The following is a 55,846-nucleotide window of genomic DNA, read 5'->3' as shown; positions in this document are numbered from 1 at the left end:
TCAACACGAAAAAAAGAAACTGCAAACGTTATACGATATTTCCGAACAATTTCAAGCGCGTGTATCAGATCTTGTTGCTAAACATAAAAAAGCATCATCATTTAATGAGCTCATTTCCGCCTTGGCGAAACAGTTAAGCGATTGTAGTTTTCGCATTTACGTATGCGATGAAGACGGTTTTCAACAGTCTGCGAACATGTTTAAAAAAGGAGATACGTGGGAATTACAGCCGCAATATGAAATGAAAAACTGGAGCTGGAGACCGTATTTTCTCGAAAATATCATTCGCATGCGCTCACGCAAACGCGGCATTTTATCTGATTTATATAGCGATATTGAAACAGGAGAAATGATTCGCACATACTCGTATCCGATTGACGAGCATCATTATTTATTTATTGATTTAACGTATGAGTATTTATTTGAACATAATGCTCATTTGTAATAAAACGTCGCTTGCGGTGGAAAAGTAAACATGAGGTGAGTGATGATGGATACATTTTCTTGGATGCTTTTGTTAATCGCAAGCGGGGTATTAGTCGGAGGGCTTATATATACTTATCAAGTTGGTAAGCGGCAAAAAACGCAAGGCGAATACGATACGAGCGTTGGCGAAAAGGTGGCTGCTCATCCGTATGTGCGCAATCCAGTTTTTATTGCATACATCGTGTTTGTTGCCCTTTTACTCGGTTATATTGCATACGTCGCGCTTCAAATGTAAGCCCGCTTTTGTGGGCTTTCGTTTTTGTTTACTTTTTCCGCGATTCTTGGTACAGTAGTGAATAGTCGTTGAAATACGTATCGGAAAGGAATGAACGTCATGTCGCAATTATTAGGCATTATTCAACGCTTAATTAGCTTACAAGAACAAAAAACAGGAACGAACGAAGCGCCGCAACGCAATTTTGAAGTGAACGGTGAAAAAAAATGTAGCGTCACATATTACGAAAAAACAAACACGTTCGTATTAGAAGTGTACGAAAAAGGAGAAAAGCCGAAATCGTATCAATTTGACAACATTGATATGATCGCCATCGAAATTTTTGATTTGTTGAATTAAGTCTTCACATGTGTGAAGGCTTTTTTGTTTTACTTCTCGCTTTTCCTGATTGAAATGAACGTGGTACAATGACAAATGGGGATTATATTGGGAAAGGCGGAATGACGATGCAACAACCACCGCTTATTGACTTGATGATTCCGTCCGATAAAGTGGCGCACGTGCAAGTGGGGAATCATTTAGAACACGCATTGTTAGTACTAACGCGCACAGGATATTCGGCTGTCCCTGTGTTAGATATGACGTATAAACTACAAGGGCTCATTAGTATGACGATGATTATGGATGCGATTTTAGGTATTGAGCGCATCGAATTTGAGCGACTAGAGACGATGAAAGTTGAACAAGTGATGCAGCGCAACATTCCGCGCTTACATGTGAACGATTCATTTTTAAAAGCGTTGAAGTTGCTCATTGATCATCCGTTCGTTTGCGTCGAAAACGATGCCGGCTACTTTGTGGGAATTATTACCCGTCGCGAAATATTAAAACGGTTTAACCGCTTGATGTACGAAAAGCGACAATAAGCTTGTCACTGCTTGTTTCATTTGTTAAAGTAAAAAAATAAAGCGATAAGGAGGAAATGACGATGATGATGGATGCGAATGAAATTATTTCATTTATTCAAAACAGTAAAAAGAAAACCCCTGTGAAAGTATACATAAAAGGAGATATCGCCGACATCGACTTTGGCCCGAGTGCGAAAACGTTTATTACCGGTCAAACAGGTGTCGTATTTGGCGAATGGGCGGACATTGAAGCTGCGATTGAAGCAAACAAACATAAAATTGAAGATTACGTTGTCGAAAACGACCGTCGCAATTCAGCCATCCCGCTTCTTGATTTAAAACATATAAAAGCGCGCATCGAGCCGGGAGCGATTATTCGCGATCAAGTGCAAATTGGCGACAACGCGGTCATTATGATGGGTGCTGTCATTAACATCGGTGCGGTTGTTGGTGAAGGTACGATGATTGATATGAACGCTGTGCTCGGTGGACGTGCGACAGTAGGGAAAAACTGCCACGTCGGTGCAGGAGCAGTTCTTGCCGGTGTCATTGAGCCACCGTCAGCGAAACCGGTCATCGTCGAAGACGACGTCATGATCGGAGCAAACGCAGTCATTTTAGAAGGCGTAACGGTTGGAAAAGGCGCGGTCGTTGCCGCTGGGGCAATTGTCACAGAAGATGTGCCGCCATATACGGTTGTCGCAGGTGTGCCAGCGCGCGTGATTAAACAAATCGATGAAAAAACGAAAGCAAAAGTAGAAATTAAGCAAGAACTTCGTCAACTATAAAGCGTGGATCGATTCCACGCTTTTTTCAAAAGGAGGATCGAAATGTTTGTAAACATTCGTCGCGATTTGCATCAAATTCCCGAACTCGGCTTTCAAGAGTTTAAAACACAACAATACATATTGAACTATATTGCAACGCTTCCGCAAGAACGAATGCAAATCAAAACGTGGAAAACAGGGATTTTCGTTCGTGTCCTCGGCACAGCGCCAACGAAAACGATCGGTTATCGCGCCGATATGGACGGATTGCCGATTGACGAACAAACGGACGTCCCGTTTCGTTCAACGCATGAAGGACGCATGCACGCTTGTGGGCACGATATGCATATGGCCATTGCACTCGGCGTCCTTACCTATGTTGTTCATCATCCAATTTGTGATGATATGCTGTTTATTTTTCAGCCAGCGGAGGAAGGGCCGGGTGGAGCGCTTCCGATGCTTGAAAGCGATGAAATGAAACAATGGATGCCCGACATGATCCTCGCTTTGCATATCGCTCCGCAATATCCGGTCGGAACGATTGCGACAAAAGAAGGGTTGTTGTTTGCGAATACGTCCGAGCTGTTTATTGATTTAATCGGCAAAGGTGGGCATGCCGCATTTCCGCACGAAACGAAAGATATGGTTGTTGCGGCAAGCGCCTTAATTATGCAACTGCAAACGATCGTCTCGCGCAACGTCAATCCGCTTGATAGCGCTGTTATTACAGTTGGCAAACTGACAAGCGGCACGGTACAAAATGTTATTGCACAACGCGCGCGGCTAGAAGGAACGATTCGTACGCTTTCACCTGAAGCGATGGAAAAAGTGAAAGGGCGCATCGAAGCAATCGTGCGCGGCATAGAATTGGCTTACGAATGCGAGGCGCATATCGATTATGGTTCGATGTATTATCAAGTGTACAACGACGAGACATTAACGAACGAATTTATGCAATTTGTTGAAAAAGAGACAAACGTCCGCCTCGTTCGTTGTCAAGAGGCAATGACAGGTGAAGATTTCGGTTACATGCTTGCGCGCATTCCGGGCTTTATGTTTTGGCTCGGCGTGCAATCGCCGTTCGGTTTGCATCATGCGCAATTAAATCCGAACGAACAAGCCATCGATGTCGCCATCCAACTACTCACCCGTTACGTCACTTGGAAAGGAAATCATCATGTAAAGGAAGAAGAACAATGAAATTACGAGAACAAATGCCATCATTAGACGGAGCAACAGTTATACTAAACGGAAACGTCACTCGCGAACAGCTCATCGGTAAACCGACGCTCGTTCATTTTTGGGCGGTGAGTTGCCATCTTTGTAAAGACGGAATGAAACAAGTCAACGCTTTTCGCGATCGCTATAAAGATGAATTACACGTCATTTCGATTCATATGCCACGGCGCGATGGCGATGAAAACGTAGAAGTCGTCAAACAGCTAGCTGAGCAATACGGCATGACCCATCCGATTTTCATTGACAACGACCATCGTTTAAAAGAGGCGTTTGATAATCGCTGCGTGCCAACGTATTATATATTTGATGCAGATGGTAAGCTTCGTCATTACCAAGCAGGTAGTGGCGGTGTCAATATGCTAGAAAAACGGCTTTTGCGTGTGCTTGAAGAAAACCGAACAAGAGGGGATATTGAATGAAAAAGAAGGAGTTTGCTGTCATCGGCCTCGGACGATTTGGCGGGAGCGTATGTCGTACGTTAAGCGAACAAGGCATGGAAGTGCTTGCGATTGATATGAACGAAGATAAAGTGAACGAATACGCGTCCATTGCCTCGCAAGCGGTCGTTGCTGATTCAACCGATGAGAACGTTCTAAAAAGCTTAGGCATTCGCAACTTTGACCACGTCATCGTCGCCATCGGTGACAACATTCAAGCGAGCATTTTAACAACGCTAATTTTAAAAGAGCTTGGCGTTGAAAAAATTACAGTGAAAGCAACGAACGATTATCACGAAAAAGTATTGAAAAAAATTGGAGCAGATCATATTGTTCACCCAGAACGAGATATGGGTGAACGAATTGCTAACAATATGATTTCAAACAACGTACTCGACTATTTAGAACTATCTGATCGCCATAGCATCGTTGAAATTGTCGCGAACGAACAGCTTCATGGCCATTCGCTTCTCGAGTTAGACATTCGCGCGAAATACGGGATTAACATTGTCGCGATTAAACGAAACAACGACATTATCGTCTCACCGCTTGCATCAGAAATGATTTACGAAGGTGACATTTTAATTGTCATCGGTGCCGATCAAGACATCGATCGCTTTGAAAGCGAAGTCGTCGGAGGATAAAAAAGAAGGTGTCCGAACGGGCACCTTCTTTTCAACAGTCTGAAAGACAGAGTATATCTCCGTCTTTTTCACGAGGTATAGTTATTTATGAAATTTACATTTGTCATTTCAAGGATTCTTTACTTTTTTCTCTTCTAAATATTTTAATTGGATTTCAAACACTTTTTCTCTTGGTACGTAATGAATGATTCCTTGTTTCAAAAGTGCATCCACTTTTTTCATTATTTCTCTCTGAATCTTTGTATTTTTAATTTCAAAAGGAACATCATTTAAAGTATATGGTTGTCCAATGAATTGTTTATGAATAATATACATATTTTGTATCAATAAATAACTATCGTAACGATTTATTTTAATGGGGTGTATAAAATCTGGTCTTTTCATCGATAATGATTTGATCTTTTCGTTTTTATCATCATCTTTTGTGATAGGAATACAAAAAAGCCCATCAGGGAATTCTTCTTTTTCAATGACTAAAATTAACATAGGCCTTTTCTTTTTTATAGGTACTTTATATTGTGACCAGTCGGTAATCGAAAAAAATTCTTCCTTGATAAAATAAATTTTAAAATGTTCAGACATCTCTTCATACTCCAATCCAAAAAAAGAAGCGGATACCCCGCTTCTTTGTTGAAAAGTTTTCGAGTCCGCCATTTGTTAGTCGCCTGCGGATGGGCGACAAGTTTTTAAATCATTTGTCTGGCCTTTTGTCACCGCCATTTTTAACGGTGGCGAAAAGCCAATCGTAGGTAACTAAAACACCCTACACCTGTATTTTCATTATATTCAACGGAATTTATTCTGTCAATGAACATATTTGACAAGATCCTTATTGTACCAAGGCACGAACCCGTCTTTTTTCTCCCACAAATATTTGACTTATAAGAATGAAATATTTGAAGGTAAAGGAGAAAATGTATTTCAACGTTTTAAAAAGAAGGTGTCCAAACGGGCACCTTCTTGTTTATACTTCCATAATAATCGGTAAAATCATCGGTTTTCGCTTCGTTTTTTCGTATAAAAACGGTGCGAGTGTATCAGTAATTTCCGTTTTAATGTCCGACCATTGATTTGTTCCTTGTTCAAGCAGCTGTTGTAAATGTTTGGCGATTAGTTGTTGCGCATCGCTAATTAAATTGCCTGATTCACGCATGTAGACGAATCCGCGTGAAATAATGTCTGGACCCGCAGCAATTTTCATTTCTTTCATATTGATGCTCACAACGACAATGACTAGTCCTTCTTCTGACAAAATGCGGCGGTCGCGCAAAACGATGTTGCCGATATCGCCAATGCCGCTTCCGTCAATATACACCGAGCCAGACGGAATTTTGCCGACAATGCTTGCTCCTTCTTCACTAATGCCAAGCACCTCTCCGTTGTCCATAATAAAGCAATTTTCTTCTGGCACACCGCAATCAACCGCAAGTTTCACATGCATTTTTTGCATGCGATATTCCCCGTGAATCGGCATAAAATATTTCGGTTTCATTAAGCGAATCATCAACTTTTGTTCTTCTTGTCCGCCGTGACCAGACGTATGAATGTCGCTAAGCGGTCCGTGAATGACTTCCGCTCCTGCGCGCGCCAACATGTTAATGATGCGGTTGACGCTTACTGTATTGCCCGGAATTGGTGAAGATGAAAAGACGACTGTATCGCCCGGCATAATTTGAATTTGGCGATGAGACCCGTTAGCGATGCGCGATAACGCTGCCATCGGCTCCCCTTGGCTTCCGGTGCAAAGAATCGTGACGCGATGAGCAGGAAGGCGATTAATTTGCGCGGCATCAACGAACGTATCTTTTGGACATTTAATGTAGCCAAGCTGTTGACCAATTTCAATGGCTGCTTCCATGCTTCGTCCGAATACCGCAATTTTTCGATTGTTTAATACGGCCGCTTCTGTGACTTGTTGTAAGCGGTGAATGTTGGAAGCGAACGTTGCGAAAATAATGCGCCCTTGCACTTTTCGGAAAATGTCATGAATGCTTTCGCCGACGCGCCGTTCTGACATTGTAAAATGTGGAATTTCGCTATTTGTACTATCGGACAATAAACAAAGAACGCCTTCTTTTCCGATTTCGGCCATTTTCGTTAAATTCGCTGGTTCGCCAACAGGCGTAAAGTCGAATTTAAAATCGCCCGTATGCACAATTTGACCGACTGGCGTTTTGACAACGATCCCGTAGCTATCCGGAATGCTATGGGTTGTGCGGAAAAAGGTGACCGATGTTTTTCCGAACGAAATGACATCATCTTCTTTAATTTCAATAAGTTTCGTTTGACGAAGCAATCCGTGCTCTTCTAGCTTGTTGCGAATGAGTCCGAGCGCCAGCTTCCCGCCATAAATCGGCACGTTCACTTGGCGAAGCAAATACGGGATACCGCCAATATGGTCTTCATGTCCGTGTGTAATAAATAGTCCTTTAATGTTTTCTGCATGTTTTACTAAATAGCTATAATCAGGAATGACGTAATCAATTCCGAGCAATTCATCTTCCGGAAACTTAATGCCGGCATCAATGACGATGATTTCATCTTCATACTGTACGCCATATGTATTTTTTCCGATTTCGCCTAGACCGCCGAGAGCGAAAACACCAACTTGTTTATTTTTTAAAATGTTCATTGTTCAATCTCCAATACGTGAAAATCAGGGTTTTGTTGCTCGTACACTAAATGCGCACCTTCAAGTGGCTGAATGTATTCGATATTGATATGACGGTCTTGTAATTTTCGGCGCACATCTCGCTCGCTTTCCGCTTCAATATAAAGCGTCTTCGTTTTTTCCCTTACCGGCACTTCATTCATTGTATCTTGGTAAAACACTTTAAAAATCAACGTTCATCTCTCCTTGTGTGTCATATTGCTTTTTTATTATGTTCCCTTTTAAAAAGTAAAGCGATGTGTAGCTCCGGACGCTTTCCGCTTTTCTTATTATATATAAAAAGTGGGGAATAGGAAACAAAATTGAAAAGAAGCCCTTCGATCGAAGGGCTCGTACAACTATGCAATGGATTTTCTGCGCAAAAGTTCTTTCCATTGTTTGAGCAGCTTGCGTTTCAACTTTTTCAACATGACGCATCACTCCTCACTTTTATTGTATCCGATTTTGTCGGAAAGTAAATGTGTTCTCTTATTATTTATTATAAGAAGATGATCGACAAATTTTGCATGGGAAAATATACATGGTTCTAACCATTTCATTGACAATATTGCGTAATTTCGTTACGGTAGGTTTGTGAACTTTTACACGAGGAGCGAGAAACATGGAGAGAAAAATCGTCTTTTTTGATATTGACGGAACGTTACTAGACCATGATAAACAGTTGCCACCATCGACATATGAGGCGGTGCAAGCGTTAAAAAAACAAGGAGTATATGTAGCGATTGCAACCGGGAGAGCGCCATTTATGTTTGAATGGTTGCGAAAAGAACTCGACATTCAATCGTTTGTTAGCTTTAACGGACAATATGTCATTTTTGAAGGGGAAGTGATTTACAATCAACCGCTTGATCGCGAACAGCTTCGTTCATTAAAGCAAATGGCGCACAATCACGACCATCCGCTTATTTTTATGGACGCGGATACGATGCGCGCAAGTGTTGCGGATCATCCGTACATTCACGAGAGCATGGGAAGTTTAAAATTTACCCATCCACCGCACGATGAAACGTATGACGAACGAAACGACATTTATCAAGCGCTTTTGTTTTGTAAGCCGGAAGAAGAACAGCCGTATATTACATCGTTTCCGACGTTTCATTTCGTTCGTTGGCATGCGGTTTCAACCGATGTATTGCCGTATGGCGGATCGAAAGCAGAAGGAATTAAAAAAATGATTGCCGAACTAGGCATTCCGCGAGAAAACGTCTATGCGTTCGGCGATGGATTAAACGATACGGAAATGTTACGTTTTGTCGGCACAGGCGTAGCGATGGGAAATGGGCATGAAGAAGCAAAAAAAGTGGCTGATTTCATCACAAAGCCGGTCGATGAAGATGGTATTTTATTCGGACTACGTCACCTTGGCTTAGTAAAATAAAAGGGCTCCCATGGCTGAGCCCTTTTATTTTACCGTTCAATCGGAATAGCACCAGCTGGCACGTCGTACGGATGTTGTTTATTAATATGGTCATAAAACATAATGCCGTTTAAATGGTCAATTTCATGTTGAAATACGATGGCAGGCAATCCTTTTAAGCGCAGCTTCACCGTTTCGCCTCCGAGCGTCGTTCCTGTAACGGTAATACGCATATAGCGCGGTACGTAACCAGGAATCGCTTCATCTACAGACAAACAACCTTCTCCGCTCGTTAAATAGCACATCTCGACTGAATGACTGACGATTTTTGGATTAAATAGCGCATAGCTATGTAACGTTCCTTTCTCATCCGTCACGTGCACAGCAATCATCCGTTTGGAAACGTTAATTTGTGGTGCGGCTAAGCCGATGCCCGGACGAAGCCCATATTTTTTCGCTACATCGGGATGTTGGCTCATTTTCACATACTCCAATAAACTCGCTAAAATGCGACGATCTTCTTCAGAAGGGGGAAGTGGCACTTCTTCAGCTACTTTTCGCAACGTCGGATGGCCATCTTTAATAATATCTTTCATCGTAATCACGTACCTTCACTCCTTATTCGCAAAGTAGACTACGTTTTATTATGGGGCATCATATGCAAAAGTGCAATCTGCTTACGAACATACATATTCACATTGTAAAACAGAAATAATACAGTTAGATAAAAAATAGTATAACAGATTAATAACACAGTTAAAATTTTCTAAATTTCATTTTTATATAGAAGGTGATAAGCAAACTAATTGACGAGCGTTGTCGAACGGTGTAAACTTAAAGTTGTAAAAAAACAGTTGTATTAATCAAAATGGCTTTGTTCATTAATACAGCTTTTCATACACAAAACGTTGTAAAAACGAATCGTTTTTGGGCAAATTAAAAGGAGCATCATTTTATGCGTTGAAAAAGAAAGGATGAGGTGAACAACATGGGTAAAAAGCCCCTATTTGATGTGAAAAAGCAACTTGAAAAAGTCGCTGAGCAGTTCCCGACGTTTCAAATTTTAAACGAAGAAGGCGAAGTCGTAAACGAAGCGGCGATGCCAGATTTAACAGATGAGCAATTAAAAGAGCTCATGCGCCGCATGGTATATACGCGCGTGCTTGACCAACGTTGCATTTCGTTAAACCGTCAAGGACGTCTCGGCTTTTATGCGCCAACAGCAGGACAAGAAGCGAGCCAATTAGCGAGCCATTTTGCGTTAGAAAAAGAGGATTTCATTTTACCGGGCTATCGTGATGTTCCACAAATGATTTGGCATGGTTTACCACTTTACCAAGCATTTTTATTTTCACGTGGTCATTTCCATGGAAACCAAATTCCTGAAGATGTAAACGTGTTGCCACCACAAATTATTATCGGTGCCCAAATTATTCAAACAGCCGGCGTTGCGCTTGGTATGAAAAAACGTGGCAAAAAAGCAGTTGCAGTTACATATACAGGTGACGGCGGTGCATCGCAAGGGGACTTCTACGAAGGAATAAACTTCGCAGGCGCATTTAAAGCACCAGCGATCTTTATCGTTCAAAACAACCGCTTTGCGATTTCAACGCCAGTCGAAAAGCAATCGGCAGCAAAAACAATCGCACAAAAAGCAGTTGCAGCCGGTATTCCGGGCATTCAAGTAGACGGAATGGACCCGCTTGCTGTGTACGTTGCGGTGCGTGACGCTCGTGAGCGTGCGATTAACGGCGAAGGCCCAACGCTCATTGAAACGCTTTGCTTCCGTTACGGTCCACATACGATGGCAGGAGACGACCCAACACGTTATCGTTCGAAAGAGCTTGAAAACGAATGGGAGAAAAAAGATCCGCTCGTTCGCTTCCGTAAGTTTTTAGAAAACAAAGGATTATGGAGCGAAGAAGAAGAAAATCGCGTCATCGAACAAGCAAAAGAAGATATTAAAGAAGCGATTAAGAAAGCGGACGAAACACCAAAACAAAAAGTAACCGACTTAATGTCGATCATGTACGAAGAAATGCCAGCGTTCTTAAAAGAACAATACGAAATCTACAAAGAAAAGGAGTCGAAATAAGCCATGGCGCAAATGACAATGATTCAAGCAATCACGGATGCGTTGCGCGTAGAAATGCGCAAAGACCCGAACGTTCTTGTGTTTGGTGAAGACGTCGGTGTAAACGGCGGGGTATTCCGTGCGACAGAAGGATTGCAAGCAGAGTTTGGCGAAGACCGCGTATTTGACACTCCGCTTGCAGAATCAGGAATTGGCGGCTTAGCGATCGGTTTAGCGTTAGAAGGATTCCGTCCTGTCCCTGAAATTCAATTTTTTGGATTCGTCTATGAAGTGATGGATTCCATTTCTGGTCAAATGGCGCGCATGCGCTATCGTTCTGGCGGTCGTTTCCATGCGCCAATTACTGTTCGTTCACCATTCGGTGGTGGCGTACATACGCCAGAATTGCATGCCGATAGCTTAGAAGGGCTTGTTGCACAACAACCTGGATTAAAAGTTGTCATTCCATCGACACCATACGATGCAAAAGGCTTGCTCATTTCAGCCATTCGTGACAACGATCCGGTCATTTTCTTAGAGCATATGAAATTGTACCGTTCGTTCCGTCAAGAAGTGCCAGAAGGTGAATATACAATTCCAATCGGCAAAGCGGACATTAAACGCGAAGGAACAGACGTATCGGTCATCACATACGGCGCAATGGTACATGAATCATTAAAAGCGGCAGCGGAACTTGAAAAAGAAGGCATTTCTGTCGAAGTCGTTGACTTGCGTACCGTTCAACCGTTAGACATTGAAACGATTATCGCATCCGTTGAAAAAACAGGTCGTGCGGTTGTTGTACAAGAAGCGCAAAAACAAGCAGGTATTGCCGCAAACGTCGTTGCAGAAATTAACGAACGTGCGATTCTTAGCCTTGAAGCGCCAGTATTGCGCGTCGCCGCGCCAGATACCGTATATCCGTTCTCACAAGCAGAGCCAGTATGGTTACCGAACTTTAAAGATGTGATCGAAACAGTGAAAAAAGTGATGACGTTTTAATGGAGGGGGCATGCCCCTCCACATTTAAGAAATAGGAGGTTGAGGTACAATGTCATTTGAATTTAAATTACCGGACATCGGTGAAGGGATTCACGAAGGTGAAATTGTCAAATGGTTCGTCAAGCCGGGCGATGAAGTCAACGAAGATGATGTACTTTGCGAAGTGCAAAACGATAAAGCAGTCGTAGAAATTCCATCTCCAGTGAAAGGAAAAGTATTAGAAATTTTAGTGAGCGAAGGCACAGTCGCAACGGTTGGTCAAACGTTAATTAAGTTCGATGCGCCAGGATACGAAAACTTAAAATTTAAAGGCGATCATGGCGACGAGCCAAAAGTAGAAGAAAAGGCAGAAGAAAAGAAAGAAGAAGGAAAACAAGAGCCAGCACAAGCACAGCCGAAAAAACGTGTGATCGCGATGCCATCTGTGCGCAAATATGCGCGTGAAAAAGGTGTCGATATTCGCCTCGTGCAAGGAACAGGCAAAAACGGTCGCGTGTTAAAACAAGACATTGATGCATACTTAGCAGGCGGTGCAGCGCCACAAACAGAAGCGCCAAAACAAGCGGTCGAAGTCGTTGCGTCAGCACAAGAACAAAAAGCAGCACCAGCTCCACAACCAGTTGTTGTTGAAGGTGAGTTCCCAGAAACACGCGAAAAAATGAGCGGCATTCGCCGAGCGATCGCCAAAGCAATGGTGAACTCGAAACATACCGCACCACACGTCACATTAATGGACGAAGTCGATGTGACAAAACTTGTTGCACATCGTAAGAAATTTAAAGACGTGGCAGCGCAAAAAGGTATTAAGTTAACGTTCTTGCCATACGTCGTTAAAGCGTTAACGTCTGCACTTCGCGAATATCCAGCGCTCAATACATCAATTGACGATGCGACAGAAGAAATTATTCATAAACATTACTACAACATCGGAATCGCAGCCGATACGGATAAAGGATTGCTCGTTCCAGTTGTTAAACATGCAGACCGCAAATCGATTTTTGCGATCGCAAAAGAAATTAACGAACTTGCGACGAAAGCACGTGACGGCAAATTAATGCCAAATGAAATGAAAGGTGCGACATGCACAATCACAAACATCGGTTCAGCAGGCGGTCAATGGTTTACACCAGTTATTAACCATCCAGAAGTAGCGATTTTAGGTATCGGTCGCATTTCAGAAAAACCGATCGTGCGCGATGGTGAAATTGTCATCGCTCCGGTATTAGCGTTGTCATTAAGCTTCGACCACCGCATGATCGACGGTGCAACAGCACAAAACGCGTTAAATCATATTAAACGTTTATTAAACGATCCTGAATTATTATTAATGGAGGCGTAATGCGATGGTAGTAGGCGATTTCGCAATTGAAACAGAAACTCTCGTCGTCGGTGCAGGTCCTGGCGGTTACGTCGCAGCAATTCGCGCGGCGCAACTCGGTCAAAAAGTAACGATCGTTGAAAAAGGAAACCTTGGCGGTGTGTGCTTAAACGTCGGATGTATTCCATCAAAAGCGCTCATCTCTGCGGGTCATCGTTACGAAATTGCAACACATTCGCAAGATATGGGGATTTTTGCAGAAAACGTAAAAGTTGACTTTTCCAAAGTGCAAGAATGGAAAGCTGGCGTCGTCAAAAAATTAACGAGCGGCGTGGAAGGCTTATTAAAAGGAAATAAAGTAGAAATTGTGCGCGGAGAAGCGTATTTCGTTGATGAAAATACGGTTCGCGTCATGACAGAAAATAGCGCGCAAACGTACAAATTTAAAAACGCGATTATCGCAACAGGTTCTCGTCCAATCGAGTTGCCAACGTTTAAATTTTCAAAGCGCGTCCTTGACTCAACAGGCGCATTAAACTTGCCTGAAATTCCAAAATCGATGGTCGTCATCGGCGGCGGTTACATCGGTACAGAGTTAGGGACAGCATACGCAAACTTCGGAACGAAAATTACGATTTTAGAAGGCGCAGATGAAATTTTATCTGGCTTCGAAAAACAAATGAGCGCCGTCGTTCGTCGTCGCTTAAAGAAAAAAGGAGTAGACGTCTTTACAAACGCGCTTGCGAAAGGTGTTGAAGAGCGCGAAGACGGCGTCACAGTAACATTCGAAGTGAATGGCGAAACGAAAACAATTGATGCTGAATACGTGCTTGTCACAGTCGGTCGTCGTCCGAACACAGAAGAAATGGGACTTGAACAAATCGGCGTGAAAATGACAGAACGCGGCTTAATTGAAATCGACAAACAATGCCGCACAAGCGTGCCGAACATTTACGCAATCGGTGATGTTGTTGCGGGTCCACCGCTTGCACATAAAGCGTCATACGAAGGAAAAATTGCGGCAGAAGCGATCGCTGGTCATCCGTCTGAAATTGATTACTTAGCGATTCCAGCTGTCGTCTTCTCTGACCCTGAATGCGCATCGGTCGGTTACTTTGAAAAACAAGCGATCGAAGAAGGCATCGACGTCATTACAGCGAAGTTCCCGTTTGGCGCAAACGGCCGTGCCCTTGCATTAAACGAAGCAGACGGCTTCTTAAAACTCGTCTTAACGAAAGACGATGGCGTCATTATCGGCGCGCAAATCGTCGGTCCAAACGCATCAGATATGATTGCAGAACTTGGCTTAGCGATCGAAGCCGGCATGACAGCAGAAGATATTGCTATGACGATTCACGCGCATCCAACGCTCGGTGAAATTACAATGGAAGCGGCAGAAGTGGCACTTGGTAGCCCAATTCATATTATTAACAAATAAAAAGAGGATGGCTTAGCCGTCCTCTTTCTCATTATTTTTCCCTTGCGATCATATGATGTTTGTAAGGGGTGTGTGAACATGTATATCGTCTTTTTACTTCAATTACTTATTTGGAGCTTATTTTCTCTCGTTGAATGGAGATCTGCCCACGATCATTTTATTTTTAAAGCGTTGCTGTTTATGATGTTTATGTACGTTGCTTTTTTACTTGCGTTTTGGTTTCGTTTAACGAAAAGACAAGCATGTTGGACAACCTTATTGACGATCGCTATTTATTTTCTTTGCCGTCAACTTTTTTGGGCTTATCGTTTGTAATAATACATCACTCGTCCGTTAAATAAATGCAGTTTCCCCGCCATTTGTTTAGCAAAAAATTTACATAGTTCGTTCGCTTTTCCTTTATCGCCATGCGTCGCTCGTTTCGGCAATACAAACTCGACCGCGCGCTCATGAATGCGACATTCAATCATATGATAACGTGCATCTTTTCCAACTAAAACGATGCGATCTTCTTTTGTCACGATGTCATACGGGAAAGCAGATTGTGCATAGTCCCAAGCGAGCTGTTCACCCGTTTTTCGCGCGATGTCCCGAAACTGTTCAAGCAATTGTTTACATTGTTCTAACGTCACCGTCTCCCATGTGGATGCAGAAACAAGCTCAATAGTCGCTGTGTAAGCCATTATTTCGTTCACCTCATATATGTTGAAATCACTTTCATTGTATCACGTACATACGTAAAAAAACAAATAATTGCGAAAATATGAATGGTGCGATATAATAAAGTTTAATATACAAGAAGGAGGGAATAGGATGTTCGAAAAATTGTATGATGAGCATGAAAAAGTAAAAGTGAGGTTTGTCGGCTTTACGACAAAAGACGTCCGTTACGATTTTGGCATCGTTTATACGAATATGTTTTTTGGTAAACCGCTCGTCATCTGTATGCAAACAGGCCGCTCCGCTCTCCTCGATCCGAAAGACATCGAAGACCACGACTATTTACAACGAACGTTCCGCATTGACACGAAAGAACAAGCTGAAGATTTAGCGGAATTTTTCTCAGACATTTTACCAACGACACCTTATGCTGAACAATATGAGTAAGAGGCGTGAAATACGTCTCTTTTTTTGTTTAAATATGTCATACTAATTCCTATTGACAAAATAAATGTGACATATTATTATGAAATCAGTAAAACGTTTTCAAACATTCCAAAGGAAAAGGGGTTATCGGGGATGGGTACAATTGTATGCCAAACATGCAATGCCACAATCGATCATTTTGAAGATGAAAAAGTAACGGTATTGTACGGTCAATGTAGCGGATGCGATTGTGAAGACGAAGAATAATATATAGCGCGGAACAAACTTTGGGGGATGAGGAGACAATATAGAGGGAAGGGATCGGCATAGCCGGTCTCTTTTTATTGATGAAAAAAGCGGAACTCCATGCGAGCTCCGCTTTTTTCATTTTTGATGTTCTTTAATGACGCGCAACGTTTGTAACGTGTCGTCTTCTGGACCTTGGACAGGTAAACCGACTTCTATATTTTTGCGAATGTAGTTTAAATTTTCTTCCGTAATAATTTCCCCTGGAATGAAAATTGGAATGCCAGGTGGATATACCATGACAAACTCAGCGATAATGCGCCCTGCCGATTCGTCAAACGGCACGACTTCTGTTTCCGAATAAAACGCATCGCGCGGCGTAAGCGCAAGGACAGGAATGTCTGGTAAAAGCACTTTCGGTTTTTTTCCGACTTCCGCTTGATGGCGAAATTCGTTTGATAGACGACGAAGCGCCTCGACTAATACGCTCGTCTCCCGTTCTGTATCGCCCGGTGTAATAATACATAAAATGTTATATAAGTCAGACAACTCAACTTCAATGTTGTAATGTTCACGAAGCCATTTTTCGACTTCATAGCCTGTTAGTCCGAGCTCTTTGACGGAAATGATCAGCTTCGTTGGATCGTAATCGAATGTTGCTTCTGTACCGAGAATTTCTTTTCCGACGCAATATAAATAGTCGATGTCGTTAATTTGTTTGCGCGTTTCATTCGCCAGGCGAATCGCTTGTTCCGCAAGCTCATGCCCTTGCGTTGCAAGCCGTTTGCGCGCCACATCAAGCGAAGCAAGCAATAAGTAAGACGTCGATGTTGTCGTTAACATACTTAAAATCGCCTGCACTCGTTTCGGTGACACAAGCCCTTTTTTCACGTTTAAAATCGAGCTTTGCGTCATCGAACCGCCGAGTTTATGCACGCTCGTTGCAGCCATATCCGCACCTGCTTGCATCGCCGACAGCGGCAAATCTCCATGAAAGTGAATGTGCACGCCATGCGCCTCGTCAACAAGAACAGGAACGCCGTACGCGTGGGCAATGTCAACGATGCGCTTTAAGTCACCAGCAATGCCAAAGTACGTCGGGTTAATGACGAGCACTCCTTTGGCGTCTGGATGTTGTTTTAATGCCGCTTCTACTGCTTCTGGTGTAATGCCGTGTGAAATACCAAGCTCTTTATCAATTTCAGGATGAACGAAAATCGGTGTCGCTCCCGAAAAGACAATCGCCGCCATGACCGATTTATGCACGTTGCGTGGGACGATAATTTTATCGCCAGGGCCTGCGACAGACATAACCATTGTCATAATGGCGCCACTCGTTCCTTGCACGGAAAAAAACGTATAGTCCGCCCCGAACGCTTCCGCTGCTAACTGTTGGGCGCGTTTAATCATTCCTTTTGGCTGATGTAAATCATCAAGCGGACCGATATTAATTAAATCCATCGCTAACGCATTTTCCCCAATAAAAGAGCGAAACTGCTCGTCCATGCCTGCTCCTTTTTTATGACCAGGAATATGAAATTGAATCGGATTTTTCTTTATATGCTCTAACAGTCCGGTGAATAACGGTGTTTCATACTGTGACAATTTCGCTGTACACCTCTTTAACTTGGATTTACATAAAACAAAGTGAATTATAGCACTTCTTTATGCGTTTGCAAAGATGATTTTTTGGCGTTTCATAAAACTTCATGTAATGATTATTGCACATATGTGTTGATTGTATGACTGTAAATAATCAAATTTTCTGTATATATATACATCGTAATATTCGTACTCTTCATATACATCTAAAACGATAAACAGTTGTATAGGTGTTTTTAATTTGAATTTTTGGTTGAATAAACTAAAATATTCTATTAAATTCTTGCTAAAAAAAAAAAAAGTAATAATATAATAAGAATATACCAAAAATTCAAATAGGAGGTATTTTGACTTGAAACGAAAGTTGGTTTTATTTGGTCTGTCTGTAAGTTTGCTAGCTTTTGGTGGGGCAGTACAAGCAGGCGCTAGTTGGTCAGAATATAATACAACTGTTCCAAAATTTAATGGAAGTGGCTATACAGGTTATCAAACAAAAGCTTCGTCCGGAACGTATGGTGAATTAAATTCAGATGTGGTTGGTGGATCATATACCGTTGATGCTAGGATGCAGGCAACTTCTGGAACAGGTTCGTGGGTTAGAAGCATTACCGATAATGATTACCGTAATCTTCCTAATTCTGTTCCTAAAGGATTGAGTGCACGAGTTGAATTTAGCAATGATCTGACGACACCAGTAGATGTTCAAGTATCTGGAAGATGGAGAAGTAATTAAATTAAAAGTAAAGATCGTGATAGTTGGGCTTTAGCCTTTAACTATCACGTCTATTTTTCATAACAATGAGGTGAATAAGATGTTGCGTAACCAACCAGCCGTGGAGTTAAAAAGAGCTTTGACGAAAAAAAATATATTGCTCTGGTTCAGTATGGTTATTTTTTTGCCAGCTAGTCGGTTTTATATGATAAGTAAAGGATATCAGTTTTTCGAGCCGGTCGAAGTATTTCAAGAAACGATATCAGGGATTGTCCCGTTGCTTTTTCCTGCCATTGTAATTATAGTATATTTGCCCTCTTTTTTACAAGAGCAAAGAAACAAGTTTATTACATATACTCGTCCAAGAATTCCACTACGTACTTATATAGCTAGCAAGGGGCTAGTAAATGCTTTTTTTACTGGGGTTGTTACGTTTTTGCTTATCTTTATTCCATTTATTTTTATCGTTTATGTTGAGAAGCATCTAGGAATCATTAATTATAGTTCTCCAACTGAAAATGTGCGCATTCCTGCGGTCACTTTTTCGCAGTTTTTGCGGTATGGAGATCTCGCTTACGGTTTTATTTATTCGTTGTGGGTGGCTATAAACGGTGTAGTTTATAGCACGATTGCTTTTATTTTACTTTTAAATGTAAGCAATCCATTTATTGCTTTATCGATTCCGTTTCTTTTTTATCATATTTTGAATTTTGTTACGGGGATATTTCATGTGGCTATGTTCTCGCCACTTAGTACAATTTTCCCTTTTAATATTGAAGAACAACCTTTATGGACTATATTCGTTCCGTTTTTATTTTTAATCGCTTTTTTAGTCCTTGCGTTTGTGTTCACACTGAGAAACGATGAGAAAGAATGGATGATATAATCATGAAACGTTGGTCGTCTTTTATACGTGAAAGTATCGAACATATGATTAGCATCAAGTGGATCGTTGTAGGAATTGTTTTTTATTTTTATGGTGTGAGGCTAAAAAAAGAGATTGTTCAAGCTGCTTATGAACAAAAAGTCAGCTTTAACAATTGGGATATTACTTTGCGCTTACTAAGCGATGCATATCTTATTGTTTATTTTATTACTCCAGTTACCTTATTTTTTTTAATCAGATCGCTTTTTTTAGATTTTGATTATCAAGTGTTCATTCGTTTAGGATCATTTAAAAAATGGGTATACCGTTCTTTAAAGAATTTTTGGATAAACGTTTTTTCTTTACTATTTTTATGGTTTTTTATGGCTTTATTTATGGCAATTGGATTTTCTCATTCGTGGAATTGGAGCAATTTAAGTAAAGCAACGCATTTTACGAATACGCTTGAAGGACTTGTGAACTTCTTTAGCTACCCTGCATTCGCTTTTTTCGCACAGTTTGTTTTGTTATTGTTCACTTTTTCATTGCTGCATATCGTTTTTTCGATTATGTATGTGTTGACGAAAAATAAAGGCGTTATCATTTTTATGAGTGTATTGTTTTTCCTTTTCAACATTGTAGGATTTAAGTTATTCCCGACCGAACTTGCTTTTTTATTGCCTGTGACTTTTTTTTCGATTGCCAATGCATTAAATGCTTTTCATTCTTTAGAATCGGTTTATATTATCGTGATAGCTGTTCTTGTTTTCTGTATATGCTTGTTGCCGTTTTTAGATTTGAATAAAAGACCATACATACGGGCGATGAAATCGTATATACCTATTGTCTTTTATTTTTCTCTTTGCATAATGGGGATCAGCGTAACGGCTCAATCGCTAGTTCGCTCTTCGGATATAACCATTTTGGATGTTTTCGTTATGTCGTTTGCTGGAGTGAGTGCTGAACGTTTTGCATATATTCCTTTTTTCTTTTATGCAGTCGTATTTTTGGGTTTTACTTATTTATTACAACTGTTTTTTTTAAGTAATGAATTGGAACAACTGAGTTATTACAAAATTATTCGTTTTAGAAGTTTAAATAAATGGTTTTGGAGTTGGATGAAGAAGTTCATTGTTATAACGTTTTTCTTTTTAATGATATTGTTTGTTCTTTCACTTGCAGTCGCTGTTTGTTTTCAAACAAATATTGATGGATATGTGACGTTACTTTCAAAGCCGTTACATGAGATGATTTACCATTTTTTTATGAACGGTTTTTTACAAATCATGTTTTATATAAGTCTGATCTTTATTGTTTCTTGGATAAGTAAGGAATCCATATATGGGGTTGTGCTCATTAGCATATGTATGATTGTTATGTTGCCCCATATAAATGTAAACGGGATCATACCGATAGGCTTAAATAGTATGGTTTACTTGGTAGATTATTCTCCGTATTACTTAACGATGATTTTAATGATAGCGAATGTTATGTCGTTCTTTGTTATTCATCGCTTGCTCAAACAAAGCTTAAAAATATAAGCACATGAACAATAGGTGGTGTAAAAAATGGATATTATTTCTTTGAAAAATGTAAGTAAATCGTATAGAGGATTAACACTTTTTCAACATGTGAATTTAAATGTAGAAAAAGGAAAAATATATGGCATTGTAGGACCAAACGGTTCTGGTAAATCTGTTTTATTTAAAATGATATGTGGGTTTGTATTTCCAGATGAAGGCACAATTATTGTGAATGGAGTTGAGATAGGAAAAAGCAAACGATTCCCTGAAAATATTGGGATTATTATAGATCGTCCCGGTTATATCCCTAATAAAACAGGGTTTCAAAATTTAAAAGAGTTAGCAATGATTAGAGGGAAAATTAGCGATAATAAAATTTTTGAAACGATGGAAATGGTCGGACTTCAACCGACGGCGAAACAAAAAGTAAAGCATTATTCTTTAGGGATGAAGCAGAAATTAGCCATTGCTCAAGCAATTATGGAAGATCAGCAAATACTTATATTGGATGAGCCATTTAATGCGCTAGATGCAGAAAGTGTAAATAAAATCCGTAGGTTATTGTTAGCCTTTAAAAATGAAGGACGCACAATTTTATTAACAAGTCACAACCAAGAAGACATTGATATTTTGTGTGACTACGTTTTTCGTATCAATAACTATAAACTAGAACCTATTGTTTCTGTTAAAAGTTGAAAATCGTCCCCTCGCGATGAAGTGAGGGGAATTTTGTTGTTCGTTCAATCAAAAAGAGGAAAATAGATATGCGGAATAGAAACATGTTATCATTGCTATTAGGGGAGGAATAAAGGATGAACTGGAACACGAGAGTAACCGAGCTGTTAGGCATCCGTTATCCAATTATCCAAGGTGGATTGGCGTATTTGGCGTATGCTGATTTAGCGGCGGCGGTATCGAATGCTGGGGGGCTAGGGCAAATTACGGCAATGTCGCTTGAGACGCCAGATGAGTTGCGAGAAGAAATTAAAAAAGTGCGTGAAAAAACGAATAAACCGTTTGGGGTCAATTTTGCGATCGGACAACATGGACGTCCGTTTGCACATATGCTTGAAGTAGCAATTGAAGAAAACGTGCCGGTCATTTCGATGACGGGCGGAAATCCTGCCCCTATTTTTGAACAGTTAAAAGGCGTGCCGGTAAAAAAGCTTGTGCTCGTTGCGGCGGTACGCCAAGCCGTGAAAGCGGAGGAACTCGGCGCAGATGCGGTCATGGTCGTTGGGCAAGAAGGGGGCGGGCATCTTGGCAAACATGACATCGGGACGTTCGTATTAGTGCCGCGCGTCGTCGATTCCGTGTCGATTCCTGTCATCGCGTCAGGCGGCATTGGAGACGGGCGTGGGTTGATGGCTGCGCTTGCGCTTGGAGCGGAAGGCATTGAAATGGGCACGCGCTTTATTGCAACAAAAGAATGCATTCATGCGCACCCCGTATATAAGCAAATGCTTGTGGAACGCACAGAAAGCGACACGGTCGTCATTAAACGGTCGCTCGGTGCCCCTGCGCGCGCTTTGTTAAACGAATGGACGGAAAAAATTTTACAATTTGAACGAGAAGGAAAAGGGTATGAACAACTAAAAGAGTACATTAGCGGAAAAGCGAATAGGCGGTTTATTTACGACGGCTATACGGAAGAAGGATTTGCATGGGCGGGGCAAGTGATTGGACTGATTCATGACGTGCCGACAGTTGCTGAACTTTTTGCGCGCATGATCAACGAGGCGGAACAAATTCGCGCACGTTGGGCAAACTAAAACGAGACAGATGACAAAGAAAGGTGAACATCATGAAATATGCTTATCCGATTGATTACAGTTGGTCAACAGAAGAAATCATCGACGTTATTAAATTTTATGAAGGGATTGAAGAAGCGTACGAACAAGGCATTGAACGAGAGCGACTGATGAACTTATATCGCCGCTTTAAACAAATCGTCCCAAGTAAAGCGGAAGAGCGAAAACTATGTGATGAGTTCGAAAAAGTAAGCGGCTATTCATCATACGAAACGATCAAAAAAGGAAAAGAGTTGTCCAACGGAGATATTGTGAAAATGTAAAGTTGCATATCCCCTTTCCGTTACATAGTATGTAAAAAAGGAATTTTCAGAAAACATACTTTTTACAATGGAAGGGGTGCACCGCATGAAAAAAACTGCCGATGGATTCAAAAAAATGGATGGAGAAAGACGAATAAAAGTATTAAAACTTGAAGTCGATTACGAACTAGCCACCCTTTATGAAGCGATGTTAGAAAATAATGAAGCGAAAAAAAACGAATGTAAACGAAAATTAGAAAAACTACGCCAAGAACTTATTCGTCTGTCGAACTGAAAGGCGGCAAGCGCCGCCTTTTCTACATAAGTATATGCAGGAGGTATGATATGTGGAACGAAATTGATCAACATATGCAGCATTGGATTCGTGAAGCAGGGGAGCGCATCCGCGATGCGTTTCAAACGAAACTAAAAATCGAAACGAAATCAAGCCCGTCTGACTTAGTGACAAACGTCGATCGGGAAATCGAACAATTTTTTATTGAACGCATTCGTCGGACGTATCCGACACACCGCATTTTAGGAGAAGAAGGGCTCGGGGATACGCTTGAAGCGCTAGACGGCGTCGTTTGGATTATCGACCCGATTGACGGAACGATGAATTTCGTTCATCAACAGCGCCACTTTGCGATTTCTGTCGGGGTGTTTCAAGATGGCGTCGGCATGCTTGGCTACATTTACGATGTGGCGTTTGACGAACTATATTATGCACAAAAAGGAAAAGGGGCATTTTTAAACGGCACACCGCTTCCACCGCTTGAGAAAACAACGCTTGATCGCTCGATCATTTCATTAAATGCGACGTGGGTGACGGAAAACCGTCGCATCGACCCGAACGTCCTTGCCCCGCTTGTGAAAAAAGCGCGCGGCACGCGTTCGTACGGCTCTGCGGCACTTGAGATGGCGTATATCGCAGCGGGTAAACTAGATGCTTACATGACGCTTCGTTTGTCGCCGTGGGATATTGCCGGTGGGATGGTCATCGTGCAAGAAGTAGGCGGTGTGGTGACAAACTTGTACGGTGAGCCGCTCAATATGATTGAAAAAAGCTCCGTGTTCGTTTCAAAGCCGGGATTGCATGAAGAAATACTTGCGATCATTCAGCGCTAACTACCGATTGTTAGCGCTTTTTCTTTTTTTCAGTGAAAAACCAAGACCCATCACGCCAAAAAAAGCAATCATCGACCCGACGATCGCTGGCACATGTCGATAAGCGATCGCAATGCCGGTGCCTATTAACGTCATCGTCGCAAGTAGCGCTATCATAAAAAAAAGCGGTTGAAGTTTATTCATATGTTCTCCTCCTCTTTCCTTTAGATTACAACAAAACATTCCGCTTTTCTACTATGTTTATGCTATAATAGACGCGCAATGTTGAAAAATAGGAGTTGAATGAATTGAGAAACGATATTCGTAACATCGCGATTATTGCGCACGTCGACCACGGAAAAACGACGTTAGTCGACCAATTGCTTCGCCAATCAGGCACGTTTCGGGCGAACGAACAAGTGGAAGAACGGGCGCTTGACCGCAACGATTTAGAACGTGAACGAGGCATTACGATTTTAGCGAAAAATACAGCCATTCAATACAAAGGTACGCGCATTAACATTTTAGATACGCCGGGACATGCGGACTTCGGTGGCGAAGTCGAACGCATTATGCGGCTTGTCGATGGGGTGTTGCTCGTTGTCGATGCGTACGAAGGATGTATGCCGCAAACGCGCTTCGTCTTAAAAAAAGCGCTTGAACAAAACTTAACGCCTATTGTCGTCGTCAATAAAATTGACCGCGAATTTGCTCGACCGCACGAAGTTGTCGATGAAGTGATCGATTTATTTATTGAGCTCGGCGCATCAGAAGACCAACTTGAATTTCCGGTCGTATACGCCTCAGCGATTAACGGCACCGCAAGTTTAGATGCAGACAAACAAGATGCCGATATGACGGCGCTATTTGAAACGATTATTGAACATATTCCAGCACCAATCGACAATAGCGACGAGCCGCTTCAATTTCAAGTGGCGCTTCTCGATTATAACGATTACGTCGGTCGCATCGGGATTGGACGCATTTTCCGCGGACGTATGCAAGTCGGGCAACAAGTGGCGCTGATGAAGCTCGATGGCTCTGTGAAAACGTTTCGCGTGACAAAACTGTTTGGCTTTCTCGGGTTAAAACGTATTGAAATTGAAGAAGCGAAAGCGGGCGATTTAGTTGCCGTTTCCGGAATGGAAGATATTAACGTAGGCGAAACGGTATGTCCGCTTGACGTGCAAGAAGCGTTGCCACCGCTTCGTATTGACGAGCCGACGTTGCAAATGACGTTTCTTGTGAACAATAGCCCGTTTGCTGGTCGGGAAGGAAAACATGTGACCGCAAGAAAAATTGAAGAACGTCTTCGTTTACAGTTAGAAACAGACGTCTCGCTTCGCGTTGAACCAACGGATTCGCCAGATGCATGGATCGTGTCTGGACGTGGAGAGTTGCATTTATCCATTTTAATTGAAAATATGCGCCGCGAAGGTTTTGAACTGCAAGTATCCAAACCAGAAGTCATTATGAAAGAAATCGACGGCGTCATGTGCGAACCGGTCGAGCGCGTGCAAATTGATATTCCTGAAGAATATACGGGGGCGATTATGGAGTCGCTTGGGGCGCGCAAAGGGGAAATGATCGATATGATCAATAATGGAAACGGACAAGTGCGCCTTATTTTCCTCGTTCCAGCGCGCGGACTAATCGGCTATCGGACAGAATTTATGTCGCTTACGCGCGGATACGGCATTTTAAACCATTCGTTCGACTGCTATCAACCTGTCATCCCAGGTCAAATCGGCGGCAGACATCAAGGGGTACTCATTTCGATGGAGACAGGAAAAGCGACAGCTTATGGCATTATGCAAGTCGAAGACCGCGGCGTCATTTTCATCGAACCGGGAACAGAAGTATATGAAGGAATGATCGTTGGTGAACATAGCCGCGACAACGATTTAGTCGTGAACGTATGTAAAATGAAACATGTGACAAACGTTCGCTCGTCAACGAAAGAACAAACGGTGACGATGAAAAAACCGCGCCTTATGACGTTAGAAGAAGCGCTCGAATATTTAAACGACGACGAATATTGCGAAGTGACGCCACAATCGATTCGCTTGCGGAAAAAAATATTAGACAAAAACGAACGCGAAAAAATCGCGAAAAAGAAAAAACTCGCTGAGCAAAAAAAATAGGGGGAAGTCGTCATGGATGTGATCGGTCGCCTGTCATTTTTCGCTTCGCTATACAACGTGCACGAACAGCCAACGAAAGGGATGTGGCTATTGTACGTGACGATCATCGTTTTATCGATTATCGTCTATCGGCTCGGCTTTGCGCGTGAACTACCGCTATTAAAAAACGTCGTCATTTACGCGCTGCTTGTGCTCGGTTGCACGATTTTAACGTTTTTTGCCGTCTTTTTACCTGTGGCGGAAGGATTGCTTGTCGCAGCCATCGTATTAATCATTTATAAATGGCGTCTTCGTCGTGAGGGGGGACGCGCGTGAAACTACAGGATGCGGTGTACAATTGGCTGACGATTAAAGTGGTCGCACAGGCGCGCCCAGATGATACGGCGGCACAAGAGACAGAACAATTTTTTGCTGACTTATTGCGTGAAGATCATGCGATGGAGCAAATCGCGTTTACAAAAGAAGGTGACGTCTATACGGTCACATGTACGGCAAACGACGAATCACGCACGTTTCGTTTTCCAGCCGAGCTCATCGAAGCGATGCTCGATCAAATCAATCGTGAACCAGACAAATATGCCAATTACGAATAAGCGCCTATGCTTCGTGCAAGGCGCTTTTTTTATTACCATTCCGTTTCGTGTTTGCTCGTTCGGAAAAAGCGAAATTTGCCGGTGGCGAGCCGCTCTTTCGTTTTTTTCTCAATGCGCTCATGGCATGTTTCGCACATATATGTATGAATTGGGCGGTTGCGCAACCGTTTTGCCAGCAACGTTTCATCGTCTAACGTATCGATTTTTTCACAAAGAATGCATCGTACTCTCATCGTCAAACCTCACATGTTTTTTTACGAATTAGTATATCATATTGTTTGAAAGTGTGTGAAAAAAAGGTATGATAAAAACAAGGAGGGATACATATGCCAAATGCGGTAGAACCGACATTAATTGAGCCTTTGTTCCAAGCGTTGCAAAAAGAACGATATGTCATTGTATGTACGATCGACCATGAAACAGGCGCACCAAATGCAAGCGCCATTTCATGGGTGTACGCGCCGGCGCACGATAAAGTATATTTTGCCGTCGATCAACGCTCGCGCATTGTCGCAAATGTGCAGGCGAATCCAGCGATGTCCATCGTTTTAATCGCAAACGAATCGACGTATTCCATTAGCGGAAAAGCACATGTGAAAGTTGAAAAACTAGAAAACGTTCCGTTGAAGCTTGCAGTGATTCAAGTAGATATTGAAGAAGTGCGCGATGTGATGTTTTACGGTGCAAAAATTGCACTCGAACCGAAATACGAAAAAACGTATGATGCGCAAGCTGCTGCCAAGCTCGATCAACAAGTGATGAGCGCGTTAAAACAAGCATAAGCCGAGCAATATGCTCGGCTTATTTCATATGGTCGTTTGATTGTTTTTGTTGTTCGTTTTCTAGTTGCTTTTGTTCACCATCGTTTAACTGTTTATCGTTTTGTCTTGTTGAACGCGGATTTGTCGTTTGTAAAAAGTCGCTTGGGATTTCAGGCATGACGCGTCCGACAATCGCCGCTAACTCGTCCATAAATCCTTGAATCGGCTTTCCTTTCTCTACTTGCTTTTGAATGGCTCTCAGCCGCGTATTTAAATCCGCATCCGCAATGACGATCGCATTGGCCCCGTACGGATCTTTTTGTAAACTTTCCACAACGGAATATTTCACCGTTCCAACGCGCGACGGATCAAGTTTAGCATTGACATCAATGCCTACTAACGCATATTTCCCAACAACTAATACGGTCGCATCGTTCACATTTGGCACGCTGCTCGCAAGATTTGCGAGATGACGCGCGATTTGTTGCCCGGACTTATTGACGATTTTTTCATTTGTCGTATTTTTCACATGAACGAGCGAGTCGCGATTATTCGGTTGCGCTTGTTGTCCGCAGGCACTTATAAAAAGCAACATGAAGATGATGATATATTTCAATCGTTCCACCCCTTTTCGACTTTAACTTTATTTTGCAAAACTTCTTCTATCTTTATGCGTCCGTTCATATATATAAACAACAATCCCGTCCACCGACGGTCGTCAAGGGGGAGAAAACGTGGGCAAAAAAATATACGTATTAGATACAAATGTGCTTTTGCAAGATCCATATTCTATTTTTTCCTTTCAAGATAATGAAGTGGTCATCCCGGCTGTCGTATTAGAAGAAGTGGACTCGAAAAAGCGATATATGGATGAAATCGGAAGAAATGCTCGCCAAGTATCTAAAATTATTGATAGCTTAAGAAAAAACGGAAAGTTGCACGAAAAAATTCCGCTTGATAACGGTGGGGTGTTGCGCATTGAATTAAATCATCGTTCGTTTCATCAACTGCAAGAAATTTTTGTTGAAAAAACGAACGACAATCGCATTTTAGCCGTCGCGAAAAATTTATTGCTTGAGGAACAGTCGAAAGAAAACGGTCGCCCTGTTATTTTAGTCAGTAAAGATGCGCTCGTACGCGTCAAAGCTGATGCGATTGGGCTAGAGGCGGAAGATTTTTTAAGCGACCGCGTTGTTGAAATTGACCATATTTACACCGGATTTTTAGATTTGTACATAAGCCCAGAACATTTGGCGCGCTTTTATGAAAAAGGTGAACTTGTGCTGGCAGAAATTACAAACCACCCGTTTTATCCGAACCAATTTATTATTATGAAAGATGCACTTGGCGGTTCGTCATCAGCGCTCGGTATGGTCGATCATACAGGAAAAAAAGTGCGCAAACTTGTGTTTCATTACGATCATATTTGGGGCATTCGTCCGCGCAACGTGCAACAAACGATGGCATGTGAATTGTTGCTTCGCACCGACATTCCGCTTGTGACGCTCATCGGAAAAGCAGGAACAGGAAAGACGCTGCTTGCGTTAGCGGCCGGACTCATGCAGACGGAAGATATGCGGTTATATAAAAAATTGCTTGTCGCTCGTCCAATTGTACCTGTCGGGAAAGATATCGGCTATTTGCCAGGCGAGAAGCAAGAAAAATTACGACCGTGGATGCAACCAATTTTTGACAACTTACATTTTTTATTCGATACGAAAAAGCCGAGTGAACTTGATGCGATTTTATCAGGTATGGGATCCATTGAAGTTGAAGCGCTCACGTATATACGCGGAAGGAGCATTCCAGAACAGTTTATTATTATTGATGAGGCGCAAAATTTAACGAAACATGAAGTGAAGACGATTTTAACGCGCGTCGGCGAGCGAAGTAAAATTGTGTTAATGGGTGATCCGGCCCAAATCGATCATCCGTATTTAGACGAATACAATAACGGGCTCACATATGTTGTTGAAAAATTTAAAGAACAAAAAGTAGCGGGGCACGTGCGATTAGTGAAAGGAGAGCGTTCATCGCTTGCGCAACTTGCGGCAGACCTTTTGTAAGAAAAGAGGCAAAACGCCTCTTTTCACTCGACGATAAACGCCCGTACGTGGGTAATTGGGTTGTCGCGATTTGAACCATCGCCAAAATAAATATGGACAGGTCCATCTTCTTTGAGCGGTTTGCCGTCTTTTGAAAAACATAATAATAACTCATAAGCATCAGCAAGTGAAATCGTCGTATCGCCGTTTTCTGTGACGATGGTGAACTGTGTTGCATTGTCGTTCGGTTCTGCGTTGCGTAAAAACGGGGCAAACGGCATGCCGAACGTACCGATTAATATTTTTTCTTTTTCGAATTTCTTTTCGGTCTGCAGCGTCGGAGGCGACACCGCTCCTTCTTGAATTTCACGATCCCAATACGCTGAAATGTTTTGAATGCCGTCTATGTCTTCTTGTTGTTCGATTTGTGGATGACGTGTAAAATAAGTATGTACATCTACTTTTCGATCGTCAAAAATCCATACGCTCGGATCGAGTGTAATCGTAAATTTGACGTTCCCTTTGATGACGATGACCATGTTTATTCCCCCTATCTGCCTTTCATTATATGATGAAAGCGTTTGTTTTGTAAAATGAATTGGTCAAGGCATGATGCTTGCATTTTTTTCGTATTCACGATAAGATGAAGGAACAGGAACGTACGGAACGGAGGGGTCAACGTGACGCCTGAAGTGGCGATAAACTTTCGAGAAAGAGCCTATTCGTTATTGCAAGCGGATGCGGAAAAAATTGTGAAGCTTATTCAAGTGCAAATGGATCACTTAACGATGCCACAATGTCCGCTATATGAAGAAGTGTTAGATACGCAAATGTTCGGGTTATCCCGTGAAATTGATTTTGCGGTCCGATTAGGACTTGTCGATGAAAAAGACGGGAAGGCCATTTTAGACCGACTTGAGCGCGAGCTTTCGGCATTGCATGAAGCGTGCACGAAAAAGAAGAAAAAATGACAAAAACTCAAACGAATTTCGTTTGGGTTTTTTCTGTTTTATAGTACAATGCAAATAAGAAAGTGAAAAGGAAGATGGGTCAGATGCGCTTGAAAACGTTTATGAAATATCATGATTATCCGTTAATCATCGCTGTATTTTTATTATCGCTGTTTGGGCTTATCATGGTATATAGCGCAAGCATGATTACAGCAGTCACTCGTTTCCATACGGCGAGCGATTATTTTTTCCAAAAACAAAAATGGGCGTGGATCATCGGGGCATGTATGTTTTTATTCCTTGCATTTGTTCCATATAAACATTATGCGCGCAAAAAGTTTTTGCAACTCGTTTTTTTTGCCATGCCTTTGCCGCTCATTTATGTCCTTTTGTTTGGACATACAGCGAACAATGCCACAAGCTGGATTAAACTCGGACCTATTAACATTCAGCCAGCTGAATTTGCGAAAATCGGCTTAATTGTATATTTAAGCGGGGTGCTAGCAAACAAACAAAAAAAATTGCAAACTTCCCCGCAAGACGTGCTCTTTCCTGTTTATTATATGTTGTTCATTTGCTTGCTTATTTTCTTGCAGCCAGACGTTGGAACGATGATCATTATCGCGTTCATTTGCGCAGCAATTATCTTCTCTTCTACCGCTAGCAAACGGCTATTAATGAAACAATTTTTATTGTTCAGTTTGATCATTGGATTCGTTGCGCTTATTTCCGGTCCGTTTATATATGATAAAGTTTTCACCAAAGTACGTATGGCGCGTATTTACAGTTTTCTCGATCCATTTGCATATCCTCAAAAAGAAGGATACCAGCTCATTAACTCGTACTTTGCGATCGCAAACGGAGGCTTAAAAGGGCTAGGACTTGGACAAGGCATTCAAAAGTACGGTTATTTGCCGGAAGCGCATACGGACTTTATCATGGCGGTCGTTGCCGAAGAACTTGGCTTATTTGGTGTTTCATTCGTCCTCCTTTTATTATCGTTTATCGTCTTGCGTGGTTTTTCTATTGCAAGAAAATGCCACGATGCGTTCGGCAGTTTATTAGCGATTGGCATTTCAACGATGATTGGTTTTCAAGCATTTATCAACCTCGGTGGAATTTCAGGAATGATTCCACTTACAGGCGTCACCTTGCCGTTTGTGAGCTACGGTGGCTCATCGCTCGTTTTACTTATGATGTCTGTCGGCGTATTAGCGAACATTTCTGCAGTGACAAACTACGAAAAGCATAAAAATGAAAAAAGCCATATTCAAAAAAATGATATTTCTTTTTCGTAATCCTATTTACAAATACAGAAAATTCGTTATAGTTTTTATATGAAGAATAGGGGGAGGATCACATATGAGGCGTATTCAAAAAGTACTTGTCGCAAACCGTGGAGAAATTGCCATTCGCGTCTTTCGTGCATGCAACGAGCTTGGCATTCGCACCGTTGCGATTTATTCGCGCGAAGACGCAGGATCGTACCATCGCTATAAGGCAGATGAAGCGTATTTAGTCGGGGAAGGAAAAAAGCCAATTGAAGCGTATTTAGACATTGAAGGCATTATTGAAATTGCAAAAATGCACGATGTCGACGCGATTCATCCAGGATACGGCTTTTTATCGGAAAACATCGAATTTGCGAAACGATGCGAAGAAGAAGGCATCATTTTTATCGGTCCGCGCCAAGAGCATTTAGATATGTTTGGCGATAAAGTAAAAGCGCGTCACCAAGCGAAACAAGCGGGCATTCCGGTCATTCCGGGAAGCGATGGCCCTGTGCAAAGCTTGGAGGATGTCGTGCGCTTCGGTGAGACATACGGTTATCCGATGATCATCAAAGCGGCATTAGGTGGCGGCGGTCGCGGGATGCGCATCGTTCGTTCGCAATCGGAAGTAAAAGAAGCGTATGAGCGCGCGAAATCGGAAGCGAAAGCAGCCTTCGGTAGCGATGACGTATATGTCGAGAAATTAATTGAAAATCCAAAACATATTGAAGTGCAAATTTTAGGCGATGCATACGGCAACATCGTTCATTTATACGACCGAGATTGTTCCGTACAACGTCGCCATCAAAAAGTGGTCGAAGTGGCGCCGAGTGTATCGCTTTCTAAGGAGCTTCGCGAAAAAATTTGTGAAGCGGCAGTCAAACTCATGAAAAACGTGCAATACGTCAACGCAGGAACCGTCGAGTTTCTCGTTTCTGGCGATGAGTTTTACTTTATTGAAGTCAATCCGCGCATTCAAGTCGAGCATACCATTACTGAAATGATTACGGGCATTGATATTGTCCAATCGCAAATTTTAATTGCGGAAGGTCATGCGCTACATAGCGAAAAAGTTGGCATCCCGAAACAAGAACATATTCATGTGCACGGATATGCGATTCAGTCACGCGTCACAACAGAAGATCCGCTAAATCACTTTATGCCAGACACTGGGAAAATTATGGCATACCGCTCAGGCGGTGGCTTCGGCGTTCGTTTAGATGCAGGTAATAGTTTCCAAGGAGCAGTCATTACACCGTATTACGATTCGCTATTAGTAAAAGTGACAACGTGGGCGTTAACGTTTGAACAAGCAGCGGCGAAAATGTTACGCAACTTGCGTGAGTTTCGTATTCGCGGCATTAAAACGAACATTCCGTTTTTAGAGAACGTCGTCCAACATCCGAAATTTTTAACAGGGGAATATGATACATCGTTTATTGATACGACACCTGAGCTTTTTATTTTCCCGAAACGGAAAGACCGTGGGACGAAACTGTTATCATATATCGGAACGGTCACCGTAAATGGATTTCCAGGCATCGGAAAAAAGAAAAAGCCTGTATTTGATCCACCGCGCATCCCGAAAATAAACTATATGGAGGAGATGCCAAAAGGGACGAAACAAATTTTAGATGAGCGTGGCGCTGACGGGCTTGTCCGATGGATTAAAGAGCAAAATCGAGTGTTGCTAACGGATACGACGTTTCGTGATGCCCATCAATCGCTTTTAGCTACGCGCGTGCGCACAAACGACTTGATGCGCATCGCGGAACCAACGGCGCGTTTATGGCCGCAACTGTTTTCGATGGAAATGTGGGGCGGAGCGACGTTTGATGTCGCATATCGCTTTTTAAAAGAAGATCCATGGGAGCGCCTCATTCAATTGCGTGAAAAAATTCCAAACGTCCTGTTTCAAATGTTGCTTCGCGCCTCCAATGCTGTCGGATATAAAAACTATCCAGATAACGTCATTCGTGAGTTCGTTGCAAAATCAGCTGAAGCAGGCATTGACGTATTCCGCATTTTCGATAGTTTGAACTGGGTGAAAGGAATGACAGTTGCAATCGATGCGGTACGTCAATCTGGAAAAGTAGCGGAGGCAGCTATTTGTTATACGGGCGACATTTTCGATCCGGCACGCACAAAATACAACCTCGACTACTATAAAAACTTAGCGAAAGAGCTTGAACAAGCAGGCGCGCACATTTTAGCGATTAAAGACATGGCGGGACTATTAAAGCCGCAAGCAGCGTATACGTTTATTTCCGCTTTAAAAGAGGTCGTTGATATTCCAATTCATTTGCATACGCACGACACAAGCGGCAACGGCATTTATACGTATGCGAAAGCGATTGAAGCAGGGGTAGATATTCTAGATGTCGCTGTTAGCTCCATGGCTGGTTTAACGTCACAACCGAGCGCCAATACGCTTTATTATGCGCTAGAAGGAACCGAGCGTGCGCCAGAAGTGGATATCGCATCGCTTGAAAAATTATCGCGTTATTGGGAAGATGTGCGCCAATATTATGCGGACTTTGAAAGCGGTATGAACGCGCCGCATACGGAAGTATATATGCACGAAATGCCGGGCGGACAATATAGCAACTTACAACAACAAGCAAAAGCAGTCGGCTTAGGAGATCGTTGGGATGAAGTAAAAGAAATGTATCGTCGCGTCAACGATTTATTTGGCGACATCGTAAAAGTGACGCCATCATCGAAAGTCGTTGGCGATATGGCGCTATATATGGTACAAAACAATTTAACAGAACAAGACATTTACGAACGCGGGGAAACGCTCGACTTCCCTGATTCCGTTGTTGAGCTATTTGAAGGCTATCTCGGTCAACCGCATGGCGGATTCCCTGAAACATTGCAACGCATTATTTTAAAAGGGCGCGAACCAATTACCGTTCGTCCGGGCGAGCTATTAGAGCCGGTCGACTTTGAAAAGTTAAGAGAAGAACTGTACCATCTCATTCAACGTGAAGTGACTGACTACGATGTGTTAGCTTATGCGCTTTATCCGAAAGTATTTGTCGAATATGCACGCACCGTTGAACAGTTCGGTGACGTATCTGTTTTAGATACGCCAACATTCTTATACGGCATGCGTCTTGGTGAAGAAATTGAAATCGAAATTGAAAAAGGAAAAACGTTAATCGTCAAGCTTGTTGCAATCGGTCAGCCACAAGCAGACGGGACGAGAGTTGTTTACTTCGAATTAAACGGTCAGCCGCGCGAAATTGTCGTGAAAGACGAAAGCATTAAAACGACGATTGTCGCACGTGTGAAAGCAGATCGTAACAATCCGAACCATATTGCTGCGACGATGCCAGGAACAGTAGTAAAGGTGCTTGTGGAAAAAGGAGAAAAAGTGAAAAAAGGCGACCATTTAATGATTACAGAAGCGATGAAAATGGAAACGACTGTTCAAGCACCGTTTTCTGGCGTTGTCAAAGATATTTATGTCAAAGGCGGCGACGCGATTCAAACGGGAGATTTATTAATTGAATTAGCCGAAAAATAAAAGAACGAGGGATCCCTCGTTCTTTTATTTTAATACGGCAGATGGAATGACGTTCGATTCATGTCGCGTTTCCTTTTCTTTTTTACTGCGCGTTGCCAGTAGCACAAAGTAACTTAACACGCCGAACAAACACGAAATGAAAAACGCATGAGCTAAGGCGACGTATAAATTCAATTCTGTAAAAACGACGAGCGCTCCTGTGGCGACTTGGCAACTGACGAGAATAAGCGCAATCAGCCAACCCCAATATATAATCGGTTGTCGTTTATATCGTTTCATTGCATCAATCGTTGCTATTAAAATCCAAACGAACAATAACCCTGCTGCTAAACGGTGCCCCATTTGTACCCATTCATGTAGTTGCGTCGGGAATATGCGCGTTTGCGCGCAAAACGGCCAGCTCGGGCACGCTAAACTCGCCTGTTTATGACGAACGAGCGCTCCTGTGTATACGACGATATAGCAATACGCAATAATGCCGTAAATATGGAATTTCATCTTGCGATCAAGCACAACAGATGCGGCATCAAATTTTTTATCGACTTCAAAAATAAACAACGTCAATAAAAAGACGGCCGCAAACGAAATTAATGAAATGCCAAAGTGAAGCGCAAGCACGACGTCCGATTGTCCCCAAACGACTGCAGCGGCTCCGATTAGTCCTTGCAAGACGAGAAAGACGAACGAAGTGATCGCTAAAAATTTCGTTTCACGAATATGTCCGATTGCTTTCCAAGCCCAAATCGATAAAATGAGCACCATCAACCCGACGACGCCGGAGACGACACGGTGGCTTAATTCAATCAACAACTCTGCTGTAATATTGGATGGAATAAGCTGCCCGTGACAAAGCGGCCACGAACGTCCACAACCCATCCCTGATCCTGTTTTTGTCACAAGCGCTCCGCCAATTAAAACGAAAAGCATGCCGATTGTTGTCGCTACCGCAAACCATTTCAAAAGCCGTCGCAATGTATTCACTTCCTTAACGTAAAATTTTATATAGCCAATGTCTAGTAAAAACTGTATAATAAATGTGAAATACGTGTGAAAAATTCTACTCTCATATTAGCGGAAAATGTCGAAAAGCGCAAAGTTTTATTGTTTTACAATATAGCAAACGTGACAAATGTAGTTGAATATTTGTATGGAGTTTGCTAGAAATATAAGTGCGGTTATTTTTCAATGTTTTCATCGTAACAATCTTGTTTTGACACAAATTCGACACAATTAAGACAAAAAAAGTTCACAATTTAGTAAAGAAATGTGCTTTAATATACAGAGACGACATATCGTTATCGTGTATATAATGGAAACGCCTTCAAAGGCATAAGAGAGGAGTGGCGGCACATGGCGGATGTAGTCGAAGATGTAAAAACAACAAAAATACAATTAGGTGTTTTAAAAGATGTGCTTTCGGTTGTAAAAATTGGCATTGTCAACTCCAATTTAATTACGACATTTACAGGACTTTGGTTAGCTTTTCATTTTACAGGAAAAGGATTTTTAAGCAATTTGCATATTGTATTTTTCGCGCTCGTTGGATCTGCGCTCGTCATTGCAGGTTCGTGCGCATTAAATAATTTTATCGATCGCGATATTGATCATTTAATGGAGCGGACGAAAAATCGTCCAACAGTAAGCGGAAGTGTAGATCCAAAGCGTGTGCTTTGGTTTGGTATTCTTCTTGTCGCCGTCGGTACGCTAAGTCTATTGATGACAACCGTCACTGCTGCAGTCGTTGGGCTGATTGGTGTTGTGACGTACGTCTTTTTATACACGATGTGGTCTAAGCGAAGCAATACGTTTAATACCGTCATCGGAAGCATTTCTGGTGCCGTTCCGCCAGTGATTGGTTGGACGGCAGTTGATGACACGTTCCATGTCGTTCCAATTATTTTGTTTTTGCTTATGTTTTTATGGCAGCCGCCACACTTTTTGGCGCTAGCGATGAAGCGATGTGAAGAATATCGTGCAGCGGGCATTCCGATGCTCCCTGTCGTTCACGGCTTTGCGGTGACAAAACGACAAATTGTCATTTGGATTGTGGCGCTTTTACCACTTCCATTTTACTTATTTTCATTAGGTGTTCCGTTTTTAGTCATTGCGACGTTGTTAAACGTCGGTTGGCTAGCGCTTGGATTAGCGGGCTTTAAAATGAAAGATGATATGAAATGGGCGAAATGGATGTTCATTTATTCATTAAACTATTTGACCATTTTATTCGTCACCATGGTTATCGTTACAATTGATTAAAAAAGGTTTACAATTCTTTCTTTTTGTAAAGAAAGAATGTATATATTTCACTTTATTTCATAATCGAAAGAGGGGTTTGATTAGGCTATGAAGAAGTGGCTACGAAATTGGCGCTTGGTTTCTCTCGTATCCGCCATGGCGCTTTTGCTAGCTGGTTGCGGTAAGCCGTTTTTATCGACGCTTCAGCCAGCAGGAGAAGTAGCTGATATGCAGTACAAGCTTATGCTACTCAGCACGGCCATCATGGTCATCGTCATTGCGGTTGTAACAATCATTTTCCTTTACGTTGTGACTCGCTTCCGCCGTCGTAAAGGGGAAGAAAACAAAATTCCAAAACAAGTGGAAGGAAGCCATACGCTTGAAATTATTTGGACAGTTATTCCGATTATTTTACTTATCATCTTAGCTGTTCCAACGGTTTTATACACGTTTAAACTGGCGGATGTAAAACCGATGAACAAAAAAGACCGCGACGTCGTTGTCGTGAATGTTCGCGCAAACCTATACTGGTGGGAGTTTGAGTACCCAGACTACGGCATTATTACAAGCCAAGATTTAGTCGTCCCAACAGGTGAGCGTGTATATTTCAACTTAAAAGCATCTGACGTCAAACACTCATTCTGGGTACCTGCAGTTGGAGGAAAAATGGATACAAATACAGATAACACAAACCAATTTTTCCTCACATTTGATGACAAACGTGCCGAAGAGGCAGGACGTCTATTTTACGGAAAATGTGCGGAGCTTTGCGGTCCGTCACACGCTTTAATGGACTTTAAAGTGAAGGCGCTTCCTCGCGCTGAGTTTGATCAATGGGTAGAAAAAATGAAAAATGCAAAACCTGTTGCATCAACAGACCCTGTTGTGAAGCAAGGAGAAGAAATTTTCAACAAAAGCTGTATTGGCTGTCACGCGGTGACACCGGTTGATGGTCGTCCAGAGCAAGCACGCCTTGCGCCTAACTTAGCGGGCTTTGCAGATCGTTCGCGCATTGCTGGCATTTTAGAACATAATGAAGAAAACTTAAAAGCTTGGTTAAAAGATCCAGAGAAAATTAAACCAGGCAACAAAATGACAGGTACTTACCCAGCATTGTCTGATGAAGAGCTTGAAGCATTAACAAAATACTTAATGACATTATCTGTTCAGTAAGGGGATTATCGATAAAGGGAGGTTAAACTGTGAGTACGTTAGCTCGGAAAAAAGGTGTCGGCGCAGTCATTTGGGACTACTTAACAACAGTAGACCATAAGAAGATTGCGATTTTGTACTTAATCGCCGGCGGAATTTTCTTCCTGCTTGGTGGTTTAGAAGCGATGATCATTCGCATTCAGCTCGCCGTGCCAAACAATGACTTCATTAGTGCAGGTTTCTACAATGAAGTGTTAACGATGCACGGAACGACGATGATTTTCCTTGCGGCGATGCCGCTCGTGTTTGCGATGATGAACGCCGTTGTACCGATTCAAATCGGTGCGCGCGACGTAGCGTTCCCATTTTTAAACTCGCTTGGATTTTGGTTATTTTTCTTCGGTGGTGTATTTTTAAACTTATCGTGGTTTTTAGGTGGAGCACCTGATGCAGGTTGGACATCGTATGCATCGTTATCACTTGCATCACCAACGCACGGCATTGACTTTTACGTGTTAGGGTTACAAATTTCTGGTCTCGGAACGTTAATTGGTGGGATTAACTTCCTTGTTACGATCATTAATATGCGTGCACCAGGAATGACGTATATGCGCATGCCGATGTTTACATGGGCAACGTTTGTTACATCTGCGCTCATTTTATTCGCGTTCCCACCATTAACGGTCGGTTTAATTTTCATGATGATGGACCGTTTGTTCGGTGGAAACTTCTTTGACCCAGCGCTCGGTGGAAATACGATTATTTGGGAGCACTTATTCTGGATTTTCGGTCACCCAGAAGTATACATTCTCGTATTGCCGGCGTTCGGTATTTTCTCAGAAATTTTCGCAACGTTCTCGCGCAAACGTTTATTCGGTTATTCATCAATGGTATTTGCGACAGTGTTAATCGGATTTTTAGGATTCATGGTGTGGGCGCACCATATGTTTACTGTTGGTTTAGGCCCAATTGCGAACGCCATCTTCGCGGTTGCAACAATGGCGATTGCGGTTCCAACAGGAATTAAAATTTTCAACTGGCTATTTACGATGTGGGGCGGAAGCATTCGCTTTACAACACCAATGATGTATGCGGTCGCGTTCATTCCATCGTTCGTTATCGGTGGAGTGACAGGGGTTATGAACGCGACAGCTGCGGCAGACTATCAATACCATGATAGCTATTTCGTCGTTGCTCACTTCCACTACGTGATCGTCGGTGGGGTTGTATTCGCACTACTCGCAGGGGCTCACTATTGGTGGCCAAAAATGTTCGGTAAAATGTTAGATGAAAAATTAGGAAAAGTGACATTCTGGTTATTCTTTATCGGATTCCATTTAACGTTCTTTATTCAACATTTCCTTGGCTTAATGGGTATGCCACGTCGCGTATTCACATTCTTGCCTGGTCAAGGATTTGAAACAGGAAACATGATTAGTACTGTTGGTGCATTTTTCATGGCAGCAGGTACAATTGTACTATTAGCAAACGTTGTTATTACAACCGTAAAAGGAAAACGCGTTGGCAACGATCCATGGGAAGATGGACGCACGTTAGAATGGGCCGTATCTTCACCAGCGCCAGAATACAACTTTGCGCAAACGCCACTTGTGCGTGGCTTAGATGCATATTGGATTGAAAAAATGGAAGGCAAAAAAGCATTAACACCAGCAGAGCCGCTTGGTGACATTCATATGCCAAATCCATCGATTTTACCGTTTGTCATTTCGCTCGGCTTATTTGTAGCGGCATTCGGTTTCTTGTTCCATCAAGATCATGCGTGGGGAACACCGGTTGGCATCGTCGGATTACTTATTACGCTTGGTGCAATGTTCTTCCGTTCAATTATCGATGACCACGGCTTCCACATTCATAAAGAAGAAGTGATGGAAGCAGAGAAGAAGGGGGCTGGGGCATAATGCATGTGGAAGAAAAATTAACGGCAGAGACGTTTCCGGCAGAGCCTGAAAAAGCGACCCTTGAAGGGAAAAATAAGTTTTTAGGTTTCTGGTTTTTCCTCGGCGGAGAGACGGTATTATTCGCCTCTCTCTTCGCCACATATTTAGCGCTGAAAGATTCTGTAGCAGGCGGTCCATCTGCAAAAGAATTGTTCCAAATGCCAATCGTCTTTTTAGCGACGATGTTACTACTAACAAGTAGCTTAACGAGCGTATATGCAATGCATCATATGCGCAATTTTGACTTCAAAAAAATGCAGCTTTGGCTCGGCATTACCGTATTGCTTGGCGCAGGCTTCTTAGCGCTTGAAATTTACGAGTTTACAGAGTACGTACATGAAGGATTTAAATTTTCAACAAGTGCGTTTTCTTCAGCGTTTTATACGTTAGTTGGTACGCACGGTGGGCACGTCGCGTTCGGTTTACTTTGGATTATTACATTAATGGTTCGTAACGCAAAACGTGGGTTAAACTTATATAATGCACCGAAGTTTTACGTCGCAAGCTTATATTGGCACTTTATCGACGTCGTTTGGGTGTTCATTTTCACGGTCGTATACTTAATGGGAATGGTGGGGTGATTGTATGGCAAATCATACACATGTACAAAACCCAAAAGTAGATGTGCAATATCGCCGTAAAAAAAATGCGGAAGAAATGAAACATCAAATCATTTCATTTACGTTAATGATTTTCTTAACGCTGATCGCCTTTTTTGCGGTTGGATATGAAGGATTTTCCGCTTGGTTTGCTGTACCGTTCATTTTGTTATTAGCGGTTGTGCAAGTCATTTTCCAACTGTATTACTTTATGCATATGAGCCATAAGGGGCATGAACTTCCAGCGCTTTTCTTATACGGTGGTGTCGTTGTAGCGTTCGTTACCGTTTGGGCGTTTTTAACGATCGTTTGGGTTTAAGGAGCTAGCACGTGCTAGCTTCTTTTCTTTTCACGTTTGTTACGTTTGTAGTATAATAAAATCGGAAAAAAAGTGAGGTGAATATGATGCCGTTAAGTATATTTGGTTTCGAAGCGATGTGGAGTCCGTACTTTTTCGTTTTTTTAGTCGCTGTGACGATCGCTTATTTTTGGCTCGTAAACCGTTCAAAACAGCCGACGACGCCAAAACAAAAAACGTTGTTTGTTACAGCGATTGTTTTGCTTTACATTTGTAAAGGTTCTCCGGTTGATTTGTTAGGTCATTTAATGTTTAGTGCGCATATGACGCAAATGGCTGTCCTTTATTTAATGGTACCGCCGCTTCTCATTAAAGGCATTCCATCGTGGATGTTTGAAGCGCTCTTTCGTATTTCATTCATTCGTTCAACGTTTACGTTTTTAACGAAACCGATCATTGCGTTATTTTTGTTTAATGGGATTTTCTCTTTATACCATGTTCCTCTTATTTTCGATGTTGTAAAAACAAATATGTGGCTACATGCATTCATGACCATTGCCATTTTTATTTCAGCGATGATCATGTGGTGGCCGCTCGTCAACGAAGTAAAAGGGTTTTCCACATTATCAGGCTTGAAAAAAATCGGCTACATTTTTGCTGACGGCGTCTTGCTTACACCAGCATGTGCGCTCATTATTTTTGCGGATACGCCGCTATATGCCACATATTACGATCCTGCCGCATGGATGAATGCGTTAGCGCTTTGTGTGCCACAAAGCACATTGTCATCACTTGAATTGAGTGGACCAGAAATGTTTAGTTCGATGTCGTTATTACACGACCAACAGCTCGGTGGTGTATTAATGAAAATCATCCAAGAAATTGTATATGGAGTCATGTTGTTTTACATTTTTATTGCATGGTATCGGAAAGAACGAGATGAGGAAACAATCGCCGTTCAAACAACAAAATAAAGAGGGGAGAAGTTATGGTACCGATTTTACCTACGATTAGTACAAGCTTTATTGTCATTAGCGCGATTCTTGTAGCAGTTGGCTGGTATTTTATTCGCCAAAAGCAAGTAAGGAAACATGAAAAAACGATGTGGCTTGCTGCCGCTTTTGCGCTTGCCTTTTTCATCATTTATTTATCACGTACGATTTTTATCGGCAATACAAGTTTCGGTGGTCCGGACGATATAAAAATATATTATACAATCTTTTTGTTTTTCCACATTTTTTTGGCGACTGCGGGTGCTGTTTTTGGTATTGTGACGTTGCTTTCCGCGGTGAAAAAAAATTGGGTACGCCATAAAAAAATTGGCCCAATTACAAGCGTTGTATGGTTTTTCACTGCAACAACAGGCGTTGCTGTTTATTTGTTGTTATACGTGTTTTACCGCGGTGGTGAAACGACATCGGTCATTAAAGCGATTTTAGGATTTTAAAAGAGGGTGACGATTCACCCTCTTTTTTACAATTTAAAGTTGAATTTAATAATACCTGCTTCTTTCGCTGATTTTATAGCAATCAGTAAAAGCGGGAATAAAATGAGCCCGAGTGCGCCCATCATTTTTACACCTAAATACATGGAAATCAGTGTCGCAAGCGGCGATAAGCCGATATGTGCGCCCATGACTTTTGGCTCAATTGTTCGGCGTAAAATAAGTAAAATGACGCCGAGAATCGATAGTTTTGTGGCTAATACGGTGTCCCCTGTGATGAAGTGGAAAATGGCCCAAGGAGCCATAATGACAATTGAACCGATGATTGGGATAAAGTCGATCACCCAAATGATAAACGCAGTAAATAATGCCACTTTCGGTGTAATAAGCAACAATCCAACGAGCGATACTGCAAAAATAATTAAGCTAACGAGAAATTGCGCTTTCCAAAAACCGAATACGACATATGATAGACGCGACATCATAAAATGTACTTTTTCTTTCGTTTCTTCTGTTAAATGTGAAAAAATCGCTTCGCGTATTTTCGGCAAGTCGTGCATAAATAAAAATAAAGTAATTAAATAGACGAGAAAATTAATTAAAAATTTTGGAACGTTGGCAATCAGCGCGCTGACTTTATTCAAATTGAGTGAAGCCGTCAATTGCGTCTTTAATTTTGTTAAAAACAAATCGACTTGATGGCTTAATTCTGCTACAACAAACGGTGGTAATTTTTCAGTCTGCTTGTACCAACGAGCGACAAGTTCATTCCAACCCGCAATCATTTCATTAATGTATAAAGGTGAGTTTTTAAAAAAATGAAATGCTTCTGTCACAATTTTTGTAATAATAAAGTAGCCGCTTAAAAACATAAATAACGTAAATAAACTAAACACAAGAAGTGTGGCGGACTGCCGTTTAAACCCGATCCGCTGTTGTGCCACTTTGACAGCGGGCTCTAAAAAAATAGCAGTAATAAACGCAAATAAAATGGGAACAGCAATCGGAGCGACCCAATACGTCAATAAGACGATCGCAAGTAAAATAAGAATGATGTATACGGACCGCTTTGAAATTTTCTCAAACAACGAAACGACACCTGCTTTCATTTCATAAATCGTATGGAGGATGTATATGCATAAACCCATTATAACGATTGTTGCGATGAGTGTACAACCGTTTGATGATGTCATATTAGAAGAAGTGAGATTACACGAGAAACAAAAACGATTGACGATTCATATGACTGTTTCTTTTACGATGCATGACAACATGCTTGCTTTATGTGAACGTATTCAAAAACAAGTCATTGACGACATATATGAGATGACGGAAAGAGAGGTTTTTGCTGTTCATCTGTATGTCCGTCGCCTCGTTGACGGAAAAAACGCATGAGCGCGCTCATGCGTTTATGTTTGCAAGACCTTCTTTCACTTTTGCTAAAAGAGCTTCACATTGGTTCACTAATGACGAAGGGAAGTTTTCGCCCTCACCGTATTCAACACCATGTGGATAATAATGTTTACCTAGCAACGGTTTCATCAGTTTAATGATCGCATGGCGACCACCAACGTCTCCTTCAACGGCATAGCCTTGCACACGCAAATAAAAGACGTCATTTTTAATTTCAAATTTGCGGTCATATGTGACACGGTCGTAATCCCATTGACCTGCACGCACAAAGCCGAGGCTTTCCATTAATTCGTCTAAACGTGTTAATGGCGCTGTTTGATTTTCAATACCTGTATTTTCAAAGCGCATCGTTCATGTCCCCCTTATGTAAAATAAAACATTCCTCCATTAATAATAGTACGAAAGCGCATAACTTTCAATGACGAGCTTCATAATTGTTCCGATTTTGGTGAAACTAATGTGCGAAAGGAGAGATGAATATGACAACAGTAAAAGAAATGATGACGACAGACGTTGAATGTTGTACACCGCTTGATCATATATACGAAGCAGCGGTAAAAATGCGTGATTATAACGTTGGATCTATTCCCATTGTAGACGGAAATCGCCTCGTTGGCATTGTGACAGACCGCGACTTAGTCATACGCGGTATTGCCGAGAAAAAGCCAGGTTCGACAGCTGTCACAGAAGTGATGAGCGAACAGCTTGTGACCATTTCACCGGACGCTTCTGTTGCTGAAGCTGCCCGTTTAATGGCAAAGCATCAAATTCGTCGTTTGCCTGTTGTAGAAGGCGATACGTTAGTTGGAATGATGTCGCTCGGTGATTTAGCAATTCATGAAGCAAGCGATGAACAAGCAGGAGAAGCATTAACGGAAATTTCGCAATATCATTAACGAGTAAAGGCTATGTTTTCGCATAGCCTTATTTTTTAGTGTTGTAATGTAGGCAAGCTGTATATAATGGAAGTATATACAACAGCTAAGGGAGAATGGTGCATGCGTTGGATAGTGGCACTTATCGTTATTTTCATTTTCGTTTTTTCTTTTTTACCAACAGATGAACAAGCTCCGTTAAACGATACATCCATGATGAGTGGACAAACGAGCGAGAAAACGATTGCAGAAGGGTTAGGGGCATGGATCGGAAAGACGGAAGAAGAAGTGAAACAAACATTTGGACAGCCAGCCCGTATTGATCCGTCCGCTTACGGCTACGTATGGTGGGTATATAATCACCCGAAAACGTATATGCAAATCGGTATTCTTGATGGACGAGTCGTCACAATTTATGCGTGTGGATCGGAAGTGAACGTTTCCCCGTTTCAGTTTAACCGCTCAATTAACGAACTGCTACAAACGATGCCGCTTCACGATGAGATCCATGTGCAACTAGATGACGGCGTATATCGCTTTCAATTGACCGAAGAAGATTTACTCATTCAACCGCTTCTTTCGTTTGGCGATGCGTACGTGCAATTGTATATTGATCGTTTTACCGGCAAATTATCAAGCATTCGCTGGGTGGACGGGGAAACGTTAGTGAAGCTTCGTCCATATGAACTCGAATATCGTGGTCCGTTGCCGAGTGTAGAAATGGATGAAACGCTCGAAACACAAGTGGAGCAAGCAAACGCCCAACAAATTTTTGATATTACAAACGTGATGCGCGTACGTCACGGTGTTTCTCCACTCGAATGGGACGAACGTGTAGCGAAAGTGGCGTATGAACATAGTAAAGATATGGCCGAAAATCACTTTTTTGCACACGAATCCCCGACAAATGGCGATTTAAAGCAACGACTAACAAAAGCCAACGTTCGTTTTGAATTAGCAGGAGAAAATATTGCCTCGGAATATGTCGATGGACCAGCGGTCGTCGAAGCGTGGCTCAACAGCCGCAGTCATCGGCAAACGTTGTTAAATGGAGAATTGACGCATTTAGGTGTTGGTGTATATAAACGTTATTATACGCAAAACTTTATTCGCCCTTTTTCCGAGCCAAAATAGGCGCACGCATTGGCTGTTCGGTCGTAATATATGATAGGCAAACAAACAAGGAAGGAGCGACCGATATGTCGATCGAACCATTTAAACAGTTTGTGAAAAAACATCCGAAATTGATTGAAGAAGTGCGCCAAGGGAAAAAAACGTGGAAAGAGTTGTATAACGATTGGTACGTGTTTGGCGAAGACGATGACATGTGGGATGAATATCGATCAAGCGGAGGGAAACAAGAGCAAGGAGATCTTATGCAAAAGCTAGCAAGTTACGTCAAACATCTTGACGTCAACGAGCTTCAAATGTACATTACAAATGTTCAACAAGCGATTACGTCTATTCAAGAAGTCGTCCGCCAAATGCAGCAGACGAAGAAAGATCCATTTTCGTTTCGAAAAGATTAAGGGGATATGTGATGAGAAAAGACGTATACGAATACATTATAGCAAAGCCAAAGCTCCATCAATTTTTACGTGAACAACCGACATGGTATCGAAGACTATCAAGACGTCCGATGGATATAAAAGAAATGGAAAAACAAATGCGTCACTATTATAAACAGACGCTACCGCATAAAGTGGAACGGGTCGTTCAAACGATCGAAATGGCAAAAATGATGATGGCGATGATGAAACTAATGAAGGACACTCATAATTAGACGAGAAACGCAAACACTATCACTACGAAAGGATGGTGAAAGTGTTGCGCTTCTTTTTTTTATGTGTTGCGCTGTTGTTTTCGACGGTTATGTCTACTCATCACCTAGTTGCTTTTGCTGAACAGAAACAAACGTTATTTGTGAAACATCATGTGAAAGGAAATAACGTCTTTGTCGAATGCATTATCGACGAGTTTACTTTTATGAAAGGCACGCATCCAAAAAAAGATGGGCAAGGACGTATTCATATTTACGTCAATGGCAAAAGAGTGAGCGAAACGACAACGGCTGCCTTTGTCATTCGCGGCTTGCCTGTTGGAAAACATACGATTCGCTTGGAGCTTGTCCATAACGATGCAAGTAAATACAACGTCTCACACGAATTTACGGTAACGATCTCATAAGTCTGGAGCAACCAGACTTATTTGTTTTGTGGACGAAATCATGATATGATAACGTTGTGGAGGTGTTGCTCGTGCTTGTAGCAACGGTCGAACGATTGCAGTTATTAGATTTTGCTGAAGAGCTCGGCAAAATGATTGTCGAATCAGACGTGGCGGAGACATACCGTCGCTGTTTTTATCATATGCAACAAGATGAGAAAGCGCAGCAACTCATTCGTCAGTTCGTTCAGTTAAAAGAGCGATACGAAGATGTGCAACGTTTTGGTAAATATCATCCAGACTACAAAGAAGTGACGAAACTCGTGCGCGAGGCGAAACGCGAACTGGATTTATACGGTCCGATTGCCGCGTTTAAACAAGCAGAAAAAGAAATGCAGTCGCTGTTAGATGAAATTAGCACGATGATTGGTCGTGCCGTATCTGAACACATTAAAGTACCGACAGGAAATCCGTATTTTGATTCTTTATCTTGCGGGGGAGGATGCGGATCTGGCGGTGCGTGCGGCTGTCGGACGAAGTGAGAAAAGGGGGATGGGGTTTTTTATGTTTCCGATGCGTCAAGGAATTATCGTTTGGTTGTATTCGTTAAAACATAGTAAGCAGTTGAGGAAATATGGAAACGTTCATTACGTATCGAAACGGTTAAAATATGCCGTTTTATATTGCAATATGGACGAAGTAGAAGATGTGATGAAAAAAATTGCTTCGCTCCCGTTCGTCAAACGCGTCGAACCTTCATATCGCCCATACGTGAAGGTCGAATTTGAATCGAAAGTCGATAAAGAAAAGGAATACGAATATGGAATATAAAAAGGATGTCGCAGTTAGACATCCTCTTTTTATTGTAATGGTGGAATAAACCGATTCATACGCATAATGCCAATTAAATGTTGGTAGTATAGTTGTAAGTCGGCAAAAAAGCTTGATGGTTTTACGTCCAAATGAATAATTTCTCGGTTTAATTCTTTTGCTAATTCGATAAACAGCTCATATCTTTTTGTCACTTTCACAGACGGATGTGGAATGCCTTCCCGGCAAATGTATAGCGGTTGAAAATCGCCGGGATCCGTCGGATGAAGCACAACGACGAACGACGTGACCGCTTTGCCGTCTTTCATCGTATGAAAAGCAAACAAACCAGACAAACGATGACGGTTTGATTTCGCAATTTCGATGAGCTCATAAATGTCAGAATACCCTTCCCCTAATTCAATAAAACGTTGAATCATCACCATTCCCTCACTTTATGTTTTCTCTCCTCATTTACTTTAACACGTTCAACTTTTTTCGACAATTAGTGAAAACGGTGTATGACAACGCGTTGAAATTTTGCTATTGTTATAATATAAACTGCTGAATGAGGAGCCTTCGTATGTGGAAAGTAGCTTTTATTTCAACGCTCCTTTTCGTTGGCGTTAGCGCAGGAGCTTTATATTATCAATGGGACGAATATCATACGGAAGCGACGAAACAATCGGTGTTGCAACATGATATTGAAGCGACGTTTACGGGAAAAACGATTGAAGTCGTTCACCATATACGTGGGGCTGTTGCTGACACATATGAAGTGACAGTGCCAAAAGAAGTAAAAGACGTTTCGTGTTCCAACGAAAAAACATGCGTGAAACGAAAAAACGGGAAAATGGTCGTCGGCGCGCCGAAGACCGGAAAGCTTTCCATGACGTATCGTGTGTCGATTGAGCAAAAAGAGCCGCTTTTCATTCAAGCATGGCTCGTTCGTTTTCATACAACACAACCGCAACGAACAAACATATCGCTGACTGATGTCGTTCATCCGAAAGGGGTATGGGCAGCAGACGGAAAGCTCGTTGGCTATGTATATAAACCATCTTTTTCATTTTTCATGTGGGAGAAAAAAGGCGGACAAACCGTTCCGCTTTATTTTCAATCTGAGCTACTTCGTCCAACGTTTCACGATGATTTGGTCGTATATGCGACAAAGCCACTTCATCAACCAGCGTTATCGTTTTGGAAGGAAAGCGATGTACAAACGTTAATTGTTACTTCGTCGCGTCTGCAATATATGACGCCGACGTTTGTCATTATACCGAATACATCTTCTTTGGCAAACGTGCAGCGCAATTACGTTCGTGTGCAGTTGCAGCAACGGTTTCCAAATAGCGTTGTTGCTGATTGGATATGGGATTTGCTCGTTTCATACATGACGAAAACCGAGCCGCTGACAAAAAAAGCAAAACTTGTTTTTCAACAATTACAACAAACATTAACGAAAGAAGAACAACAAACGTTTTGGACGCTCGTCAACGCAAACGTTGGTCAACCGTTGACGATGAAAAAGTTGGACGAATGGCTCGGAGCAGCGTATGGAGCAAATACGACATTTTTCCAAGATGAACAATCGTACATGACATTTACAGAACGGAAAGTGCTCGTCGTCAATGACGTAAAGTTGCCAAATGCGCACGTTTTATTAAAGGACGGTCAACAACTATTCCCATTCGTTCCGATTATGCGCACGCTTGGCTATACGGTTCAACGTTCAGGCGAGGCAGTATTTATTGAAAAAGGTAGTGCTCGTTGGCGCTTTTTTACAAACAGCACGAATGCGGTCATTCAAGAATGGGATGGAACGTTATACATTGAACGGACACAATTCCCGAAATGGTTTTCAGTTTACATTAGCGAAACGAACGAGGAAATATACGTAGTTGGTCAATAAGATAAAAAAAATGCCCTGTGGCATATGCCGCAGGGTCCCTTCCATTCTTTTTCAGCCAAGCCGAAAAAGAGAAGGAAAAAAGGGAGAGGAGAAACCGGAGGAAGAACTTATGGGGAACGTAAGTCTTCTCCGTGGTTGGCAACAACATCATCAACGATGTTGTTACTATCAGTATGACCATTGTTTTGAATTGTATACATGTTCATCATTTTTTTCCTTACAACCATTCGGTTATGATATGATCATAAAAGCGAGGTGAAATATGATGAGAGTCATATCAGGGAAGTGCAAAGGAAAACCGCTTCAGGCCGTTCCTGGAATGACGACACGTCCAACGACAGATAAAGTGAAAGAAGCGATGTTTAATATGATTGGTCCGTATTTTTCTGGCGGGCTTGGCCTTGATTTATTTGGTGGAAGCGGTGGGCTTGGGATCGAAGCGTTAAGTCGCGGATTAGAGCGCGTCATTTTCGTCGATCATGATGCGAAGGCCGTTCAAACGATGAAAAAAAACGTGGCTGCCTGCCGATTAACCGATCAAGCTGAAATTTATCGCAACGATGCCGAGCGCGCGCTGAAAGCGATCATGAAAAGAGGGCTGACATTTCGTTTAATTTTTCTTGACCCACCTTACAAACATAAGCATTTGGAAGCGCTTATCGCAATCATCGATGCGCATCAGCTTTTAGAACGGGATGGCTTTCTTGTCGCGGAGCACGATGCGGAAGTCGAGCTTCCCACTCATATCGGACGTTTAACAAAAGTGAAATATGAAACGTATGGCATTACGGCTGTATCGATTTACGCTTACGTAGACGAGGAAGGAGAATAAAGATGGCAAGCATTGCGGTATGCCCGGGAAGTTTTGATCCTGTCACATACGGGCATTTAGACATTATTCGCCGCGGGGCGAAAGTGTTTGACAAAGTATATGTTGTCGTATTAAACAATTCATCGAAAAAACCGCTATTTTCAACAGAAGAGCGAGTACAGCTACTTGAAGAAGTAACAAAAGATTTACATAACGTCATCGTTGACTCTTATCAAGGCTTGCTAGTCGATTACGCTCGTAGCAAACACGCAAGCGCCATTTTGCGCGGCTTGCGCGCTGTTTCCGACTTTGAATACGAAATGCAAATTACATCAATGAACCGCGTATTAAACGAGCAAATTGAAACGTTTTTTATGATGACGAACAATCAATACGCCTTTTTAAGCTCGAGCATCGTCAAAGAAGTGGCGAAATATAACGGCAACATTTCAGAACTTGTGCCAAAAGTTGTGGAAGAAGCGCTTCGAAAAAAATTTGCTCATGAAGAAAACCACCTTTAAACAGGTGGTTTTTCACGTCGGAAAGCGATAACGACATATAAAAGGCATACGGTAGCGGTCACAAAAAAGCCATATTGTTCAATCCAATGTATGTATAACATCGGCCAACGGATCGTCGCTTCTGGAAGCCAAACGGGCAACGTTTCTGCCGATTCGAGCGGCTGAACATAAAGCGGCTTCCAAAGTAAGAATGCGAAAAAAGAAGCGAAAAATCCATGGAAAATACGAGCGATAAAAAATGGCTGAAAGCGAATATGAGCTTCCGCTAAAATGCTTGCGACTTGTGCTTGTACCGAAAAGCCGCCAAAAGCGAGAATAAAGCTTGTGATTATGACTTTTTGTAATAACGTTGCGTTTGTTACTTCACTCGTCATTTGGCTGCCAAGTGTAATTTCAAACAACCCTGCGATGAACGGAACGCTTAATTCGCTCGGTAAATGAAAAAGGGCTAAGGCGTATTGTATCATGTCGGCTAACCGTTTCGTTATGTTTGTAATGTAAAGCAATTGATTTAAAACGGAAAATAAAATGATAAATCCACCGATCATGAAAAGGGTTTGAATGGAGGAACGAACCGCATCTCCAAGCAGCTTTCCGATCGCTTGGCTATGTTTTAAGCGCGTTTCATGCATCGCGCGAAACGCTTGACGCAAAAGGCTCTTTTTTTGTTTTGGAATCGTGTCGTTTTCATCTTTTCCGTGAAAGCGCATCATGAAACCGACGCAAATGTTGCCGAGATAATGAGATAAAGCAAGAATGATACCGATGTTTGGATTATGAAAAAATCCGACGGAAATGGCACCGAAAATAAAAAGCGGATTAGACGAATTGGTAAACGAAACGAGCCGTTCTGCTTCAATGGCGGAAAGTTGCTGTTGCTGTCTTAAGCGAGCGGTCAGCTTTGCACCGGCAGGGTATCCCGAAGCCATGCCCATCGCCCAAACGAACCCACCGATGCCCGGGACTTTAAAAAGCGGACGCATGAACGGCTCAAGCAATACGCCGAGAAAATGAACGACACCAAAACCGATTAAAATTTCTGATACAATAAAAAAAGGAAGAAGGGAAGGAAAAACGACATCCCACCACATATGTAATCCTCGTACCGCTGCTTCAAATGAATGTTGCGGATAGCGAAGCAATGCGATACATAAACAAATAATGACCGATGATAACAACAATGTTTTCCATTTTTCTTTCATCGTTCGTTGGCCTCCTCATTCGCCGATCGTACTCGTTTTAATATACGAGTATATGTGGACATTTTAGACCATAGTATTGAACAGGAAGGGGGAGCGGGAATGAAAATCGGATTGGCGTTAGGCTCTGGCGGTGCACGCGGTTTTGCGCATGCCGGGGTTATCAAAGTGCTAGAAGAAGAAAACATTCCGATTCATATGATTGCCGGAAGTAGCATGGGAGCACTCGTTGGAGCGTTGTACGCATCAGGCATGTCAACGGAACGATTATATCGGCTTGCGACAGCGTTTCGGCGCAACGATTATATCGATTGGACGGTACCAAAAATCGGTCTCATTTCCGGTCGTCAAATTAAACATTTCATCTCGGTCATGACGAAACAAAAGCGTATTGAAGATGCCCGCATTCCACTGGCGATCGTGGCGACCGATTTACAAAAAGGAGAGAAAGTCGTGTTCCGTCAAGGAAGTATAGCGGATGCGGTGCGCGCGAGCATTTCCATTCCCGGCATTTTTGTGCCAGAACGGTGGAACGGGCGCCTGCTCGTTGATGGCGGGGTGATCGATCGCGTACCAGCGACCGTTGTACGCGAGATGGGAGCTGACGTCGTCATTGCGGTCGATGTCGCTTCTGTGAAAAAGAATGATACGGTTACATCTATTTTCGACGTCATTTTACAAAGTTTAGACATTATTCAAGCGGAACTTGCTTCTCACCGCATCGCCCAAGCTGATGTCGTCATTCGGCCATCGCTTGAGCGTTACAGTTCATATGCGTTTACTCATGCGAAAGAGATGATCCAAATGGGAGAGGAAGCAGCGCGCCAACAGCTTCCTATCATTCGTCAATTGCTTGCAGAGAAGGGGTTTGAACAATGAAGAAAAAACGTTACATCGGAATGACTGCTATGATTGCACTACTACTCGCTTTTGCGACTTTTTTTCACTTGCCGTATTACGTGACGATGCCCGGAACGGCTGAACCGTTGCGTCCGCTTGTGGAAGTCAAAGACGGTTATAAGGAAAAAGGGCAATTTATGTTAACGACCGTTCGCATGGGGCAAGCAAACCTTTTTTCGTTTGCGTTTGCACATGTAAGTAAATATAACGAACTATATCGCATGGATGAAGTAAGACAAGAAGGGGAAAGCGACGAAGAATATACACACCGTCAATTAAAAATGATGGAAAATTCAAAAGAGACGGCCATTGCCGTTGCCTACAAAAAAGCAAACAAATCGTTTTCGTATCGAAATAAAGGGGTATATGTGTTGTATGTTGTTGACGGCATGCCGGCAGCGAACGTATTAAAAAGTGGTGATCAAATTGTAGCGGTGGACGGACAACGTATCAATGAAGCGGACGAGTTTATTCAATACGTTGGCCAAAAGAAAAAAGGAGAGCGTGTTCGCGTCACATATAAACGGTCGGGGAAAGAAAAAACAGCAACGCTGACGCTTGCACCGTTTCCGAAAGAAAAACATCGCGTCGGTCTCGGTCTTTCCGTCATGACCGATCGCGATATCGTCACCGATCCACCTGTCCGCATTGAATCCGATCAAATTGGCGGACCTTCTGCTGGACTTATGTTTACACTTGAAGTATACAATCAACTCGTTCCGCAAGATTTAACAAAAGGCTATCGCATTGCCGGTACAGGAACGATCAATATCGACGGAGAAGTCGGATCGATCGGCGGCATTTCGCAAAAGGTGATCGCCGCCCATAAAGCAGGAGCGGACATTTTTTTCGCTCCAAACGAACGGGGGGCGAAACATTCGAACTATAAAGAAGCAGTCAAAACAGCAAAAGATATTGGTACAAAGATGAAAATTGTACCTGTCGACACGTTAGATGACGCCATTCAATTTTTACAAAAATTATCGTAGCGGAGGGGTTTTGTACTCACGTTGCAACGCTTCCGTCCAAAGCGGCTCAGGCAAAATAGACACATAAGCTTGCGTCGCTTTTTTTTCGATATGATATATAGCATCGTGTCGCATTTGTTTGACGTTTGTCACAAGAGGCAACGTCATTTGTTTTTTGACCGCTTGTAAATACGCTCTCCCTGTTTCGTTCATCGCCAATAGGCGAACGTATGTCGCCCCTTTGTTTTCATGCGCTTTTGCCATTTCTTTTTTTGTGACGTTTGTTAGTATGTGTGTGCATATACGCTGCAACCGTGTCCACGTATATCGTTTCGTTTTGACAACCGAAAGAAAATCGTGAAACGATGTAGCGTGAACAATCGCCTTTTTCAGACGATGTTCGATTCCTTCCTCCACTTCTGCAATTTGGCGAATATCGTCTATTTCCATCGTCAATAAACGATATTTTAAAAGCGGAAAATATGTTTCCCAATCGTGCCACGTCGTATATGTTTTGCGATACGTTTGGAGCGTGTCATATGTGGTATGCGGGACGTAGCGTGCGACATCGTCATGGTCGAACTGTAAAGCGCGACGAATGCTCGTTGCGCTAGCAATAGACGCATGAATAGGAAGTGCTGTATCGTGATAATGGGCAACCGTTCGTTGAATCGTCTCCGGTATCATATGGCTTCGCTGTTCGATGATCGCTTTAACGTAATGTAAGCCTAAAATGTTGTTTGGTTGTGAAACGTCAAGCGTATCGTGACTCATGTCATAAAGTGCAAGGGCGTACGCCTTCGCATAGCTTATCCCTTTTCGCATATACTGTTTTACCTTTTCATCATGTTGCTCTTTTTTTTCAACAAGCCGCTGTGCCGTCTTCATAAACGTTTCTATGTTTCCGTGTTCGCTTCCGAAACATAATTGCTCACAAAAAAGCGCATCGAGAATCGAAACAGCGCCATAGGCAAAGCGGTCCGCCGTTTGAACGGCAAATGAATAAGGAAGTTCAACGACGAGATCGACACCTCCTGCAAGCGCCATGCGAGCACGCTCCCATTTTGGCACGATCGCCGGTTCACCACGTTGTGTAAATGAACTACTCATGACGGCGATGACGCAGTCTGCGTTCGTTTTTTTTCGCGTTTGTTGCACATGATATAAATGCCCGTTATGAAACGGATTGTATTCGACAACGATGCCGACCGCTTTCATTTGTTGTCCACCTTTCTTTTTTGGGTATTGTCAAAAGTTTTAAAGACATACCCTAAGTTTTTATTGATTTTATGCGGTTTTCGACAAAAAAAGCTTGCCACCCCTGCTGTTTTTGGTACGATTGAGGTAACCCCACACCCAATCAAAACAAAGGAGTGACAAGCTTGTTACCTCAATTATTAATCAAAATGCTCCAAATAATCAAGATCCAATATCAAATCATTATTTATTTACTAGGTGTACTTTTTGGAAAGTCCCTCACAGACTGGGATGACGAAGAACCGGTGAATCAATCGTATCAGAAACTCCAAGTCGATGAACTGCCTGTCATCGAAACGCTTCCGCGTTTGGATTATCGTCA

At 42.3% G+C, this 55,846-nt stretch carries 68 protein-coding genes and 1 pseudogene (1 of these 69 cut by a window edge); 53 read left to right on the top strand and 16 right to left on the bottom strand.

Annotated elements, in window-relative coordinates; translation table 11 throughout:
* The 8 genes from ASC42_RS01530 to ASC42_RS01495 form a co-directional block, all read left to right on the top strand.
* Positions 1-445, top strand: partial view of an EAL domain-containing protein gene (locus tag ASC42_RS01530; RefSeq protein ID WP_055440244.1) — the final stretch only. It extends 764 nt beyond the left edge of the window; only the last 445 of its 1,209 coding nucleotides appear in the window; its start codon lies beyond the left edge, outside the window; its stop codon occupies positions 443-445.
* Positions 446-487: 42 nt separating this feature from the next.
* Positions 488-721: a hypothetical protein gene (locus ASC42_RS01525; RefSeq protein WP_183247273.1), complete on the top strand. Its 234-nt coding sequence runs from the start codon at positions 488-490 to the stop codon at positions 719-721.
* A 99-nt stretch (positions 722-820) separates the two neighbouring features.
* Positions 821-1,060, top strand: a complete 240-nt coding sequence (locus tag ASC42_RS01520) for a YkuJ family protein (protein ID WP_003396622.1) — start codon at positions 821-823, stop codon at positions 1,058-1,060.
* 107 nt (positions 1,061-1,167) lie between these two features.
* Entirely contained in the window at positions 1,168-1,587 is a 420-nt protein-coding gene (gene cbpB, locus ASC42_RS01515) for a cyclic-di-AMP-binding protein CbpB (RefSeq protein ID WP_209424211.1), read from the top strand.
* 62 nt (positions 1,588-1,649) lie between these two features.
* The gene (dapD, locus tag ASC42_RS01510) at positions 1,650-2,357 is read left to right on the top strand and encodes a 2,3,4,5-tetrahydropyridine-2,6-dicarboxylate N-acetyltransferase (protein WP_055440241.1); all 708 of its coding nucleotides are present in this window, start codon (positions 1,650-1,652) and stop codon (positions 2,355-2,357) included.
* A gap of 42 nt (positions 2,358-2,399) precedes the next feature.
* Positions 2,400-3,536: an N-acetyldiaminopimelate deacetylase gene (locus ASC42_RS01505; protein ID WP_055440240.1), complete on the top strand. Its 1,137-nt coding sequence runs from the start codon at positions 2,400-2,402 to the stop codon at positions 3,534-3,536.
* On the top strand, positions 3,533-3,994 hold the full coding sequence (locus ASC42_RS01500) for a TlpA family protein disulfide reductase (protein WP_055440239.1): 462 nt from the start codon (positions 3,533-3,535) through the stop codon (positions 3,992-3,994). The genes ASC42_RS01505 and ASC42_RS01500 overlap by 4 nt, the downstream gene beginning before the upstream one ends.
* On the top strand, positions 3,991-4,656 hold the full coding sequence (locus ASC42_RS01495; protein WP_055440238.1) for a potassium channel family protein: 666 nt from the start codon (positions 3,991-3,993) through the stop codon (positions 4,654-4,656). Before ASC42_RS01500 ends, ASC42_RS01495 begins: the two co-directional genes overlap by 4 nt.
* A 108-nt stretch (positions 4,657-4,764) precedes the next feature.
* Here ASC42_RS01495 and ASC42_RS01490 read toward each other — a convergent pair whose 3' ends face one another.
* The 3 genes from ASC42_RS01490 to ASC42_RS01480 form a co-directional block, all read right to left on the bottom strand.
* Positions 4,765-5,310, bottom strand: a complete 546-nt coding sequence (locus ASC42_RS01490; protein WP_245191128.1) for a hypothetical protein — start codon at positions 5,308-5,310, stop codon at positions 4,765-4,767.
* Positions 5,311-5,620: 310 nt separating this feature from the next.
* On the bottom strand, positions 5,621-7,288 hold the full coding sequence (gene rnjA, locus ASC42_RS01485; RefSeq protein ID WP_055440237.1) for a ribonuclease J1: 1,668 nt from the start codon (positions 7,286-7,288) through the stop codon (positions 5,621-5,623).
* Positions 7,285-7,500 carry a DNA-dependent RNA polymerase subunit epsilon gene (locus ASC42_RS01480; protein WP_055440236.1) on the bottom strand — a complete coding sequence of 72 codons (216 nt, stop codon included), beginning with the start codon at positions 7,498-7,500 and terminating at the stop codon, positions 7,285-7,287. The genes rnjA and ASC42_RS01480 overlap by 4 nt, the downstream gene beginning before the upstream one ends.
* 428 nt (positions 7,501-7,928) lie before the next feature.
* Between ASC42_RS01480 and ASC42_RS01470 the strand changes: the two genes are divergently transcribed.
* Entirely contained in the window at positions 7,929-8,705 is a 777-nt protein-coding gene (locus tag ASC42_RS01470) for a Cof-type HAD-IIB family hydrolase (RefSeq protein ID WP_055440234.1), read from the top strand.
* Between the two features lie 29 nt (positions 8,706-8,734).
* On the opposite strand, the gene def is transcribed toward ASC42_RS01470, so the two are convergent.
* Positions 8,735-9,289: a peptide deformylase gene (gene def, locus ASC42_RS01465; protein ID WP_055440233.1), complete on the bottom strand. Its 555-nt coding sequence runs from the start codon at positions 9,287-9,289 to the stop codon at positions 8,735-8,737.
* 383 nt (positions 9,290-9,672) lie between these two features.
* Between def and pdhA the strand changes: the two genes are divergently transcribed.
* The 5 genes from pdhA (at position 9,673) to ASC42_RS01440 (ending at position 14,831) form a co-directional block, all read left to right on the top strand.
* A complete protein-coding gene (gene pdhA, locus ASC42_RS01460; protein WP_141653478.1) occupies positions 9,673-10,779 on the top strand; it encodes a pyruvate dehydrogenase (acetyl-transferring) E1 component subunit alpha in 1,107 nt (368 codons plus the stop codon).
* Between the two features lie 3 nt (positions 10,780-10,782).
* Positions 10,783-11,760 (top strand): alpha-ketoacid dehydrogenase subunit beta, encoded by a 978-nt coding sequence (locus tag ASC42_RS01455; RefSeq protein ID WP_055440231.1) that lies wholly within the window; start codon positions 10,783-10,785, stop codon positions 11,758-11,760.
* 49 nt (positions 11,761-11,809) lie between these two features.
* Positions 11,810-13,099, top strand: coding sequence for a dihydrolipoamide acetyltransferase family protein (locus tag ASC42_RS01450; protein ID WP_055440230.1), 1,290 nt, complete (start codon positions 11,810-11,812; stop codon positions 13,097-13,099).
* Positions 13,100-13,103: 4 nt separating this feature from the next.
* A complete protein-coding gene (gene lpdA, locus ASC42_RS01445; RefSeq protein ID WP_055440229.1) occupies positions 13,104-14,516 on the top strand; it encodes a dihydrolipoyl dehydrogenase in 1,413 nt (470 codons plus the stop codon).
* A 78-nt stretch (positions 14,517-14,594) separates the two neighbouring features.
* Complete coding sequence (locus ASC42_RS01440; protein ID WP_055440228.1) at positions 14,595-14,831, top strand: hypothetical protein; 237 nt, start codon at positions 14,595-14,597, stop codon at positions 14,829-14,831.
* Here the strand turns inward: ASC42_RS01440 and ASC42_RS01435 are convergent.
* A complete protein-coding gene (locus ASC42_RS01435) occupies positions 14,819-15,199 on the bottom strand; it encodes a DUF1885 family protein (protein WP_055440227.1) in 381 nt (126 codons plus the stop codon). The genes ASC42_RS01440 and ASC42_RS01435 overlap by 13 nt on opposite strands.
* Before the next feature lie 130 nt (positions 15,200-15,329).
* Here ASC42_RS01435 and ASC42_RS01430 point away from each other — a divergent pair, with 130 nt between their 5' ends.
* A complete protein-coding gene (locus ASC42_RS01430; RefSeq protein WP_055440226.1) occupies positions 15,330-15,623 on the top strand; it encodes a DUF3055 domain-containing protein in 294 nt (97 codons plus the stop codon).
* A 132-nt stretch (positions 15,624-15,755) separates the two neighbouring features.
* Positions 15,756-15,869, top strand: coding sequence for a GapA-binding peptide SR1P (locus ASC42_RS01425; protein WP_019417972.1), 114 nt, complete (start codon positions 15,756-15,758; stop codon positions 15,867-15,869).
* A gap of 117 nt (positions 15,870-15,986) precedes the next feature.
* Here the strand turns inward: ASC42_RS01425 and ASC42_RS01420 are convergent, their stop codons facing one another.
* Entirely contained in the window at positions 15,987-17,453 is a 1,467-nt protein-coding gene (locus ASC42_RS01420; protein ID WP_055440225.1) for an aminotransferase class I/II-fold pyridoxal phosphate-dependent enzyme, read from the bottom strand.
* 349 nt (positions 17,454-17,802) lie between these two features.
* On the opposite strand from ASC42_RS01420, the gene ASC42_RS01415 reads away from it, so the two are divergent.
* From ASC42_RS01415 to ASC42_RS01380, 8 genes are all read left to right on the top strand, one after another.
* On the top strand, positions 17,803-18,183 hold the full coding sequence (locus ASC42_RS01415; RefSeq protein ID WP_055440224.1) for a hypothetical protein: 381 nt from the start codon (positions 17,803-17,805) through the stop codon (positions 18,181-18,183).
* 79 nt (positions 18,184-18,262) lie between these two features.
* The gene (locus ASC42_RS01410) at positions 18,263-19,048 is read left to right on the top strand and encodes an ABC transporter permease (RefSeq protein WP_055440223.1); all 786 of its coding nucleotides are present in this window, start codon (positions 18,263-18,265) and stop codon (positions 19,046-19,048) included.
* 2 nt (positions 19,049-19,050) lie between these two features.
* Positions 19,051-20,568: a hypothetical protein gene (locus tag ASC42_RS01405; protein WP_055440222.1), complete on the top strand. Its 1,518-nt coding sequence runs from the start codon at positions 19,051-19,053 to the stop codon at positions 20,566-20,568.
* A gap of 27 nt (positions 20,569-20,595) precedes the next feature.
* Entirely contained in the window at positions 20,596-21,246 is a 651-nt protein-coding gene (locus ASC42_RS01400; RefSeq protein ID WP_032101584.1) for an ABC transporter ATP-binding protein, read from the top strand.
* Between the two features lie 116 nt (positions 21,247-21,362).
* The gene (locus ASC42_RS01395) at positions 21,363-22,322 is read left to right on the top strand and encodes an NAD(P)H-dependent flavin oxidoreductase (protein ID WP_055440221.1); all 960 of its coding nucleotides are present in this window, start codon (positions 21,363-21,365) and stop codon (positions 22,320-22,322) included.
* Between the two features lie 32 nt (positions 22,323-22,354).
* Positions 22,355-22,624, top strand: coding sequence for a UPF0223 family protein (locus tag ASC42_RS01390; protein WP_055440220.1), 270 nt, complete (start codon positions 22,355-22,357; stop codon positions 22,622-22,624).
* Positions 22,625-22,709: 85 nt separating this feature from the next.
* Positions 22,710-22,898 (top strand): hypothetical protein, encoded by a 189-nt coding sequence (locus ASC42_RS01385; protein ID WP_055440219.1) that lies wholly within the window; start codon positions 22,710-22,712, stop codon positions 22,896-22,898.
* Positions 22,899-22,948: 50 nt separating this feature from the next.
* Positions 22,949-23,731, top strand: a complete 783-nt coding sequence (locus ASC42_RS01380; RefSeq protein ID WP_055440218.1) for an inositol monophosphatase family protein — start codon at positions 22,949-22,951, stop codon at positions 23,729-23,731.
* Here ASC42_RS01380 and ASC42_RS01375 read toward each other — a convergent pair whose 3' ends face one another.
* Positions 23,732-23,914 carry a DUF5325 family protein gene (locus ASC42_RS01375; protein ID WP_055440217.1) on the bottom strand — a complete coding sequence of 61 codons (183 nt, stop codon included), beginning with the start codon at positions 23,912-23,914 and terminating at the stop codon, positions 23,732-23,734.
* Between the two features lie 104 nt (positions 23,915-24,018).
* Here ASC42_RS01375 and typA point away from each other — a divergent pair, with 104 nt between their 5' ends.
* The 3 genes from typA to ASC42_RS01360 are packed head-to-tail and all read left to right on the top strand — an operon-like array spanning position 24,019 to position 26,447.
* Positions 24,019-25,854 carry a translational GTPase TypA gene (typA, locus tag ASC42_RS01370; RefSeq protein ID WP_055440216.1) on the top strand — a complete coding sequence of 612 codons (1,836 nt, stop codon included), beginning with the start codon at positions 24,019-24,021 and terminating at the stop codon, positions 25,852-25,854.
* A 12-nt stretch (positions 25,855-25,866) separates the two neighbouring features.
* Complete coding sequence (locus ASC42_RS01365) at positions 25,867-26,169, top strand: YlaH-like family protein (RefSeq protein WP_032101577.1); 303 nt, start codon at positions 25,867-25,869, stop codon at positions 26,167-26,169.
* Complete coding sequence (locus ASC42_RS01360; RefSeq protein WP_055440215.1) at positions 26,166-26,447, top strand: hypothetical protein; 282 nt, start codon at positions 26,166-26,168, stop codon at positions 26,445-26,447. The genes ASC42_RS01365 and ASC42_RS01360 overlap by 4 nt, the downstream gene beginning before the upstream one ends.
* A 32-nt stretch (positions 26,448-26,479) precedes the next feature.
* Here ASC42_RS01360 and ASC42_RS01355 read toward each other — a convergent pair whose 3' ends face one another.
* Positions 26,480-26,680 carry a YlaI family protein gene (locus ASC42_RS01355; protein ID WP_055440214.1) on the bottom strand — a complete coding sequence of 67 codons (201 nt, stop codon included), beginning with the start codon at positions 26,678-26,680 and terminating at the stop codon, positions 26,480-26,482.
* 93 nt (positions 26,681-26,773) lie between these two features.
* Between ASC42_RS01355 and ASC42_RS01350 the strand changes: the two genes are divergently transcribed.
* Positions 26,774-27,229, top strand: coding sequence for a pyridoxamine 5'-phosphate oxidase family protein (locus ASC42_RS01350; RefSeq protein ID WP_055440213.1), 456 nt, complete (start codon positions 26,774-26,776; stop codon positions 27,227-27,229).
* A 19-nt stretch (positions 27,230-27,248) separates the two neighbouring features.
* Here the strand turns inward: ASC42_RS01350 and ASC42_RS01345 are convergent, their stop codons facing one another.
* A complete protein-coding gene (locus tag ASC42_RS01345) occupies positions 27,249-27,833 on the bottom strand; it encodes a YhcN/YlaJ family sporulation lipoprotein (protein ID WP_032101573.1) in 585 nt (194 codons plus the stop codon).
* A 109-nt stretch (positions 27,834-27,942) separates the two neighbouring features.
* Here ASC42_RS01345 and ASC42_RS01340 point away from each other — a divergent pair, with 109 nt between their 5' ends.
* On the top strand, positions 27,943-29,274 hold the full coding sequence (locus ASC42_RS01340) for a PhoH family protein (protein WP_055440212.1): 1,332 nt from the start codon (positions 27,943-27,945) through the stop codon (positions 29,272-29,274).
* Between the two features lie 23 nt (positions 29,275-29,297).
* Here ASC42_RS01340 and ASC42_RS01335 read toward each other — a convergent pair whose 3' ends face one another.
* Entirely contained in the window at positions 29,298-29,792 is a 495-nt protein-coding gene (locus ASC42_RS01335; protein ID WP_082435657.1) for a hypothetical protein, read from the bottom strand.
* 141 nt (positions 29,793-29,933) lie between these two features.
* On the opposite strand from ASC42_RS01335, the gene ASC42_RS01330 reads away from it, so the two are divergent.
* The 3 genes from ASC42_RS01330 to pyc all read left to right on the top strand — a co-directional run bounded on the left by ASC42_RS01330 (position 29,934) and on the right by pyc (position 35,006).
* Complete coding sequence (locus tag ASC42_RS01330; protein ID WP_004891276.1) at positions 29,934-30,224, top strand: Fpa/YlaN family protein; 291 nt, start codon at positions 29,934-29,936, stop codon at positions 30,222-30,224.
* Between the two features lie 74 nt (positions 30,225-30,298).
* Positions 30,299-31,501, top strand: coding sequence for a putative lipid II flippase FtsW (ftsW, locus tag ASC42_RS01325; protein WP_055440210.1), 1,203 nt, complete (start codon positions 30,299-30,301; stop codon positions 31,499-31,501).
* Between the two features lie 64 nt (positions 31,502-31,565).
* Positions 31,566-35,006 (top strand): pyruvate carboxylase, encoded by a 3,441-nt coding sequence (pyc, locus tag ASC42_RS01320; protein ID WP_055440209.1) that lies wholly within the window; start codon positions 31,566-31,568, stop codon positions 35,004-35,006.
* A 24-nt stretch (positions 35,007-35,030) separates the two neighbouring features.
* Here pyc and ASC42_RS01315 read toward each other — a convergent pair whose 3' ends face one another.
* Positions 35,031-35,978, bottom strand: a complete 948-nt coding sequence (locus ASC42_RS01315; RefSeq protein ID WP_141653477.1) for a COX15/CtaA family protein — start codon at positions 35,976-35,978, stop codon at positions 35,031-35,033.
* A gap of 432 nt (positions 35,979-36,410) precedes the next feature.
* Here ASC42_RS01315 and cyoE point away from each other — a divergent pair.
* The 7 genes and pseudogenes from cyoE to ASC42_RS01280 all read left to right on the top strand — a co-directional run.
* Positions 36,411-37,262, top strand: a pseudogene (gene cyoE, locus ASC42_RS01310) (heme o synthase); the annotation flags it as partial.
* 87 nt (positions 37,263-37,349) lie between these two features.
* A complete protein-coding gene (gene coxB, locus ASC42_RS01305) occupies positions 37,350-38,414 on the top strand; it encodes a cytochrome c oxidase subunit II (protein ID WP_055440207.1) in 1,065 nt (354 codons plus the stop codon).
* Between the two features lie 29 nt (positions 38,415-38,443).
* Positions 38,444-40,312: a cytochrome c oxidase subunit I gene (gene ctaD / locus ASC42_RS01300; protein WP_055440206.1), complete on the top strand. Its 1,869-nt coding sequence runs from the start codon at positions 38,444-38,446 to the stop codon at positions 40,310-40,312.
* A complete protein-coding gene (ctaE, locus tag ASC42_RS01295; RefSeq protein ID WP_055440205.1) occupies positions 40,312-40,932 on the top strand; it encodes a cytochrome c oxidase subunit III in 621 nt (206 codons plus the stop codon). Before ctaD ends, ctaE begins: the two co-directional genes overlap by 1 nt.
* 4 nt (positions 40,933-40,936) lie before the next feature.
* Positions 40,937-41,269, top strand: coding sequence for a cytochrome c oxidase subunit IVB (ctaF, locus tag ASC42_RS01290; protein WP_055440204.1), 333 nt, complete (start codon positions 40,937-40,939; stop codon positions 41,267-41,269).
* A gap of 83 nt (positions 41,270-41,352) precedes the next feature.
* Positions 41,353-42,222 (top strand): cytochrome c oxidase assembly factor CtaG, encoded by an 870-nt coding sequence (gene ctaG, locus ASC42_RS01285; protein WP_055440203.1) that lies wholly within the window; start codon positions 41,353-41,355, stop codon positions 42,220-42,222.
* A 14-nt stretch (positions 42,223-42,236) separates the two neighbouring features.
* Positions 42,237-42,695, top strand: a complete 459-nt coding sequence (locus ASC42_RS01280) for a DUF420 domain-containing protein (protein ID WP_055440202.1) — start codon at positions 42,237-42,239, stop codon at positions 42,693-42,695.
* Between the two features lie 26 nt (positions 42,696-42,721).
* Here ASC42_RS01280 and ytvI read toward each other — a convergent pair whose 3' ends face one another.
* Positions 42,722-43,840 (bottom strand): sporulation integral membrane protein YtvI, encoded by a 1,119-nt coding sequence (gene ytvI, locus ASC42_RS01275; RefSeq protein WP_209424210.1) that lies wholly within the window; start codon positions 43,838-43,840, stop codon positions 42,722-42,724.
* Here ytvI and ASC42_RS01270 point away from each other — a divergent pair.
* Entirely contained in the window at positions 43,827-44,087 is a 261-nt protein-coding gene (locus ASC42_RS01270) for a hypothetical protein (RefSeq protein WP_055440201.1), read from the top strand. The two genes, ytvI and ASC42_RS01270, sit on opposite strands and share 14 nt — an antisense overlap.
* A 6-nt stretch (positions 44,088-44,093) precedes the next feature.
* On the opposite strand, the gene ASC42_RS01265 is transcribed toward ASC42_RS01270, so the two are convergent.
* Positions 44,094-44,453, bottom strand: a complete 360-nt coding sequence (locus ASC42_RS01265) for a YugN family protein (RefSeq protein ID WP_032101560.1) — start codon at positions 44,451-44,453, stop codon at positions 44,094-44,096.
* Between the two features lie 131 nt (positions 44,454-44,584).
* Here ASC42_RS01265 and ASC42_RS01260 point away from each other — a divergent pair, with 131 nt between their 5' ends.
* From ASC42_RS01260 to ASC42_RS01230, 7 genes are all read left to right on the top strand, one after another.
* The gene (locus ASC42_RS01260; RefSeq protein WP_055440200.1) at positions 44,585-45,001 is read left to right on the top strand and encodes a CBS domain-containing protein; all 417 of its coding nucleotides are present in this window, start codon (positions 44,585-44,587) and stop codon (positions 44,999-45,001) included.
* Positions 45,002-45,103: 102 nt separating this feature from the next.
* A complete protein-coding gene (locus tag ASC42_RS01255) occupies positions 45,104-46,114 on the top strand; it encodes a CAP domain-containing protein (RefSeq protein ID WP_055440199.1) in 1,011 nt (336 codons plus the stop codon).
* 65 nt (positions 46,115-46,179) lie between these two features.
* Positions 46,180-46,509, top strand: coding sequence for a YlbD family protein (locus ASC42_RS01250; RefSeq protein WP_055440198.1), 330 nt, complete (start codon positions 46,180-46,182; stop codon positions 46,507-46,509).
* Between the two features lie 11 nt (positions 46,510-46,520).
* Positions 46,521-46,763, top strand: a complete 243-nt coding sequence (locus tag ASC42_RS01245; protein ID WP_055440197.1) for a YlbE-like family protein — start codon at positions 46,521-46,523, stop codon at positions 46,761-46,763.
* 32 nt (positions 46,764-46,795) lie between these two features.
* Entirely contained in the window at positions 46,796-47,167 is a 372-nt protein-coding gene (locus ASC42_RS01240) for a hypothetical protein (protein ID WP_245191127.1), read from the top strand.
* Positions 47,168-47,238: 71 nt separating this feature from the next.
* Positions 47,239-47,688, top strand: coding sequence for a YlbF/YmcA family competence regulator (locus ASC42_RS01235; RefSeq protein ID WP_055440196.1), 450 nt, complete (start codon positions 47,239-47,241; stop codon positions 47,686-47,688).
* A 22-nt stretch (positions 47,689-47,710) separates the two neighbouring features.
* The gene (locus ASC42_RS01230) at positions 47,711-47,977 is read left to right on the top strand and encodes a YlbG family protein (protein WP_055440389.1); all 267 of its coding nucleotides are present in this window, start codon (positions 47,711-47,713) and stop codon (positions 47,975-47,977) included.
* A 29-nt stretch (positions 47,978-48,006) separates the two neighbouring features.
* On the opposite strand, the gene ASC42_RS01225 is transcribed toward ASC42_RS01230, so the two are convergent.
* On the bottom strand, positions 48,007-48,396 hold the full coding sequence (locus ASC42_RS01225; RefSeq protein WP_032101595.1) for a DUF7147 family protein: 390 nt from the start codon (positions 48,394-48,396) through the stop codon (positions 48,007-48,009).
* Between the two features lie 143 nt (positions 48,397-48,539).
* Here ASC42_RS01225 and ASC42_RS01220 point away from each other — a divergent pair, with 143 nt between their 5' ends.
* The 3 genes from ASC42_RS01220 to coaD all read left to right on the top strand — a co-directional run bounded on the left by ASC42_RS01220 (position 48,540) and on the right by coaD (position 51,200).
* Positions 48,540-49,868 carry a hypothetical protein gene (locus tag ASC42_RS01220; protein ID WP_055440195.1) on the top strand — a complete coding sequence of 443 codons (1,329 nt, stop codon included), beginning with the start codon at positions 48,540-48,542 and terminating at the stop codon, positions 49,866-49,868.
* A gap of 265 nt (positions 49,869-50,133) precedes the next feature.
* A complete protein-coding gene (gene rsmD, locus ASC42_RS01215) occupies positions 50,134-50,700 on the top strand; it encodes a 16S rRNA (guanine(966)-N(2))-methyltransferase RsmD (protein ID WP_055440194.1) in 567 nt (188 codons plus the stop codon).
* 2 nt (positions 50,701-50,702) lie between these two features.
* Positions 50,703-51,200 carry a pantetheine-phosphate adenylyltransferase gene (gene coaD / locus ASC42_RS01210; protein WP_055440193.1) on the top strand — a complete coding sequence of 166 codons (498 nt, stop codon included), beginning with the start codon at positions 50,703-50,705 and terminating at the stop codon, positions 51,198-51,200.
* Here the strand turns inward: coaD and ylbJ are convergent.
* A complete protein-coding gene (gene ylbJ, locus ASC42_RS01205; protein ID WP_055440192.1) occupies positions 51,197-52,402 on the bottom strand; it encodes a sporulation integral membrane protein YlbJ in 1,206 nt (401 codons plus the stop codon). The genes coaD and ylbJ overlap by 4 nt on opposite strands.
* 99 nt (positions 52,403-52,501) lie before the next feature.
* Here ylbJ and ASC42_RS01200 point away from each other — a divergent pair, with 99 nt between their 5' ends.
* Positions 52,502-53,278: a patatin-like phospholipase family protein gene (locus ASC42_RS01200; RefSeq protein ID WP_055440191.1), complete on the top strand. Its 777-nt coding sequence runs from the start codon at positions 52,502-52,504 to the stop codon at positions 53,276-53,278.
* Positions 53,275-54,288 carry a SepM family pheromone-processing serine protease gene (locus tag ASC42_RS01195; RefSeq protein WP_055440190.1) on the top strand — a complete coding sequence of 338 codons (1,014 nt, stop codon included), beginning with the start codon at positions 53,275-53,277 and terminating at the stop codon, positions 54,286-54,288. The genes ASC42_RS01200 and ASC42_RS01195 overlap by 4 nt, the downstream gene beginning before the upstream one ends.
* Here ASC42_RS01195 and ASC42_RS01190 read toward each other — a convergent pair.
* Positions 54,280-55,485, bottom strand: coding sequence for a nucleotidyltransferase (locus tag ASC42_RS01190; RefSeq protein WP_055440189.1), 1,206 nt, complete (start codon positions 55,483-55,485; stop codon positions 54,280-54,282). The genes ASC42_RS01195 and ASC42_RS01190 overlap by 9 nt on opposite strands.
* A 164-nt stretch (positions 55,486-55,649) precedes the next feature.
* Between ASC42_RS01190 and ASC42_RS14125 the strand changes: the two genes are divergently transcribed.
* The coding region (locus ASC42_RS14125) for a hypothetical protein (RefSeq protein ID WP_055440188.1) at positions 55,650-55,846 on the top strand (197 nt) is incomplete at its 3' end.

The organism is Anoxybacillus suryakundensis (assembly GCF_001418025.1).
GTDB classification, from domain to species: domain Bacteria; phylum Bacillota; class Bacilli; order Bacillales; family Anoxybacillaceae; genus Anoxybacillus; species Anoxybacillus tengchongensis.
This window is presented reverse-complemented; position numbering and strand designations above follow the sequence as displayed.

Excerpts from the sequence above, each read along its gene's own strand:
- ASC42_RS01525 (WP_183247273.1), top strand. The coding sequence starts at position 488 with ATGATGGATACATTTTCTTGGATGCTTTTGTTAATCGCAAGCGGGGTA.
- ASC42_RS01520 (WP_003396622.1), top strand. The coding sequence starts at position 821 with ATGTCGCAATTATTAGGCATTATTCAACGCTTAATTAGCTTACAAGAA.
- cbpB (WP_209424211.1), top strand. The coding sequence starts at position 1,168 with ATGCAACAACCACCGCTTATTGACTTGATGATTCCGTCCGATAAAGTG.
- dapD (WP_055440241.1), top strand. The coding sequence starts at position 1,650 with ATGATGATGGATGCGAATGAAATTATTTCATTTATTCAAAACAGTAAA.
- ASC42_RS01505 (WP_055440240.1), top strand. The coding sequence starts at position 2,400 with ATGTTTGTAAACATTCGTCGCGATTTGCATCAAATTCCCGAACTCGGC.
- ASC42_RS01500 (WP_055440239.1), top strand. The coding sequence starts at position 3,533 with ATGAAATTACGAGAACAAATGCCATCATTAGACGGAGCAACAGTTATA.
- ASC42_RS01495 (WP_055440238.1), top strand. The coding sequence starts at position 3,991 with ATGAAAAAGAAGGAGTTTGCTGTCATCGGCCTCGGACGATTTGGCGGG.
- ASC42_RS01490 (WP_245191128.1), bottom strand. The coding sequence starts at position 5,310 with ATGGCGGACTCGAAAACTTTTCAACAAAGAAGCGGGGTATCCGCTTCT.
- rnjA (WP_055440237.1), bottom strand. The coding sequence starts at position 7,288 with ATGAACATTTTAAAAAATAAACAAGTTGGTGTTTTCGCTCTCGGCGGT.
- ASC42_RS01470 (WP_055440234.1), top strand. The coding sequence starts at position 7,929 with ATGGAGAGAAAAATCGTCTTTTTTGATATTGACGGAACGTTACTAGAC.
- pdhA (WP_141653478.1), top strand. The coding sequence starts at position 9,673 with ATGGGTAAAAAGCCCCTATTTGATGTGAAAAAGCAACTTGAAAAAGTC.
- ASC42_RS01455 (WP_055440231.1), top strand. The coding sequence starts at position 10,783 with ATGGCGCAAATGACAATGATTCAAGCAATCACGGATGCGTTGCGCGTA.
- ASC42_RS01450 (WP_055440230.1), top strand. The coding sequence starts at position 11,810 with ATGTCATTTGAATTTAAATTACCGGACATCGGTGAAGGGATTCACGAA.
- lpdA (WP_055440229.1), top strand. The coding sequence starts at position 13,104 with ATGGTAGTAGGCGATTTCGCAATTGAAACAGAAACTCTCGTCGTCGGT.
- ASC42_RS01440 (WP_055440228.1), top strand. The coding sequence starts at position 14,595 with ATGTATATCGTCTTTTTACTTCAATTACTTATTTGGAGCTTATTTTCT.
- ASC42_RS01435 (WP_055440227.1), bottom strand. The coding sequence starts at position 15,199 with ATGGCTTACACAGCGACTATTGAGCTTGTTTCTGCATCCACATGGGAG.
- ASC42_RS01430 (WP_055440226.1), top strand. The coding sequence starts at position 15,330 with ATGTTCGAAAAATTGTATGATGAGCATGAAAAAGTAAAAGTGAGGTTT.
- ASC42_RS01425 (WP_019417972.1), top strand. The coding sequence starts at position 15,756 with ATGGGTACAATTGTATGCCAAACATGCAATGCCACAATCGATCATTTT.
- ASC42_RS01410 (WP_055440223.1), top strand. The coding sequence starts at position 18,263 with ATGTTGCGTAACCAACCAGCCGTGGAGTTAAAAAGAGCTTTGACGAAA.
- ASC42_RS01405 (WP_055440222.1), top strand. The coding sequence starts at position 19,051 with ATGAAACGTTGGTCGTCTTTTATACGTGAAAGTATCGAACATATGATT.
- ASC42_RS01400 (WP_032101584.1), top strand. The coding sequence starts at position 20,596 with ATGGATATTATTTCTTTGAAAAATGTAAGTAAATCGTATAGAGGATTA.
- ASC42_RS01395 (WP_055440221.1), top strand. The coding sequence starts at position 21,363 with ATGAACTGGAACACGAGAGTAACCGAGCTGTTAGGCATCCGTTATCCA.
- ASC42_RS01390 (WP_055440220.1), top strand. The coding sequence starts at position 22,355 with ATGAAATATGCTTATCCGATTGATTACAGTTGGTCAACAGAAGAAATC.
- ASC42_RS01385 (WP_055440219.1), top strand. The coding sequence starts at position 22,710 with ATGAAAAAAACTGCCGATGGATTCAAAAAAATGGATGGAGAAAGACGA.
- ASC42_RS01380 (WP_055440218.1), top strand. The coding sequence starts at position 22,949 with ATGTGGAACGAAATTGATCAACATATGCAGCATTGGATTCGTGAAGCA.
- ASC42_RS01375 (WP_055440217.1), bottom strand. The coding sequence starts at position 23,914 with ATGAATAAACTTCAACCGCTTTTTTTTATGATAGCGCTACTTGCGACG.
- ASC42_RS01365 (WP_032101577.1), top strand. The coding sequence starts at position 25,867 with ATGGATGTGATCGGTCGCCTGTCATTTTTCGCTTCGCTATACAACGTG.
- ASC42_RS01355 (WP_055440214.1), bottom strand. The coding sequence starts at position 26,680 with ATGAGAGTACGATGCATTCTTTGTGAAAAAATCGATACGTTAGACGAT.
- ASC42_RS01350 (WP_055440213.1), top strand. The coding sequence starts at position 26,774 with ATGCCAAATGCGGTAGAACCGACATTAATTGAGCCTTTGTTCCAAGCG.
- ASC42_RS01335 (WP_082435657.1), bottom strand. The coding sequence starts at position 29,792 with ATGGTCATCGTCATCAAAGGGAACGTCAAATTTACGATTACACTCGAT.
- ftsW (WP_055440210.1), top strand. The coding sequence starts at position 30,299 with ATGGGTCAGATGCGCTTGAAAACGTTTATGAAATATCATGATTATCCG.
- pyc (WP_055440209.1), top strand. The coding sequence starts at position 31,566 with ATGAGGCGTATTCAAAAAGTACTTGTCGCAAACCGTGGAGAAATTGCC.
- coxB (WP_055440207.1), top strand. The coding sequence starts at position 37,350 with ATGAAGAAGTGGCTACGAAATTGGCGCTTGGTTTCTCTCGTATCCGCC.
- ctaE (WP_055440205.1), top strand. The coding sequence starts at position 40,312 with ATGCATGTGGAAGAAAAATTAACGGCAGAGACGTTTCCGGCAGAGCCT.
- ctaF (WP_055440204.1), top strand. The coding sequence starts at position 40,937 with ATGGCAAATCATACACATGTACAAAACCCAAAAGTAGATGTGCAATAT.
- ctaG (WP_055440203.1), top strand. The coding sequence starts at position 41,353 with ATGATGCCGTTAAGTATATTTGGTTTCGAAGCGATGTGGAGTCCGTAC.
- ASC42_RS01280 (WP_055440202.1), top strand. The coding sequence starts at position 42,237 with ATGGTACCGATTTTACCTACGATTAGTACAAGCTTTATTGTCATTAGC.
- ASC42_RS01270 (WP_055440201.1), top strand. The coding sequence starts at position 43,827 with ATGCATAAACCCATTATAACGATTGTTGCGATGAGTGTACAACCGTTT.
- ytvI (WP_209424210.1), bottom strand. The coding sequence starts at position 43,840 with ATGGGTTTATGCATATACATCCTCCATACGATTTATGAAATGAAAGCA.
- ASC42_RS01265 (WP_032101560.1), bottom strand. The coding sequence starts at position 44,453 with ATGCGCTTTGAAAATACAGGTATTGAAAATCAAACAGCGCCATTAACA.
- ASC42_RS01260 (WP_055440200.1), top strand. The coding sequence starts at position 44,585 with ATGACAACAGTAAAAGAAATGATGACGACAGACGTTGAATGTTGTACA.
- ASC42_RS01255 (WP_055440199.1), top strand. The coding sequence starts at position 45,104 with ATGCGTTGGATAGTGGCACTTATCGTTATTTTCATTTTCGTTTTTTCT.
- ASC42_RS01250 (WP_055440198.1), top strand. The coding sequence starts at position 46,180 with ATGTCGATCGAACCATTTAAACAGTTTGTGAAAAAACATCCGAAATTG.
- ASC42_RS01245 (WP_055440197.1), top strand. The coding sequence starts at position 46,521 with ATGAGAAAAGACGTATACGAATACATTATAGCAAAGCCAAAGCTCCAT.
- ASC42_RS01240 (WP_245191127.1), top strand. The coding sequence starts at position 46,796 with ATGGTGAAAGTGTTGCGCTTCTTTTTTTTATGTGTTGCGCTGTTGTTT.
- ASC42_RS01230 (WP_055440389.1), top strand. The coding sequence starts at position 47,711 with ATGTTTCCGATGCGTCAAGGAATTATCGTTTGGTTGTATTCGTTAAAA.
- ASC42_RS01225 (WP_032101595.1), bottom strand. The coding sequence starts at position 48,396 with ATGATTCAACGTTTTATTGAATTAGGGGAAGGGTATTCTGACATTTAT.
- ASC42_RS01220 (WP_055440195.1), top strand. The coding sequence starts at position 48,540 with ATGTGGAAAGTAGCTTTTATTTCAACGCTCCTTTTCGTTGGCGTTAGC.
- rsmD (WP_055440194.1), top strand. The coding sequence starts at position 50,134 with ATGAGAGTCATATCAGGGAAGTGCAAAGGAAAACCGCTTCAGGCCGTT.
- coaD (WP_055440193.1), top strand. The coding sequence starts at position 50,703 with ATGGCAAGCATTGCGGTATGCCCGGGAAGTTTTGATCCTGTCACATAC.
- ylbJ (WP_055440192.1), bottom strand. The coding sequence starts at position 52,402 with ATGAAAGAAAAATGGAAAACATTGTTGTTATCATCGGTCATTATTTGT.
- ASC42_RS01200 (WP_055440191.1), top strand. The coding sequence starts at position 52,502 with ATGAAAATCGGATTGGCGTTAGGCTCTGGCGGTGCACGCGGTTTTGCG.
- ASC42_RS01195 (WP_055440190.1), top strand. The coding sequence starts at position 53,275 with ATGAAGAAAAAACGTTACATCGGAATGACTGCTATGATTGCACTACTA.
- ASC42_RS01190 (WP_055440189.1), bottom strand. The coding sequence starts at position 55,485 with ATGAAAGCGGTCGGCATCGTTGTCGAATACAATCCGTTTCATAACGGG.